Below are 56,105 nucleotides of genomic sequence, written 5' to 3'. Positions count from 1 at the left end.
GGCGGGCGGACGACGGATTCGCCCCGCGGCACCCGGTGGATCACGACGTTGAGGAAGGACCCGACGAGCAGCCCGAGCACGGCCGCCGTCACGACCAGCACCGCCATCGGGCTCCTCCGGGATCGGCTCGGCAACGCCGCAGATCATGCCCCACCCCGGTCCCGCCCGCGACCGGACGACACCCGTCCCCCGCCGGCCGACCGCCCAGGCACGCGAGCCGACCGCCCAGGCACGCGAGCCGACCATCCAGGCACGCGAGCCGACCAGCTGGGCACGCGAGCCGACCGTCCAGGTACGCGAGCCGACCGCCCGGGCACGCGAGCCGACCGTCCGGGTTAGGGGTCCCGGGCCGGGGCGGGCGGGCCTACAGTCTGGAGGATGACCGCCGCCGGAGGGTCGATCGTCACCGGGGTGGACGGGTCGGCCGAGTCGCTCGACGCCGTCCGCTGGGCGGCGCGGACCGCGCGGCTGCGGGACGCGCCGCTCGAAATCGTGCACGCCCTCGACGTCCCGGCCCTGGTCGCCGGCGGGGTCGTCCCGCCGCCCGAGGAGATGGTCGACGCCCTGCGCGCCCGGGGGCGGCGGGCGCTGCGGACCGCGCAGGAGCTCGCCGCCGCGCAGGGGGTGCCCGCGGCCGCCGCCCGGCTCGATCCCGACCGCGCCGCCCAGGCCCTGATCGAGGCGTCGCGGGACGCCGCGCTGCTCGTCGTCGGGTCGGCCGGGCACGGCAGGCTCACCAGCCTGCTCGCCGGTTCGGTGGCCGCGGCCGTGGGCACCCACGCGCGCTGCGACACCGTCGTCGTCCGCGGGGACAGCTGGGACGAGCCCGGCGCCGCCGCCCGGCCGGTCGTCACCGGCATCGACGGCAGCGAAGCCGGTGCCCGGGTGCTGGCCGCCGCCGTCGCCGAAGCCCGCGCGCGCCGGGCCCCGCTGGTCGTCCTGCACGCCTGGGCCGACAGCCCACCGCCGCACCGGGACCCGCGGTGCGTCACCGAGGCCGGACGCCGGCTGCTCGGCGAGCGGGTCCTGGCCCACGACACCGGCGACGTCGAGGTCGAGCAGGTCGTGGTGCACGCCCACCCGCGACGGGAGCTCGTCGAGCGCAGCACTACTGCCCAGCTGGTGGTGCTCGGCGACCGCGGCCGCGGCGGTTTCCCCGGCCTGCTGCTCGGCTCCACCGGCCAGGCCCTGCTGCACCACGCGGCCTGCCCGGTCCTGCTGGTCCGCACCACCGCGTGAAGGGAAGCGGGACGGAAGCGGGACCCGGCAGGATGACGCGCGAAAACGAGGGAGGAAGACAGATGAAGACTGCGGTGAAGGCCGGGCTGGCGGCAGTGCTGGCCGGCGCGACGGTGCTGGTGACCCCGGCGCAGGCGGCGACGATCGTCCAGCGGACGGCGGTCTGCCATGCGGGCGGCTACAGCGGCACGTTCACCCTGCGGTACGACACCTCCGGCGGCTACCACCGGATCGTCAACGGGTACACCACGTCGGGGCCCTATATCGGCGACGTCGCGGGCAAGGTGTCCCTGCGGATTTCGTACCGCACCGGATCGACGACGCAGACGGTGTATTCGCAGTCGGCGCCGACGACCGGGAGCACCACGTTCACGATGCCGTCGACCACCACCGTGCCGATCACGTCCGAAGGCACCGCGGCGGCGACGTTCGACAACGGCACCGAGTCCTGCGTCGCGACGATCCTGATCAGGTGACCGGCTCGAGCGCCGCACGCAGGATGGCCTGCGCCGAGCCGGTCAGCACCGCGGCGGCCTGAGCGCGGTCGAGGCCGCCGATGTCGGTGAGCCAGACCAGGGACTCGATGCCCGTCGCGGACCGGATCGCCACGGCGAGGGCGTGCACGTCGACGTGCGGGTGCGTGTCCGCGAGCGGGGCGAGGGCCTCCTCGATCCAGCGGATCGCCCGGCCGCGCCGCAGCACCGGCTGCGGCGCGCCGGGTTCCAGCGACAGCCGCAGCTGCGCCCGCAGCTGCGGCTCCCAGCGCTGCGTGAACGCGACGAACGCACGCATCACGACGGCGAGGCGGGCCGCGGGGTCGGCCGGTGCGTCCGCGGGCAGCAGGCCCGCGTCGTCCTGGATTTCGGGGTACGCGGCGAGCAGCAGCGCGCGCTGGTTCGGGAAGTAGCGGTAGGCGGTGGTGCGGGAGATCCCGGCCGCCTCGGCCGCGTCCTCGACCGTCGGCGAGCGGCCTTCGGCGAGCAGTTCGTGGGCCGCGGCGACCAGCGCGGCCCGGGTCCGCCCCTTCTGCCGGCTCCGGCCCGTGGACTCATACGGCACTGCCATGCCATCATGGTACTCCAGTACCACGAAGGAGGCGGCCATGACCGGTGACCCGGCCGACACGAACCCGGAGCTGTACCGGGTGGTCTTCGAAAACGAGCGGGTGCGGGTCCTGGAGTACCGGGACGGCCCCGGCGACCGGACCGAGCCGCACCACCACCCGGACACGGTGATGCTCACGATGAGCGCGTTCCGCCGCCGGATCTCCGCCGGCGGCCGCGAGGTGCGGGTGGACCTGCCGGCCGGCGCGGTGCGCTGGGTCGCGGCCCAGGAGCACGCGGGCGAGAACATCGGCGAGACGCCGACGCACTCCTTCTTCGTCGAGCTGAAGGAACCCGCGCCCGGCGGGGCCGTGGCGGGCACCGCCCTGGGTCCCGGCGGACCGTGACCCAGGGCGGCTCTCACCGGGGGGTCAGCAGCTCGAGTGCTGGATCGTCTTGAAGATGTTGACAGCGCTGAAGAGCGACGCGTCGAAAGTGAAGTGCTTGCCCCACGGGTAGCGCGGCGGCGGGTTGCCGTCGTTCATCCGCGGGCTGTCGAACGTACCCGCCGAAAACAGCTGCGTCCCGGCCGTGGTCTTGAAGTCGAAGCTGGAGTGCCAGACGTCGCCGGAGTGCGTCTGGAAGGTCAGCGTCGTCGCGCTCCAGTCGCCCGTGCCGTCCGAGCGGATCACGATGGTGCCGTTGTCCTGCTCGCAGTCTCCGACGTGCAGCTGGCCCCACGTCGCGCTCTTCACCTCCAGCACCGCCGCGGAGTGCGCCGGCGCGGCCTGCGCCGGGGCACCCGACAGCAGGCCCGTGCCCGCCGCCGCGGCGGCGAGAACCGGTGCGAGACCCCGAATCGTGCGTTTCATGGACGTCCTCCCGAAGAACCGGTGGTGCGGACCCGTCCGGTCCGCAGGGCCGAGCCTCGCAGCGCCGGTCGACAGTCCGTCGACAGTTCGTCGACGGAGAATTACCGGGCTGTCGGACGTATCCCGGCCACCGTCGGCCGCTCTTGTACGCCGAAGCGCGCGGTGCACCCGCGGGCGGAGGGGCGGGCATGGGCGGGGTGGACCTGGCGGTGCTGGGACCGTTCGAGGTGCGGGTCGGCGGCGAGCCGCGGGACGTCGGCGGGCCGCGCCTGCGGGCCCTGCTGGCCGTACTGGCGGCGGAAGCGGGCCGCGTCGTCAGCGTTCCCGCGCTGGGCCGGGCGCTGTGGGGCGAGCGGGCACCCGCGCACGCCGACCGGACCGTGCGGACCTACCTTTCGCGCCTGCGCGGGACGATCGACGCCGACGTGCTCCTGACCCGCTCGCCCGGGTACGTGCTGCACCTGCCGCCCGCGGCCCTCGACGCCACCCGGTTCGAACAGCTCGCCGCCGAAGGGCGGCGGGCGCTGGCCGCCGGGGAACCGGCCGCCGCGCGGAAACACCTGGCCGACGCGCTGGCCCTGTGGCGCGGCGGCGCGTACGAGGAGTTCGCCGGCGTCGAAACCCTGGCCGCGGAGGGGATGCGGCTCGACCGGTTGCGGCACAACGCCGTCCAGGACCGGATCGACGCCGACCTCGCGACCGGCGAGGACACCGGCCTGGTCGCCGAGCTGGAGGCGCTGACCGCGGAGTTCCCCGGGCACGAACGGCTGTGGGCGCAGCTGATGACGGCGCTCTACCGGGCCGGGCGGCAGGGTGACGCGCTCGAAGCGTTCCGCCGGGCCCGCCACGGCCTGATCACCGCGTCCGGGGTGGAGCCGTCGCCGGTGCTGGCGGAGGTGCACCGCCGGGTGCTGGCCCACGACGCGGCGCTGCGCGCCTCGGCCGTCGTCACCGTCTCGGACGACGCCCTCGCCGCCGGCGAGCACGCGCTGCTCGAGGACGGCGACCTCCGGACCGGCCGGGAACACTTCGAAACCGCCTACGCCCGGGCCGAGCGGACCGGCGACGCCGACACGCTCGCCCGCGCGGCCCTCGGCCTGGGCGGGGTGTGGGTGCACGAGCACCGGACGTGCGCGGCGTCGGCGTCCCTGCTGACGCGGGTGCGGTACGCGCTGGAGCGGGTGGATCCCGGGTCCTCGCTCGGGCACCGGCTCCAGGCGCGGCTCGCGGCCGAACTGGACTACGAAGCCGGCACGCACGAGCGGATCCTGGCGGTCGCCGGCCGGACGCGGGCGGCGGGCGACCCGGTCGCCCACGCCGAGGCGCTCAGCCTGGCCCACCACTGCCTGCTCGGCCCCGACCACACGCAGCTGCGGCACGCGCTCGCCACGGAGCTCGTCGCGGTGAGCGGCCACTCGGGGCGGCGGACCGACCTGGTGATGGGCGTGCTGTGGGACGCCGTCGACTCGTTCCTGGCCGCGGACCCGCACGCGCAGCGGCGCCTCGGCGAGCTCGACGACCTCCTGGCCGAGCGCAAGCACCTGGCGGCGGGGTTCGTGGCGGACGCGCTGCACGTCATGCTGCACATCCGGGCCGGCCGGTTCCGCGAGGCCGAAGCCGGGGCGCAGGCGTGCGCCGAAGTGGGCCAGGCCGCGGGCGACTTCGACGCACTGGGCTGGTACGGCGCGCAGCTGGTGGCGATCCGGTGGTTCCAGGGCCGGCTCGGGGAACTGGTGCCGGTGCTGGACGGCCTGATGCACTCGCCGACGCTGAGCCCGATCGACAACTCGTACTACGCGGCCCTGGCCGTGGCGGCGGCCTCGGCGGGCGACCGCCGCACGGCCGCGGGCGCACTGGCCCGCCTGTGCGGCGACGACCCGGGAGCGCTGCCGAGGTCGAGCACGTGGCTGATTTCCCTGTGCGGCGCGGCGGAAACGGCGTACCTGCTCGACGACCGGGCGACGGCGGCGCGGATCCACGAGCTGCTGCGCCCGTTCGGCCACCTGCCGGCGATGGCGAGCCTGGGCATCGCCTGCTTCGGTTCGGTCCACCACCCGCTGGGCACCACGGCCCTGACGACCGGCGACGCGGACCGGGCGGTGACGCACCTGCGCGCGGCGGTCCGGCACAACCTCGCCCTGGCCCACTGGCCGGCGGTGGTCTTTTCCCGCCGCCGCCACGCGGAGGCGTTGCTCCGCCGGGGCGGCCCGGGCGACGCGGCGGCCGCGGAGCGCGAGCTCGCCGCGGCCGACGAGGAAGCCCGGACCTTCACCGGACCACCCGTCACCGCGCGATGAGCCGCTCCTCCAACCGGAACAGCGGGGCGATCGCCGCGTTGTCCAAGGCGCGCCGCACCACGCGGGACGGCTTGAGCGTCAGGTCGATTCCCGTTTCCGCGCAGCGGGTCCGCAGGCGGCCCAAGGACGCCACGCCCGTCACGCCGCAGAAGCCGATCCCCAGCAGGTCGACCACCAGCCGCTCCGGGGCCGCCGCCACCGCGTGGTCGAGTTCGGCGTCGAGGCGGGGGCAGGTGACCATGTCGATCTCGCCGGTGACCGTGACCCGCAGCGTCCCGGGCCGGGGCTGCGCGGTCGTCGCGGTCAGCAGCAGGGCGGACGGGTCGAGGTCGCTCATCGGCGGAACTCCTTCGCGGCGGGGACGGCGGCAGGATGATCACCCACTACCCGGCAGCCGCCCCACCCAAACCCGGTGACGCGACCGGCCGGACCGGCACCCCGCCCCGCGCCGAACCCAGGTCCGTCAACGCGACCCGTTCCAGGCCGTTGCCCGCGCCGCCGTCGCTGGTCACCGCCAGGGCCAGGGTGTTGCGCCCGTGCGGGTCGAGGATCCCGTCCGGCAGCGCGAAAGTGTGCTGCGGGCCGACGTCCCCGACGTACTGGCCGACGTTCCAGCCGTTGAGGAACACCAGCACCCGGTAACGGCCACCGGAGCGCGGCTTCGCCGGGTCGCCGATCGTCAGGCCCACCGACGTGTCCTGGCCGCGCGGGACCCGCAACGCGAACGTCGTGCGGTACCACGTCGTCCCCGGCGACGCGGCCGGCGCGGGGACCGCCGCCGTCGGCCAGGCGCGGTCGGGGAAGCCCGGCAGCGACCAGCCCGCGCGCTCGCCCGCGAGACCGCCGTTGTTCAGCGGGCCGCGCACCGGATCGGGCGTCCCGCCCCGGAGCTTCCACGCCACGCCGGCCGGCGACGCCGAAATCAGGCCGCGGCCCTCCTTGTGCGCGTCGTTGACGCCGCCGTCCTCGTTGTGGCCGTTGACGCGCACCATCACCGAAAGCACGTGCGGGCCGTCGCCGCGCAGCTCTTCCGGCACCGGGAACACCGCCGTGCCGGTCGTCGGCGGCGCGGCCGGCGCGGACGGCAGTTCGTGCTCGCCGAGGTACCGGCCGTCCAGCCACGCCTGCAGCATCCCGGCGCCCCCGCCGCCGTAGCGCAGGGCGACCTGCTCCCCCGGCGGCCCGGTGAACCGCCCGCGGTACCAGACGTCGCCGACGCCGAAGCCGTAGTCGTCGGCGGTCAGCACCGGCTGCCCGGCCGGGGGCGGGGTGGTGCTGTTCGTCGTGGTCCGGTCCGCGGCCGGCCACGCCGAGTCGTCGTAGCCGGGGTCGGCCTCCGGGGAACCGGGGGCCGAGCGCCAGCCGGTGAGCTCGGGCAGCCGCGGGTCGGCGGGCCCGGGCAGCGGGCGGACGGCGAGCAGGCTGCCCGAGGCGGTGGGCCGCACCGGCACCGGGGTGCCGTTCCACGTCACCCCCGGGCCGCGGGCTCCCCAGACCTCGAAGTCGCGCGGGGCCTTCGTGTCCCCGGTCAGCGCGGTCCACCGGCCGGTCCGCGCGGTGCGGACCAGGTCCGGCCCGCGCACGAGCAGGCCCGAGTCCAGCCAGAACGTGTCCGCGGTGGCGTCGTCGGCGAGCAGCAGCGTGACGGGCGGGCGGCCGCCGCCGCTGATCCGGACGCGCGCCAGCCCGTCGTGCCGGTAGTCCAGCTGCAGGTCGTTCCCGGACCAGGTCGCCGTGACCGCCCCGGAAAGGACGTCCACGCGCGGGCGGGAGGCGTACCGCAGCACCGTCCGGCCGTCCTCGCCCGGCCGGCCGTGCAGCAGCACGGTGCCGGCGGCCTGGGCCATCAGCTCGGACGTCGAGTACACCAGGTGCTGCCCGGCGACGTCGAAGTCGGCCACCAGGTGCTTGGCGTCCTGGCCGGTCAACCGGAGCGGCACGGTGTACGAACCGTCCGGAGTGGACAGCGGGAAGGTGAACGAGTCGTCCGTGGTCGCGCTGGAAGGCGAGTGCACCGGCAGGTAGAAGTGGACGCCGGTGTCGGGGTTGACGTTGTGGTAGACCTTCACCGCGGCCGACGACGGCGTCACCGGCTCCCCGCGATCCATCTCGGCCAGATCCGGCACGGTGCGCAGGAAGTAGCCCAGCTCCTTCATCGTCAGCGCCTTGGGCCGCAGCTGACGTCCTTCGTCGATCGCCGCGCCGTAGTCGTAGGACGAGTAGACCACCGGCGCCGGCAGCCAGCCCCACGACGTGCCGCCGAAGGTCATGTAGAAGTTCTGGATCGTCAGGCCGTTCGCCAGGTTCGTGCCGTAGAAGACGCGTTCGTAGCCCGGGCCCTGCCGGACGGCCGTGCACGGGTAGGTGCCGTTGCTGCCCCAGTAGTCGAACCAGCCGCCGCCGAACTCGGCGACGAACCCGGGGGTGTTCGGCGACGCGCTCGCGCCGCCCTTGGCGCCGCCCGGCCCGTAGGTCCCCCAGTCCGGCGCGGCGTTCGGGTTGCCCGGCGTCGCGTCGGTGCGGCACGTGCCGCCGGGGTAGCCGTCGAAGGCGTACAGGTCGACCTTGCCCGGCACCGTGCCGGGCACGCCGGAGTCCGGCGGGACCCAGATCCCGTTGCGGCCCTTGTCGTTGTGGAAGACCGGGACGGTGATGCCGTCCGCGCGGACCTTGTCGTAGAGGTGCGCGACGTAGTTCTGCTGCGCGGTGCCGGTCGCGGACAGCTCGTTCTCGATCTGGTAGAGGATCACCGGGCCACGGCCGTCGGTGTACTGGTGGCGGCCGATGATCCGGTCGATCCGCGACAGCCACTCGTCGGCCGCGGCGAGGTAGTCCGGCGCGTCGCTGCGCGCCCGGCCGGCCTGGGTGGACAGCCAGGCCGGGAACCCGCCGCCGGTGACCTCCGCGTTGATGTACGGACCGGGCCGCGCGATGACGTACAGGCCCGCCTCCGCGGCGAGGTCCAGCACCCGGTCCATGTCCCGGACGCCGGTGAAGTCGTACACCCCCGGCGCGGGCGAGTGGTAGTTCCAGTCGAAGTAGATCGAGACCGCCGTGTAGCCGGTGGCCTTCAGCTTCTGCAGCACGTCCCGCCACAGGTCCGGGCTCGGCAGCCGGAACGGGTGGAACTCCCCCGACCAGACGATCTGACGGCGGCCGTCCAGCATGAGCGAGTACTTGTCGAACGTGACGCGGTGTTTCGCCGGCGGTGCGGCCGAAGCGGGCGCGGCACAAAGCCCGGTCGTGACGAGCAGGGCGAGCAGGAACGACAGGAACCGGCGCATGGACGAACTTTCCGATCGGCGAGGTACAGGACGTTATACGGAGTTCAGTACACGTACGGCCAGCCGGCGCTGCGCCAGGATCTGCGTACCGCCGCCGGCGGTCATCCGGACGCCGGCGCGGCCGGTGTACGGACCGGTGATCGACGTCGAGCGGCCGACCATCACGCGGTAGGTGCTCTTGGTGCCCTGGCAGCAGAGGTCCCAGGAGACGAACACGTAGTAGCCGCCGTGCTGGATGATGTAGGGCGCTTCTTCGGCGGACGTGCTGCCGGTGCGCTGGGCGATGCTGCGCAGGGCGGTGTCGCTCCTGCTGCGCCTGCCGGTGGCCGGGTCGAGCGACGAAGCGGCGTAGCTCGATGGTCGTGAGTGGTAAGGCGGGTTAGAACTCGCCTTACCACTCACGAGGTGTCAGTGCACGGGGTTCCAGCCGTCGCCGCCCGCGAGGTACTTCTGCGCGGTGTAGTTGCCGGCCTGCGCCGCGGGCAGCTGCGGCCGGTCGGCGCCGGTTCCCGAGCCCGGGCCGGTGTTGCGGTACTCGGTGAACCGCGCGTCCTTCCACGAGAAGCCCGACATGTCGGTCCACGGCGCCTGCTTGATCGCCGCGGGCAACGCCGTCTCGCGCACCAGGACCTGGGCGATGGCGTCGACGTCCCCGCCCGGGTGCCACGGACGGCCCAGGTAGAAGCTCGCGTTCGCCGCCGAGCTCAGCACGCGGCTGCCCACGATCAGGAAGCCGTACGGGGTGGACCGCCGGGTGCTGGCCGCGGTCAGGAACCCGTTGTTGCTGCTGGAACCCCGGTCGAGCGCGGTGATGGTCGCCCGGTCGAAGACCGCGGTCGCCCGGCCGAAGAGGAAGTCGACGTCACCGCTGATCGCACAGTTGCGGTAGTACTGGCGGCCGGCGGTGCCGACGGCCGCGGTGTCGGCGTACAACGTGTCCTGGTGGCCGAGGAAGGTGACGTTGTCGAAGACCATCCGGTCACCGGTGGTCTTCACCGCGACCGCCTGGGTGTCCTTGATATCCGGGTGGGCGCCCCGGTCGAAGGAGTTGCGGAAGGTCAGCGCGGTGGCGGTGAAGCCGTTGGCGGCGATCGTGGCGGTCGCGCTGCCGGACGTCCCGTACGTCGAGCCGTCGGGTTTCCTGGTCCCGCTGGCGTTGTCGTAGTCGATGACGACGTCGGACGCCTTCCCGGTGGTGCCGCGCACGGTGATCCCGGTCTTGCCGGAGGGCACCGAGATCACCTCGCGGTAGGTCCCGGGCTTGATCGAGAGGGTGCCGCCGGCCGAGACGGCGTTGATGCCGGCCTGGACGGTCGTGTAGTTCCCGGATCCGTCCTTGGCCACGACGACGTTCGCCGCCGCGGCCCCGGCGGCCGGGGCGGCCAGCGACGCTCCCGCGACCACCGACGCGACGAGCAGGGTCTTGAACATGACACCTCCACGGTGGAACGCGCCGGGGGCACCGGACGGCGGCCGGCACCCCCGGCGCGGGTCGGTTACTTGTAGGTGATGTTCGCCGCGGTGTAGAGGCAGTTCGTCGAATCCGGGCCGCTGCCGGTCTTCGTCGGCTCGCCGCTGGTCACGCCCTTGTACTTCTGGCAGGGCTCGATCTTGCGGCTCGAGTCGCCGACGATGGTGATCCTCGTCAGCTTCGCGGTGTCACCGTAGTTGGGGTTGATGCCCACCAGCGCCTTGCCGGGCACGGTGGCGGTGACGTTGTCCACGACGACGTTGCGCTTGTACTGCGTCTTGCAGTTGCCGCAGGAGCGGTACAGCTTGCCGAAGTCGTTGACCTGGAAGTTGCGGATGTACATGGTGCCGGGACCGTTGTGCTGGAACACCTTGTCCGACGCCTTGCGCGCGCCGCCGCCGTCGATGGTCATGGTCTGCGAGGCGGAGGTGCCCTTGAAGGTCGCGGCGTCCTCGCCGACGTCCTCCCACCACACGTTGAGCAGCGTGCACGTGCCGAGGCAGTGCACGCCGTCGGCGGCCGGGCTGCCGAGGACGACGTTCTTGAGGGTGGTGCCGTTCGACAGCTCGAAGATCGGGCTCTGGTCCTCGCTCTGGCCGCCGGTGCCGAGGTCGCCGGTGCCGTAGAACCGCTTGAGCCCGCCGTCGTAGGTGCCGCTGGTGACCTTGATCGTCGCGCCCACCGGCACGCTGCTGCTCGGGGTGGGCCACGAGGCGGCCGACGCGGTGGCGCCGGTGCCGACCGCCGCCGAAACGGCGAGCGCGGCGACCGCCACGACCCGGATGATCCGGGACATCGCTGGGGGAACCATTCATCACTCCCTGGTCTCGTGCGTTCAATCGGCGCTGATGGAAAACGTCCGACCGGGTTGTGAAAGCGCTTTCTCGTACCGAAGTTTCGGGTTGCGGCCACGTGCTGTCAATGTCGTTCGCCGCAGCGGCGTGCATGTCGCCCGGATGGTCGCCGCGGCCGGTGGTTTTCAGAAAACGCCGAAAACGTCGAAGGGCTCAGCGGCCGGGGCCGGCGCCGGCCAGCACCAGCGCGGGCACCGCCCACGTGGGGTCGAGGCGCTGCACCAGGCTCGGTGTCCAGCCGACGTCCGGGCCGAGATCCGGGTCGTTCGCCGCGTTGTACTCGGCCAGCAGGTCGACCGGCCGCGGCCACTGCGCCCCTTCGGCCACCAGCGTGCCGGTGGCGTGCAGCACGGTGCCCTTCCAGTAGTGCACCAGCTGCCCCAGCGGCAGCCCGGCCGGGATCCGGAAGAAGTTGTTCTCCGCGTAGATCCGGGACTCCACGCCCACGCCGAGGGAGTACGTGTAGGCGGCCGGATCCCGGACCAGGTAGAGGTTGTCGTAGACGTGCACCTGGCCGTACCGCACCCGCGGCGCGCGCTGGCCGATCTCGGAGAACAGGTTGTGGTGCAGGGTGACGCGCAGCTTGCCGACGTCGTAGGTGGGCTTGTCGGTGTTGCCGACGAGCATGGTCTTGTCGTGGTCCTGCAGCCGGTTGTACGACACGGTGACCAGGTCCGAGCCGTTCACGATGTCGAGCAGGCCGTCGTGGACCTCGTACTTGCGGCCGAAGTACGACGGCTGCTGATCGTTCCCGCCGTCGCTGAACTCGTTGTGGTCCACCCAGACGTGCGTCGCGCCGACCAGGTCGACGTTGTCGTATTCGGAGTTCCAGTTGCCGTCCGCGGTGTCGAGCGGGTCCCACTGCGGGAAGCAGTCGTGGGCGTCGGAGGAGTGCAGGTTCCGCAGGATCACGTTGTCGCCGGTGACGCGCAGGGTCAGCCCGTGCAGGGTGGCGTGGTCGCCGAGGCCGACGATCGTCGTGTTCGGGCCGACGTCGAGCACGACCTGCTTGGCCTGGTTGGCCTGCGACCGCGCGCGGGCCTCCTCCAGCGGCCCGGACGGCGGCACTCTGCCCCAGGTGGCGGGGTCGTAGGCCGCCAGGTAGGCGGGCAGGGTGTAGGCCGGGTCGGCGAAACTTTCACAGCTCGCCGGCCGGTCCGCGGTGTCGACGTTGCCTTCGATCGTCCCGCGGACGTAGACGATCTTCGGCGCGCCGGGGTGGGCCGCGAGGGCCGCGGCGAGCTCCGACCGCTTGGTCACGGTGTGGACGTCTCCGGGTGCGGCGGCCGCTCCCCCGGTCGTGCCGGTGGTCGCGGCGGCCCACCCGTCGTGCGCGCCGAGCACGACCCGGCCGGGGTCACGCCCATGGGCCTGGGCCGGTGCGGCGGTGAGGGTCAAGCCGAGCAGGGTGAGACACCCTGCGTAAGCCTTCCAGTTCATGTCAGCTCCTTGGGTCGGCCGCCCGGGCCGCCAGCTCGGACAGCCGGGCGGTGTCCGGGGCGCCGTCGATGACGACGACGTGGTGGGTCAGGGTCAGCTCCGCGTCCGGCTCGAGCAGCCACGGCCGGTGGTAGGTGGCGGCGAAGCTGACCACGGGGAACGGCTCGGCGCGGACGTACCAGGCCGTCGGGTGGGCCGCGTTCGCCGGGCTGTCGGCGAACAGCAGCGTGGAGGTCCGCAGGCTTTCGTCGTGCTGCCCGGTGAAGGCCAGCCACGGCGCCCGGTGCCCCATCGCGTCGGCCGCGGACCGGCCGTCCGGCGTGCGGACCGTGCCGCCGGTGAACGAACGCGGCCCGCGCCAGAACAGCCCGCCGTAGCCGGCCGTGTCGCGGCCTTCGGTCACCGGGCTGCCCCACCGCAGCTCGTGGCCGCTGGTGTTGCGCAGCCGGCTGGACCAGGTGAGCGTCCAGTGCCCGCCGCCGGCCGGGACGTCGCCGAAGCGCAGCGTGCGGTGTTCGGTGATCCAGCGCCGCCCGGCCGCGGTGCGCCAGGCCAGCTCGTGCCGGAGTTCGCAGTGGCCGCCCGCCCCGTCGAGGCTTTCCCAGCGGACGTGGCCGATGGTGCCGTTGTTGTCGAGCGGGGTGTAGCCGCGGCCGCGGACGTAGGTGCGGCCGCCCCAGAAGTTCTCGCCCGAGAGGTGGGCCATGGTGAACTGCAGGCCGTTGTGCCAGGTGTGGTCGTGCGGCCGGACCGCGGTCACGGTCTCCCCCGCCGTGGTGCGCAGCGGGTGCAGGTACGGCTTCGGCGAGTCCCCGGCCGGCGTCGGCGGCGCGACCACGTACTCGGCCAGGACGACGTCGCCGAGGCGGACCCGCACCCGGCCGTCGTCCGCCTCGGCCGGCTCCAGCGACAGGTCTCCCACCGCCGCGCGGCTCACGCCGGTTCCCCGAGCTCGCCGAGCAGCTCGGCCACCGCGACCGGGCCGCCGGTGTCCAGGGACCGGTTCGCGGCCAGCCCGGTGAGCAGGGCCTGCAGGCCGGCGTCGTGGCCGGCCGCGCAGCCGAGCGGGTCCGGTCCGGCGTCGCCGAGCAGCTCGGCGAGCATCCGCTCGTCACCGCCGCCGTGCCCCTCCCCGAGCAGTCCGTCGAACACGGCTTCCGGGGGTTCCCAGTGCCGTTGGACGGTCAGCCGGGCCTGCGCCCGCTTCGGCACCGGCTCGGCGCCGGCCGCGTACTCGTTCTCGCGGACGTCGAGTTCCAGCCGCCCTTCGCTGCCGGAGAACGCGACGCGGTAGCCCTCGCGCGGCGAATAGGCGTGCAGGTGGTAGTTCAGCACCGCGCCGCCGTGGTGGCGCACGAGCACCGACAGGTCGTCTTCGATGGTGACGCCGGGCGCGAACACGTCCTGGTTCCGGACGTAGCCGTCTTCCCGCCCGGCGTCGCCGTAGAGCGCGCGCAGCTTGGGCGAGGCATCGAGGTCCAGCGCGAACCGGTCGCCGGCGTGGCCGGATTTGTCGCCGTAGAAGAAGAGCCGGCCGAGCGCGAACACCGTCTCGGGGCCGCTGCCGAGCCACCAGTTGACCAGGTCGAAGTGGTGGCCGGACTTGTGCACGAGCAGGCCGCCGGAGTGGGCCTTGTCGCGGTGCCAGCGGCGGAAGTAGTCGGCGCCGTGCGCGGTGTCGAGCAGCCAGGCGAACTCGACCGAGCCGACCTGCCCGATGGCGCCGCCGGCCAGCAGCTCGCGCACCCGGCGGTGCACCGGGTTGTACCGGTAGTTGAAGGCGACCCGCACCGGGCGGCCCGTCTCGCGCCGGGCCCGCAGGATCCGCCGCGCGCCTTCGACGTCGGTCGTCATGGGCTTTTCGGTGACGACGTCGCAGCCCGCTTCCAGCGCGGCGACGACGTAGTCCGCGTGCGTGTGGTCGGGCGTGCACACCACGACGACGTCGATGCGCTCCTTCGCCAGCATCGCGGTGAAGTCCTCGGGCCGGTAGGCCGGGACTTCCGTGCCGAGCCAGCCGTTGTGCACCCGCATGCGGGTTTCGTTGTGGTCGCAGAAGGCCGCGAGCTCGGCCCGCGGCGACGCGGCCAGGGCCCGGGCGAACAGCTGGGCGCGGGAGCCCAGGCCGACGATCGCGTGGCGACGCACCGCCATCACCTCATCTCCATTCAGGCGCGCGTTCCGGCGCCGGTCCAGGGCAGGGCGAGTTCGGAGAAGAGCGCGAGCCGCTCGGCCGCGGTGTCGACGTCGGTGTCGACGCCCGGCACGACGAAGTGCCGTTCGGGTCCGGCGCCGACGGCCCGGATCCACTCGCCGGGCAGCGGCCGCGGTTCCGGGGCGTCGCGCACGGCCTCCACCAGGGCGGTGAAGGCCCGGGTCGCGGCCAGCGGGGCCAGCAGCGGCTCGCCGTCGCGGACGTGGGCGACGAGGTTGGCCAGCAGGTCGCGCGGTGGGCCGGCCTGAAGCTGTCTGTCGTGGATGGTGACGACGTCGGTCTTGTAGGGCCAGCGGATCCGGCCTTCGGTGCCGTGCACCAGCACGTACGGCTCGTGGTCGGCCTCGGCGTCGAGGGTCGCGGCGACGACGACGTCCGGCGCTCCGGCGAAGCCGAGGCGCGCGCAGGCGGTGTCGTCCGACTCGATGTCCCGGGCCCGGTAGAGCTCGACGGCGACGCGGTCCGGCCGCACCTCGGCGGTGCCGTTGACCAGCAGGGCGGTCGCGACGGCGTGGGCGAACGGGTTGGTCAGGGCGCCGTCCACCACCGGCTGCCCGCCGACGCGGCGGCGGCCCGCCCATTCGGCGCGCGCGAAGTACCGGTCCCGCCGGATCCACGCGCCGGCGGCGGCGATCCCGGTGACCGTGCCGATTTCGCCGTTCGCGATGGCTCGCCGCACCAGGGGGACGGCGGCCGAGCCGAAGCTCTGGAACCCGGTCTGGCAGGCGCGGCCGCGGGCGAGCCCGGTGAGTTCGTCGAAGGCGGCGAGGTCGAGCACGGGCGGTTTCTCGACGAGCAGGTGGCAGCCGGCGGCGAGCGCGAGCTTGGCCAGGGGCAGGTGCGTGTGCGGCGGGGTGGCCACCACGGCGATGTCCGGGGTCGTGCGGGCGAGCAGTTCGGTCGCGTCCCGGGTGAGCGCGGCGCCTTCGGGCAGCAGCGTGCGGGCCTCCGCCGGGGGCTCGCGGACGTCGCAGGCGCCGGCGAGGACGAGCTCACCGCGGTCGTGCAGGGCCCGGGCGCGGCGCAGGTGGTGGGCGGCGTACCCGGCCGTGCCGAAGACGACCACCTTCGGCGTCATCGGCGGCCGCCGGTCGCGACCGCGGCCAGGGCGAGGGGGCCGGCCACCACGAGGGCGAGGATCGGCAGCATCCAGACGAGGAGAACGGCGATCCCGGCGGCGGCGGCGAGAAGCAGCCCCTTACCGGGAGCGGCGGCGGTCTCCCGCGCGGCGGTCACGAACGCCGGCCGCCAGAGCGGGGTGTGGCCGGCGCCCTCCGGCCACCGGCCGGCCGCACGGCCCTGCGCGAGGCTGCCGGTGGCCACCACCTCGCACGTCCGCACCGCCACCACCACCCCGGCCACCGCCAGCACCCCCAACGCCGGCCGCAGCACGCCCGCGCCCGGCATCGACGCCACCACCGCCAGGTCCACCGCGAACAGCACCACCGCCGCCAGGCAGCTCAGGCCGAAGAACACCCCGCCCCGGGCCGCCGAGCGGAAGTCCGCCCAGAACGTCGTCCACAGTGGACTGCCGATGTCACGCCGGGTCCGGTCCAGGACCCGGCAGCCCGCCACGAAGGCCGGGCCCGCCGTCACCACCGGCACCGAGGCCAGCGCCACCAGCAACCCCGCCAGCAGGCAGTCCGAAAAGTCACCGAGGCCCGTCCGCCACCGGGTCCGCATCGCCGTCACCCCTTCAGGCCGCTGGTGCTGACGCCCTCCACCAGCAGGCGCTGGAAGGCGAGGAAGAACAGCACGATCGGGACCAGCGCGAGCGCGGACATCGCGAACATCGCGCCGAAGTTCGACTCGCTGCTGGTGTCCACGAACAGCCGCAGGCCGAGCGGCACGGTGAACTTCTCCGTGTCGTTCAGGTACACCATCTGCGTGAAGAAGTCGTTCCACGTCCAGATGAACGTGAAGATCGACGTCGTGACCAGCGCCGGTTTCGACAGCGGCAGCACGACGTGCCAGAACGTGCGGTACACCGAACAGCCGTCGATGATCGCCGCCTCGTCGAGCTCGCGCGGGATGCCCCGCATGAACTGGACGATGAGGAACACGAAGAACGCTTCGGTGGCCAGCAGTTTCGGCAGGATCAGCGGCACGAACGTGTTGACCAGCCCGGCCTGCTGGAAGATCACGTACTGCGGGATCAGCGTGACGTGGTAGGGCAGCATCAACGTCGTGATCATGAACGCGAACAGCGCGCCCCGGAACCGGAACTTCAGGCGGGCGAAGGCGAACGCGGCCAGCGAGCACGACAGCACGTTCGCCGCCACCGACAGGCCGGCCACCAGGAAGGAGTTGAGGAAGAACCGGCCGAACCCGACGTCGGCCGCGCCTTCCCAGCCCTTCGCGTAGCCGTCGAAGACGAACCGCGTCGGCAGCAGCGCCAGGCGGGAGAGGATCTCGTCCGGCGGCTTGACCGACGCGAACGCCAGCCACACCAGCGGGTACAGCACCACGGCGACGATGACCAGGCACAGCACGTGCCAGCCCACCGAACGGGCCCTTCGGGGCAGCACAGTCATTTGCGGCCCCCTGTGCTCTCCGCGTCGTCGTAGAACACCCAGAGCTTCGCGGTCCGGAACACGATCGCCGTGACGATCGCGATCACCACCAGCAGCACCCACGCCATCGCGGACGCGTAGCCCATCCGGAAGTCCTGGAAGCCGACCTCGAACAGGTAGAGCGTGTAGAACAGGTCGGCGTCGGCCGGGCCGCCGCGGCCGCCGCCGATGACGAACGCCGGGGTGAACGCCTGGAAGGCGTGGATCGCCTCCATCACCAGGTTGAAGAAGATCACCGGGGACAGCATGGGCAGCGTGATGTGCCGGAACCGGCGCAACGCGCCCGCGCCGTCGATCGCCGCCGCCTCGTGCAGCTCCGCCGGGATCTGCTTGAGCCCGGCCAGGAAGATCACCATCGGCGCGCCGAACTGCCAGACACCCAGCAGCACGATCGAGGCGAGGCTGAACTGCGGGTCGTCGACCCAGCTAGGGGTGTGCCAGCCGAAGGATGCCAGCACCTCGTTCACCGGGCCGCCGCCCATGAACAGCGCCCGCCACACCAGCGCCGCCGCGACACTCGCGCCGAGCAGCGAAGGCGCGTAGAACGCGGCCCGGTAGAAGCCGTTCGCACCGCGGCGGGTGTTGAGCAGCATCGCCACCAGCAGCGACACCGTGAGCTTGAGCGGCACCGAGACCAGCACGTAGATCAGCGTGACCTTCACCGACTGCAGGTAGCGGTCGTCGCCGGTGAACATGTGCGCGAAGTTGCCGAAGCCGATCCACTTCGGCGTCGTGAACATGTCGTAGTCGGTGAACGACAGGTACAGCGAGACCACCATCGGGCCGACGGTCAGCGCCACCGCGCCGAGCAGCCACGGCGTCAGGAAGGCGAACGCCTCCGGCTGGCTCTTGCGGCGGCGCCCGCCCCGGGGGTCCCGGCGCCGGACGCGCGCGGCGGCGGCCGGCGCGACCGGCGGGTCCGGGGTGCGCAGGGTCGTCATCGGCTAGGACAGTCCCTTCTGGGCTTCGGTCATGAACCGGTTCACCGCGTCGTCGACGCTCATCCGGCCGAACGCGACCTCTTCGTACGTGCGCTGGAGGAGCTTCTGGATCGCCCCGGCGCCCTTGGGCGGCACCGGCGGCGCGGCCCCGAGCTTCGGCTCGAGCGCGGCTTCGTAGTCGTAGAGGGTCTTGTCGTTGCCGGTCGCGGTGGCCGCCAGCTGCGCGCGGACCTTCAGGTTGGGCGCGAGGCCGCGGTCGGTGCCGACGATCTTCCCGACCTCCGGGTCGTTGATCAGGAAGTCGACGAGTTTCGCCGCCGCCGCCTGCTGCTGGCTGCGCGCCGAGACGGAGAGGAACATCGAGGGCCGCCGGTACTGCCCGGTGTCGCCGTTCGCGCCGCTCGGGTACGGCGCCACGTTCAGCGGCTTGCCGTTCGCCTTCTGGTAAGCCGGCAGCAGGTTGTCGTAGGCGAACTCCGAGGCCGTCAGCTTCTTGCCGAGCGGCGACTGCTCGGGCGAGGTGTTGTAGGACGCCGTGACGTCCGCGGGCGACGCGGCCTGGGTGTCGCGGAACCTGCTCGCCAGCTGCCAGTAGCGGCGCAGGTCGTCGCCGGTGAAGCCGAGTTTCCCCTCGGGGGTGTAGAACTGCTTGCCCTGCTGGCGCAGCCAGATCTCCAGGGTCGTGTCGAGGATGCCGAAGTCGGTCACCCCGCGGGCCGGGCCCGCCGTGCCGACCTTCCGGGCCGTCTCGGCGTACTGGTCCCAGCTCATGCCCTTCGCCGGGTCGGCCCCGGCGGCGGTGAACGCCGCGGGGTCGTAGATCATCGCCGGCGTGTTCTGCGCCCACGGCACGGCGTAGCGCTTGCCCTGGTAGACGCCGGTGGCCGCCAGCTCCGGGTTGACGTCGGCGAGCGAGATCGCCTTGCCCGCCCCGGAGTTCAGGTCGGCCAGGACGTTGCGGCCGCCGTATTCGGCCAGGTAGCGGCTGTCGACGTTGAGCACGTCCGGCGGCTTGCCCCCGGCCGTCTGCGTCGCCAGCTTCTCCCAGTAGGCCGCGTACGCCGAGAACGACGTCTGCACCTTGATGTTCGGGTTCTTCTGCTGGAAGAGCTCGACGGCCTTCTTCGTCAGGTTCGCCCGCCCGTCGCTGCCCCACCAGACGAAGGTGATCGTGGCGTCGCCACCGCCGCCACCGGAGTCCGAGCCGCAGGCGGCCACCCCGGTCAGCAGCAGCGGGACCACCACGGCCAGCGCGGCGACACCCCGTCCCCTGGTCCTACGCTCAGTTGTCCGCCCCATCGAACTCTCCGTCCTCAGCCGGTCAGCACTTTTCTGAAAACGCTGTCAGCGCGCTCACGGTAGGCAGTGCACAACAGCCGTGTCAACGGGCAAACCGTCGCAATAGCCCTTGTGCAGCAATGCTTTCAGCCTTCGGCGGGCAGCATGAGAAAGCGCTTACTCGAACCGGGTCGGTCCCGGCCGGTCAGCGCTGGGGAGCACCGGTGGGTCAGCCGGTGCGTTCGGCGGGCGCCGCCGGGCGGGCGGCGTTCGCCCACGGCACGCCGATTTCGGAGAACAACGCCAGCCGGTCGGCCGCGACGGCGACCTCTTCGCCGATCCCGCGGACCACCGGGTGCCGGCTCGCGCCCTCGCCGACCGTGCGGATCCAGCCCGCCGGGATCCGCGACGGCGACGGCGCGTCCCGCACCGCCTCGACCACCGAGGCGAACGCCCGGGTGCCCGACAGCGGCGCGAGCAGCGGCACGCCGTCGGGGTCGCGGTGGTGGGCGATCAGGTTGCGCAGCAGGTCGGCGGGCGGGCCGAGGTGGACCCGCTCGTCGTCGAGTTCGAGGCGGTGGCTCTTGTACCAGAACTTCGCGCGCCCCTTGACGCCGTGCACCACGACGTAGGGCTCGTGGTCCTGCTCGGCGCACAGCGACGCCGCCACGACGATCTCGGGCCCGTCGCCGAACCGGATCCGCAGGCAGGCGGTGTCGTCGGCTTCGATGTCACGGGTGCCGTAGAGCTCGAGGGCGATCTCCGCCGGGTCGCGGCCGGCGACCCCGCCGACCAGCAGCGCGGTGGCCACCGCGTGGGAGAACGGGTTCGTCAGGGCGCCGTCGACGACGGCCTCGCCGTCGAGCCAGCGGCGGCCGGCCCACGGGTTGCGGCGGTAGTAGGCGTCGGTGCGGATCCACGCCCCGGCCGCGCCCACGCCGACGACGTCCCCGAGCCGGCCGGTGGCGATCGCCGCCTGCAGGACGGGCAGGGCCGGGGAGCCGAAGCTCTGGAACCCGGTCTGGCAGGCCGATCCGGTCTCCGCGGCCAGCCGCGTCAGCGTCGTGAAGCCGGCGAGGTCGAGCACCGGCGGGGTTTCCAGCAGCAGGTCGCTGCCCGCGCGCAGCACCGCGCTGCCGACCTGGACGTGCGCGTGCGGCGGGGTCGCGACCACGGTGATGTCGGGGCGGCAGCGGCGGAGCAGGTCGTCGGCGCCGGCGTGCGCGGTGCCGCCCTCGGGGAGGAGCGCGATCGCGGCGGCGGACGGCGGCCGGATGTCGGCCATCCCGGCGAACCGGACCAGGCCCTCGTCGTGCAGGATGCGCGCCCGGTGCAGGTAGCTGAACGCGTAGCCGGACGTGCCGACGACGGCCAGCCTCGGCGGGTCCGCCACGGTGCGGCTCCGGCTCCCCGACATGGATCTCCGATCGGCGGGACCCGCTGCGGGCCGCGCGGAACTGACGAATGGGTCAGGAGTTCGGGAGAAACTTCCGGTCGTCACCGTAGGGCGTTCGCGACGAGGGTGTCAATATTCGGGACATCGCCGTCGAATTCGTCGAAGTGCCGGTACTCCGAATGGAGGCGGCGTTTTTGAGATAGCGCTTACTGGAATAGACCGGGTCGGCCTGCAAGGGTCGGTCATCGTTTGCAGGATTTGTTGACAACGCCCGCGGGGAGTTTCCATGATGTGGCTCGGAGCCTGCCGAGGAGTTGCCGTGACCGTGACCATTCACGACGTCGCCCGCCGGGCCAACGTGTCGATCTCGACCGTGTCGCGGGCGTTCACGTCCCCGGACCTGGTCCGGCAGCAGACCCGCACCCGGGTGCTGGCCGCGGCGCACGAGCTGGGTTACCACGCGGCCGGCGCGCCGCAGCCGGTCGCCGCCGTGCGCACCGGGCACATCGGGATCGTGGTCTCGGACCTGGGCAACCCGTTCTTCACCGGCGTGCTCAACGGCGTCCAGGCCCGGGCCCGGCAGGACGACATCGCGGTGCTGTTCGCCAACAGCGACGAGGACCCGGCGACCGAGCAGAACCTGGTGCGCCGGATGGCCAGGCAGGTCGACGGCGTGGTGCTGTGCAGCCCGAGCATGACCGACGACCAGCTGCGCGCGCTGGCCGGGCAGACGACCCTGGTGCTGCTCAACCGGGAGGTACCCGGGATCCCGTCGATCGTGATGGACGCCGCCGACGGCATGCGGCAGGCGGTCCAGCACCTGGCCGCGCTGGGCCACCGCCGCTGCGCCTACCTCGGCGGCCCGCGGACGTCGTGGGCGGACCGGGCCCGCAAGGAGGGCCTGGCGGAAGCGGTGGCACGCCACGGCACGGACGTCGTCGAGTTCGGCCCGTTCCCGCCGGTGTTCGAGGGCGGCCTGCAGGGCGCGGACCTCGCGCTCGCGGCGGACGTGACGGCCATCGTCGCCTACAACGACCTCGTCGCCTTCGGCGCGCTGGCGCGGCTGAACGCGCGCGGGGTGCCGGTACCGGACGAGATCAGCCTGGTGGGCTTCGACGACCTGGTGTTCGCGGCGATCTCGGCACCCCCGCTGACGACGATCGCCATGCCGACGGAGGCGGCGGGCCGCGCGGCGGTGACGATCCTGCTGGGCCTGCTCGACGGCGAGGCCGACGAGCACACGACCCAGGTGCTGGACACGTACCTGATCGTGCGCGCCACCACGGCGCCGCCGCGGCCCTAGGGCCTGTCCTCAAAGTGGGTGTCAGTGGTCTGCTTTGATCATCAGTTTTGGTGCGCAGGCATGAGCTGACCGAGGAGCAGTGGCAGGTGATCGAACCGCTGCTGCCGCTGTCTGGTGCGAAGGGACGCCCGCGGGTCGATGACCGTCGGGTGATCAACGGGATGTTGTTCAAAGCCAAGACCGGGGTGGCCTGGCGCGACCTGCCGGAGCGGTATGGGGCGTGGAAGACGGTCTACAACCGGTCCTGGCGCTGGTCACGCACCGGCACCCTGTCCACCCTGGTGACGAAAGTCCGGGTGATCGCCGAGGCCATCGACGAACTCGACCGCGAAGTATCGGTCGACTCCAGCATCGTCCGCGCCCATCAGCACGCTGCCGACGCCCGCCGCACGACCGCGTCCCACACAAGGGGAAGCACCCTCGGACGGCGGGCACAGCAAACCAGGTGATCATGCCATCGGCCGGTCCCGCGGCGGACCCACCACCAAGATCCGCCTCGCCTGCGACGGCCACGGGCGACCGTTGTCGGTCGTGTTGACCGGTGGCGACGTCAACGACTGCACCCTGTTCACGCAGGTCATGGCTGGCATCGAGTTCCATCGGCCAGGTCCCGGGCGCTCACCGACCCGGCCGAGCCGGGTATCGCGACGGACAAGGGCTATTCCAGCCGCGCCATCCGCACCTACCTGCGTCGGCGGCACATTCCGGCGACCATTCCCGAACGCCGAGACCAGCAGGCCAACCGCCTGCGCCGCGGCCGGGCCGGTGGCCGCCCACCGGCCTTCGACCGGGTCGCCTACCGACGCCGCACCAACGTCGAACGCTGCTTCAACCGCCTCAAACAGTTCCGCGCCATCGCCACCCGATTCGACAAGACCGCCACCTCCTACCGAGGCATGATCGACCTCGCCACGGTGCTCATCTGGCTTTGAGGACACGCCCTAGCCGCCGAAGACGGTGCGGTGCAGGAACGGGTTCCGGAACTTGCCGCGCGGATCCAGGCTTTCCGCCAGCGCCCGGAAGGCGGCCAGCCGCGGGTAGCCCGACGGGACGCCGTGGAAGAGCTTGCCCCAGTGCGGGCGGGCGCCGAACGGGGCCAGGCGCTCCTCCAGCACCGGCAGCACCGCCTCGACCTCGGGTTGCCGCGGCTGCCACGTGAAGTGCAGGGCCACCCGGTCGCCGCCGTGGCCGGGGCTCAGCCACAGCTCGTCGCCCGCGATCGCGCGGATTTCCGAGACCAGCAGCAGCGGGGCGACGAGGTCGCCGATCTCCCGGACCGCCCGGATCGCCGCCACCGCGTCACGGTAGGGCACGAAGTACTCCGACTGCAGTTCGTCGCCCACGCTCGGGGTGAACGCCAGCGCGAAGTGCGGGAGCCGCTCGTGCCACGGCCCCGCCACCCCCTGCTGCGGCGTGCAGTTGCCGGCGGGGACGCCGGCGGCGTGCGCCGGGTGCCGCGGCCCGTCCGCGGGCACCGCGCCGAACAGGCCGTCCCGCGCGGTGAAGGCGTCCGTGCGGCTCTTGATCCACACCTGGTCGATCCGGTCGTTCACCCAGTTCGTGAACATGCTGACGCTGTAGCCGGCGTCTTCGATCTCGTCGAAGTGGCGGTACGCGGCCTCCCAGGGCAGGCCGTCGAAGACGTCCTGGCGGACGTCGAACGCGGGGACCACGTCGAGGGTGAGCCGGGTGACGACGCCGAACGCGCCGAGCCCGACGACCAGACCGGGGAACTCGGCGTCGGCGCGGGTGAAGGTCCTCAGCGAGCCGTCGGCGGTGACCAGCTCGATCCCGGAGACGGCCGCGGCGAGCCCCGGCTGGCGGCGGCCGGAGCCGTGGGTGCCGGTCGCGACGCTGCCGGCCACCGTGATGTGCGGCAGCGATGCTAGGTTCGGCAACGCGAAGCCTGCGTCGTGCAGCTGCTGCGCGAAGTCGCCGTAGCGGGCCGATCCGCCGACCGTCACGGTGCCGTCGCCGATTTCGACGCCGGCGTCGAGCGCGCTCAGGTCGAGCAGGACCCCGCCCGGGGTGTCGGCGATGTCGTTGAAGCAGTGCCGGCTGCCGAGGGCCTTGACGTGCGCCCCCGCCGCAACGGCTTCCTGCATCTCGGCGACCGTCCGCGGGGTCGTCACCGCGTCCGCGCCGTATTCGAGGTTCCCGGCCCAGTTCGACTCGCCCACCCGCTGTGTCCTTCCGCCGTACGAAATCGCTTCCGACCCTACGCGGCGGTCGCGCGCCGGAAGTCCCGCAGGCGGCCCGGCGGGGCGAAGATCCGTTCGGCGACTCCCGGCGGCCGTCGCGGTCCACGGGTCGCCACCGCTCCGGGCAGCGTGCCGTCGTCGACGTGGTTCTGCAGGGTCTCGCGCAGGCTCATGATCCTCCCCGGGGCCGGTGCCGACCCTGGTTCAGCGGGCCGGGATGATCGCCTGGTGGGTGCCGCCGAGGCCGTGCGGGCTGAGCAGCCGGCCCATCCGCTTCGGCATCCGGAGCGTGATCGCCCGGTCGAGGACGCGCGCGCCGGGGGCGGCGGCGGCCAGCTGTCCCTCGTAGGCGGTGCAGTCACCCGGCTCGCGCAGCCAGGCCGACACGACGAGGTTGCCCTCCCCCACGACCGCGGCCGAAAGGCGTGTCTCCGGCAGCTGGGCGATGGCCGGGCCGGCGCGGTCGAGCTCCGCCGCGTCGACGTCGAGCCGGTAGCCCGCGATCACCGGCCAGCCCGCCGGGACGTGCGCGAGGTCGCACCGGAAGTCGAGTTCGTGGTTGCGCAGCATCCGCGCCAGCGTGCGCCGCACCGCCGACTCGCTCATCCGGCAGTCGCGGGCCAGCTCGGCGTAGCTGCGCCGGCCGTCCTCGCCGAGCGACTCCACGAGGGCGCGCAGGTCCCGGTCGTTCCACTGCTGCGGCACGACCAGCCGGGCCTGCACGGCGGTGTCGTCCAGCACCGCCCGCTGTTCCGGCGCGAGCGCGTTGACCAGCCAGCCGCTGCCCTCGCGGTAGACGCGGGTCGCGACGGCGAAGCGGACCTCCCGCACCCCGGGCAGGGTGCCGATGCGGCCGGTGACCAGGGCGTCCAGCGCGTCGAGGTCACGGGCGGCCAGGCTGAGGAACAGCGCGAACCGGCTCGTGGTGCGCTCGACGCTGAACACCGGCGGCCAGCCGCACAGCTCACGGGTCAGGCCGGGCAGCGCGTCCGGGCGGCAGGCCAGGTCGACATACCCGACCGTGGTCGTCGGCGCCGTGGCGTAGGCGGTGAGCCAGGCCAGCCCGGCCGCCTGGAGCCGGTCCCAGCGGCGGGCCGCCGTCGTCGCGTCGGTGCCGACGGCGGCGGCGATGCGGGTCCACGGCGCCCGGGGGTCCCGCTGGAGCGCCTCCACGAGCGCGAGGTCCGACGCGCTCAGCTCACGGCGCACCGCTTCCGGCGGCGCGCCGGGCGAAACGGCCATGGCGCATTGTGACTCGATCATGACCCGCTGCCAAGGGCCGCCGGGGGCACCGGCGGCCCCTCGCCGTCCTACTGCCGCCGCAGCCGCGGCACGGCGACCGCGCCGGCCACCAGAACCACGACACCGCCGAGCACGAAGGGCAGCAGCGGCACGCCGGCGGGGTCGGCGGCCGGGACCGCGCGTTCGCGGCCGCCGTAGCCGCCGCCCGCGCCGTCGCGGTCGTAGGCCGAACCCGGCAGTTTGTCCGCGTACCGCCCGTGCAGCGCCGCGCGGTAGTCCGCCAGGGACAGCTTCGTGCCCGCGGCCAGGCCGGTGACCGAGCCGTCGAGGACGGTCACGGCCTCGCCCCGCACCGCGTACCAGGCGTTGACCTGCGGTTCGTGCAGGAGGTAGCCACCGGCCGCAGCCTGGGCGTACTGCCGCTCGTAGTCGCCGGAGGCGACGTTGACGACGGTCCAGGCGGCGCCCTGGCGCTCGGCCCACACGGTGGCGGCGGTGCCGTCGCCGGTGTGCGCCGGGACCGCGACGTAGGCGAGCGCGGCCGGGACGTCCGACTTCCCGGCGACGAACGCCGCCGTCGGCTCGTAGACGGGCACCTGGGTGCGGGGATCGGCCGACTGCTGCGCGGCGGCGGCCGCGCGGGCGCCGGGGAACTTCGTCGCCGCGAGGCGGCCGAGGGTGGCCGGGCCGCTCGTGAGCTGCCCGATGGCGGCGGTGTCGGCGGCGGTCGGGGTGCCCGCCGGGCCGCTCGCGGCGCCCGCGGCGCCGGCCGTGGTGAGCATCGCGGCGCCGGCCAGCACGGCGGCGCCCATCGCTTTCCGGAGCACGCTCATCCCTCCATTCCGTACACGGTGTGGGTCCACTGGAACTGCGTGTTCGACCGGTAGGTGTCGTAGTTCATCGAGTTGTACCGGCTGTTGTTCGGCCACGGGTCGCCGTATTCGACGCGGGTGGCGCCACCGGAATTGTCGTAGCCGTAAAGCACGTGCATGTGACCGCCGCCGGACCGCCAGCCGATCCGGGTGCCGATCGGGCGGCCCGCGTCGATCTGGGTTTTGATGCCGGCGAAGGAAAGCGTCTGGCCGCCCGAGTTGTACGTGCCGACGCTGGCGAAGCCGAGGTACCGGAAAACGCGCTGCTGGTCGGAAAGGTAGCCCTGGTTGTTGGCGCAGTCGCTGCCCGATTCGTTGTGCGCGATCTGGCAGAACCGGGTCTGGGACAGCGAATAGCCCCAGAAGGCGGCGACCGTGTTGCCGCTGGCGTCCCAGCACCACTGGTCTTTCTGCTGGGCCTGCATGGTGATCCCGAGATCGGTCCGCGCCGCGGCCGCGGCGCCCGGCGCCTGCAGCGCGACGACCGCGGCCGCGGCGGCCGAAACCGCCGCGAGTCCACGAAGGACTCCTGATGTGGTTTTCACGAGGTGTTCCTCCAGCCGGTGACGATTCGACGTGGTGGCAAGGAATACTCCGCGCCCGCCGCCGGGATCCGGTACCTACTAACGGAGGATGGCTTCGCGGGAACGCATTCTCGGCGGATTCCGGCAGTTCCGGGGTGCCGGAATCCGGCACCGGCACGGGGCCGCCGGACGGATTCCGGCGGGGTCGTCCGGCGCGTTGCCAGTGGCGGTGTAGTGGCGGTGTAGCGGCCGCGAGCAGGGTTCGTCCCCGTCGCCGGGACAGCGGGTCCCGGCCGCTCGAGGGAGACCCCATGCGTACCAGGACCATCGGCCAGGCGGCGGCCCTCTCGGCCGCCCTGCTCTTCGGCGGCGCTTCGGTCGCCACAGCCGCGCCCGCGGAGGTGTACTCCGAGGTGACGGCGGCCGACATCGCCGACCCGGGCGCGGTGATCACCGACTCGGCCGCCGACCTCGCCGCGGCCCGCACGGCGAGTCAGGCGATCTCGTGGTTCTCCGGCCGCAACGGCAGCACGGCCTACCAGGGCTACTGCGAGAAGGCGGTCCGCCTGGCGTGGGACCGGGTGACCCACCACGCGAGCGCGATCGACCACTGGCGCTCCTCGGACGGCGCCCGCCACACGACGGGCACCCCGCCCCGCGGCGCGTTCGTGTTCTGGAACATCTCGGCGTACGGCCACGTCGGCATCGCCGACGGCACCGGCGGAGTCTGGGCGACGAGCGTCAACGGCGCGATCGGCCACGCCCGCCAGGGGTATTTCGCGAACTACCTCGGCTGGAAGCCCGGCAACAGCAACTGACGCGGCCCCGGGTGGGCCTCTCGTGTGGCCCACCCGGCCGTGATGCCCCGCCAATCACGCGAGATTCCCCTGCAGTCACGCGAGATTCCCGCCTGATCACGCGAGTTCCGGGTTCGGACACGCCTGGGGCGGGCTCGGCGATGCGGGCGGCGGGCGGCGATGGGGTGCGGTGCGGCGGCGGCTCGGCACGGCAAGGGGCGGCAGGCCTCGCGCCTGGGCGCGGCACGGGCAGCGCGGCAGGCCCCGCGGCACGGCGGCACAGCGCGGTGCCGCGCCGCCTCAGGTCCGGGCCGCCGTCGGGGTTCGGCGGCGCTGGGCCTGCTCCAGCAACGCCAGGCCCGTCGTCTCCCCCTGGTGGTTCCCCGTCTCGCGGAACACCCGCAACGCCCGGTCGCACACCCCGCGGGCCTGGACCGGCTCGCCCGCCGCCAGCAGCGTCTGGCCGATGCCCAGCAGCGCGTACGCGCTGCACCTCTCGTCGTCCAGCTCCTCCAGGATGCTCAACGCCAGCCGCAGGCACGTCAACGACTCCGGCAGGCGTCCGGTGTCGCGGTGCAACGTGCCCAGCTCCGTCAGGACCTTCGCCTCGCGGTGCGGGTCCTCGATCTCGCGGGCCAGCGCGCGGGCCCGGTGCAACCACTCCGCCGCCGAGGCGAACTCCCCCAGCAGCGCGTGCGTCGAGCCGATCGAGTTCCGCATCTGGGCGACGCCGCTGCCGTCCTCCGCGCGCTCCAGGCCCGCCAACGCCCGGCGGTAGCAGCGCAGCGCCTCCCGTGGCCGGTCGCGGACGCGGGCCACCGTGCCCAGGCCCGCCACCGCCAACGCCTCGCCGCGGACGTCGCCCAGTTCCGCGAACAGCGCCGCCGAGCGCTTCATGTCGCGGGCCGCCGCGTCGTACTCGTCGTGGTACAGGCGGACCTGGCCGAGGCCGCGGGTCAGCACCGCCGCCCCCAGGACGTTGCCCGCCGACTCGGCCGCCGCCAGGGCCGTCAGGTGGCTGCGCCGCCAGTCGTCGTACGCGCCGCGCAGGTCGTAGAACGGGACCGCCGCCGCCGTCAGCTGCCAGGCCGGCTCGTCCAGGCCCGCCTCGGCCGCCAGCTGGACCGCGGCCGCCAGCAGCTTGCGCTCCGCCGTGAACCAGCCCAGCGGGTCGGCCACCAGCCGCGCCGGCACCGCGGACGCCGCCAGCGCCGGGCCGGTCATCGCGCCGAACGCCGGGGGCAGGCCCGCCGCCGCCGTCTTCGCCAGCGCCAGCAACACCGCCAACACCCGGGACAGGCACGACAGGCGAGCGGCCGCGGGTTCCGCCGCCAGGAGTTCCGCCGCGTAGCACCGCAGCAGGTCGTGCAGCCGGTACCGCGGGTGGCCGCCGGAATCCCGCCCCGCCAACGAAACCAGGTTCGCGTCGACGAGCACGTCGAGGACCTCGTGCGCGCCTTCGCGGTCCAGCAGCGCGTCCACCACCCAGCTCGGGAAGTCCTGCGCGCCCAGCACCGCGGTCCGGCCGAACGCCGTCCGCGCGGACGGCGGCAGCTGGCGCAGGCTGAGCTCGAAACTCGGCCGGACGCCGAGGTCGCCGACGCGCAGCTCACTCAGCCGGCTCGACTCGTCGGCCAGCCGGTCGTGCACCGTGCGCAGGCTCCACGCCTGCCGCCCGGCCAGCCGCGCGCCGGCGATGCGGATCGCCAGCGGCAGGTACCCGCAGCACCGGACGATCGCCGCGGCTTCCGCGGGCTCGGCGGCGACCCGGTCCGCGCCCGCCAGTTCGGAGAGCAGCCGCGTGGCCTCCCGTTCGCCGAACACCGGCAGCTCGACGTGCTTCGCGCCGGCCAGCTCGGGCAGCCGTCCCCGGGTCGTCACGAGCACCGCGCACCCGGCGTCGGCCGGCAGGAGCGGCCGGACCTGGGCCGCGGTCGCCGCGTCGTCGAGCACCAGCAGCATCCGGCGGCCGGCCAGGCGGGACCGGAACAGCGCGGCCCGCCGGCCGAGTCCGGCCGGGACGGTGGTGCCGGTGACGCCGAGGGCGTGCAGGAAGTCGGCGAGCACCTCGGCCGGGTCGCACGGCGCACCGGTGCCCGCGAGGTCGACGTAGAGCTGGCCGTCCGGGAAGCGCCCGGCCAGGCGGTGGGCGACGTGCATGGCCAGGGCCGTCTTGCCGGTGCCGGGCGCGCCGGTGAGCACGACCGGCGCCGGGCCGAGCGCCGCGGAAAGTTCCTCGACGTAGTCCTCGCGTCCGGTGAAGTCGGGCAGGTCGGCGGGCAGCTGCCGCACCGGGACGGCCATCCGGGACGGCCCGGGCAGCGGTTCGCCGGCCAGGACCGCCGCCTGCAGGGCCTGCAGCTCGGGCCCGGGTTCGACGCCGAGTTCGGTGACCAGCCGCTCCCGCGCGGTCGCGTACGCCCGCAGGGCCTCGGCCCGGCGGCCCGCGCCGGCCAGCGCGAGCAGGTACTGCTGCCACAGCCGTTCGCGGTACGGGTGTTCGGCCAGCAGGACGGTGAGCTCGGCGATCGCCGGGTCGTGCCGCCCCAGCCGCACCTGCAGCGCCAGCCGTTCTTCGACGGCGGCGAGCCGGTTCTCGACGAGCCGGCCGAGCTCGGCGTCCCAGGCCGGCGCGGTGGGCAGGTCCTCCAGCGGGTCGCCGTGCCACAGCGCTTCGGCCTCGGCCAGCCGCGTCAGCGCCGGTTCGAGGGCACCGTCCTTCGTCAGCCGGGCGGCCTCGGCGACGAGCCGGGTGAACCGGTGCGCGTCGACGTCGCCCGGGTCGACGGCCAGCGAGTACCCCGGGCCGCGGGTGCGCAGCTGGGCACCCTCCGGCAGCAGGCGGCGCAGGCGCCACACGTACGTCTGCAGGTTCGCGGTGGCCGACGTCGGCGGGTCGGCCGGCCAGACGGCCTCGACGAGCTGCCCGGGCGTGACCATCCGGTTCGCGTTGAGCAGCAGGTGCGCCAGCAGCACCCGCTGCTTCGCCCCGCCGAGCGCCAGCGGGCGGCCGCCGACCGTCACGGTCAGCGGTCCGAGCAGGTGAAACCGCACTTCAGGCCCCATCGTGCACCCCGTTCCCCGGCGGCCGCCCCCAGGCGGAACCAGCAGCCGGACTGTAACCGGACGGCAGCGCGGCCCGTGGGCAAATCGCCCACATCCGAGACAGCACGGGGACCGATGTCACTCGTTTGCCGCACCCGCGGTTGCCTTCGCGGCGAGAGTGAGTGTACGGTCACTCACATGACGAAACGCGGTGCCACCCTCTCCACCTCCGACGCCCGGCGGGACGCCGTCGTCGACGCGGCCATCGCCGAGTTCGCCCGCGGCGGCTACCACAGCACGCCGATCAGCGCCGTGGCCGCCCGCGCCGACATCTCCCCCGCGTACGTCTTCAAGTTGTTCCCCGGCAAGGTTTCCCTGTTCGTCGCCGCCCTCGACCGCTGCTACGAACTCGTCGCGCACGCCCTCTCCCACGGCGCCGCGCGCGCCGGCGACGCCGATCCCGAAAAGATCCTGTACGAGATGGGTGGCGCCTACGCGGACCTCATCGCCGACCGGAACCTGCTGATGCTGCAGGTGCACGCCCAGTCGGCCGCCGACACCCCGGAAATCGCCGACGCCGTCCGCCGCGGGCTCGCCAAGGTGACCGAGCTCGCCCAGGCCCGCTCCGGCGCCGAAGCCGGCCAGGTCCAGCGGTTCGTCGCCTACGGCCAGCTCTGCCACCTGATCGCCACGCTCGACCTCGACGAGCACACCGGCGGCTGGGCCGCCGTGCTCGCCGCCGGCATCCGCCACCCCGGCAAACCCTGAAACCCCGGCCCCGCCGCGGGGCCTTTTTCTCGCCCGTCGAGTGATTGACCAGTCACTCACAATCGAAGGAGTCGCCATGAACGTCACCGAGATCGTCCTCCCCGGCCTCGTCGAGCCGGACGGCCTGCGCGTCGAACACCGCGAGCTGCCGCCCCTGGCCGCCGGCGAAGCCCTGCTGCGCGTCGAGGCCAGCGGGGTCTCCTTCGCCGAACAGCAGATGCGCCGCGGCAAGTACTACGACCAGCCGCCCTTCCCCTTCGTGCCCGGGTACGACGTCGTCGGCACGGTGCTCGAAGCCGAGGACGGCGCTCTGGTCGGGCGCCGCGTCGCCGCCATGACCAAGATCGGCGGCTGGCGCAGCCACCTCGCCGTCCCCGCCGCCGACCTGGTCCCGGTGCCCGACGCCCTGGACGCGGCCGACGCCGAGACGTTCGTGGTCAACGGCATCACGGCGTACCAGATGCTGCACCGGACGGCGAAGGTCCGGGCCGGCGGCACGATCCTGGTCCACGGCGCGAGCGGCGGGGTCGGCTCCACCCTCGTGCAGCTCGCCCGGGCGGCCGGGATCCGGGTGATCGGCACCGCGTCGGCCCGGAACTCCGGCGTCGTGACCGCGCTCGGCGCCACCGCCCTCGACTACCGCGGCGACGTCCCGGCCCGCGTACGCGAACTGGCGCCCGGCGGCGTCGACGCCGTCTTCGACCACGTCGGCGGCCCCGGCATCGTCGATTCGTTCCGCCTGCTCGCCCCGGGTGGCACGCTGGTCGCCTACGGCAGCGCGTCCACGGTGAACACCGGCGGCAACCCGAAGCCCGCCGTGCTGAAGCTGCTCGCGCGGCTGCTGTGGTGGAACGTCCTGCCGAACCGGCGCGGGGCGCACTTCTACAACGTCTGGGGCGGCAAGCGGAACCTCGCCCGGTTCCGCGCGCGGCTCGCCGAAGACCTCACCGCCGTCTTCGCCCTGGCGGCGAAGGGACAGCTCACCGCGCAGGTGGCCGCGCGGATTCCGCTGACCGAAGCCGGAAAGGCGCTGGCGCTGGCGGAATCGGGCACGGTCACCGGCAAGGTCGTGCTCGTCCCCTGAACGCACCGAAGGCCACCACGGCGGGCGTGGTGGCCTTCGGGCGTTTCGGATCAGTCCGTGCCGAACTCCATCGCGGCGCTGTCGAGCAGCTCGACGTCGTCGGTCTTGCCGCGCGAGGCGATCACCTCGGCGCCACCCTCGGGCATCGCCCCGATCAGACCGGTCGCCGCGGCCTGGGCGGCGCCGATCAGCTTCGGGTTCGAGCCGCCGACCATGCCGAGGCTTGCGTACTGCTCCAGCTTCGCCCGCGAATCCGCGATGTCGAGGTTGCGCATGGTGAGCTGGCCGATCCGGTCGACCGGGCCGAACGCGGAGTCCTCGGTGCGCTCCATCGACAGCTTGTCCGGGTGGTAGCTGAACGCCGGGCCGGCCGTGTCGAGGATCGAGTAGTCCTCGCCGCGGCGCAGCCGCAGCGTCACCTCGCCGGTGATCGCGGTGCCGACCCAGCGCTGCAGCGACTCGCGCAGCATCATCGCCTGCGGGTCCAGCCAGCGGCCCTCGTACATCAGGCGGCCGAGCCGGCGGCCCTCGTTGTGGTAGCTGGCGAGGGTGTCCTCGTTGTGGATGGCGTTGACGAGCCGCTCGTAGGCGGCGTGCAGCAGCGCCATGCCGGGGGCCTCGTAGATGCCGCGGCTCTTGGCCTCGATGATCCGGTTCTCGATCTGGTCGGACATGCCGAGGCCGTGCCGGCCGCCGATGGCGTTGGCTTCGAGGACGAGGTCGACGGCGGAGGCGAACTCCTTGCCGTTGATCGTCACCGGCCGGCCCTGCTCGAAGCCGATCGTGACGTCCTCGGCCGGGATCTCGACCGCGGGGTCCCAGAACGCCACGCCCATGATCGGCTTGACGATCTCGATGCCGGTGTCCAGGTGCTCCAGCGACTTCGCCTCGTGGGTGGCGCCCCAGATGTTGGCGTCGGTCGAGTACGCCTTTTCGGTGCTGTCGCGGTAGGGCAGGTCGTGCGCGGCCAGCCACTCCGACATCTCCTTGCGGCCGCCGAGCTCGGTGACGAAGTCGGCGTCGAGCCACGGCTTGTAGATCCGCAGGGAGGGGTTGGCCAGCAGGCCGTAGCGGTAGAACCGCTCGATGTCGTTGCCCTTGTAGGTGGAGCCGTCGCCCCAGATCTGGACGTCGTCCTCGAGCATGGCGCGCACCAGCAGCGTGCCGGTGACCGCGCGGCCGAGCGGGGTGGTGTTGAAGTAGCTGCGCCCGCCGGTGCGGATGTGGAAGGCACCGCAGGTCAGCGCGGCGAGCCCCTCTTCGACGAGGGCTTCCCGGCAGTCGACGAGCCGGGCGATCTCGGCACCGTACTGACCGGCCCGCCCGGGCACCGACTCGATGTCGGGCTCGTCGTACTGGCCGATGTCGGCGGTGTAGGTGCAGGGAACCGCGCCTTTGTCGCGCATCCACGCGACCGCTACGGAAGTGTCGAGGCCACCGGAGAAGGCGATACCGACACGCTCGCCGACGGGCAGGGAAGTGAGCACCTTGGACATGCGAATGATTATGCACGCCCATGCATCGTCGTGCAATCCGGGGTGCGCCGAGTCACGGAAACCCGGTTGACCTGCGTGGTTCGGTGAGCACATGGGCCGGATGCACGCCGACGAGCACGCGGTCGACACCGAGCTGGTCGAGCGGCTGGTGCGCGGGCAGTTCCCGGCCGGGGCCGGCCTGCCGGTCACCCGGCTGGCCTCGGGTGGCACGGTCAACGCGGTGTTCCGCCTGGGTGACCGCTGGACGGTCCGGCTGCCGCTGACCGAGGGCGGCGCCGCCGACATCGCGAAGGAACGGCAGGTTCTCGGTGCCCTGGGCGAGCTGCCGGTGGCGGTCCCCGCCGCCGTCGCCGTGGGCGAACCGGCCGAGGGATATCCGTGGCCGTGGGCCGTGCACGGCTGGCTCGACGGCTCGCCGGCACGCGAAGGCCGCGCCGCCGCCGGCCTGGCGGAGTTCGTCCTCGCGGTCCGGGCGAACCGGGCAGCGGGTCCCCCCGCCCGCCGCGGCCGACCGCTGTCCACAGTGGATTCGGCCACCCGCGGGGCGATCGGCAAGCTGAGCCGCACCAGCGAGCCCTTCGACCCGGAGGCCGCGCTCGCAGTGTGGGCCGAGGCACTCGACGCTCCACTCTGGACCGGCCCGCCGTCGTGGCTGCACTCAGACCTGATGCCGAGCAACCTCCTGCTCCGCGACGGCCGCCTGACCGGCGTGCTCGACTGGGCGACGGCGGGCCTCGGCGACCCCGCGTGCGACCTGATCCCCGCGTGGAACCTGCTGACCGCGGACACCCGGCCCGCCTTCCGCAAGGCCGTGGAAACCGACGACGCGGCCTGGGCACGCGGCCGCGGCTGGGCTTTGTCGATGGCCGTGATCCAGCTGCCGTACTACCGGCACACGAACCCGGTCATCTCGGCTAACGCCCGATACGTGCTCACGGAGCTGGGGTGCGTCCCGGCTCCGTGAGCACGCCGGATCAGCTCGGCAGCAGCGCGGGCGCCGCGAGGCGGGTGGCGTTCGCCGCCGCGTCGTCCGGGGCTTCCTGGGCCGAGCGCTCCGCCTCGACGCGGGCCAGGTAGTTCGCCACCTCACGGTCCGTGCGGTGCGCATCCCAGCCCAGCAGCGGGGCCATCAGGGCGGCCACGACGGGCGCCGCCGCCACGCCGCGGTCGCGTTCCTCGATCGAGATCCGGGTCCGCCGGGTGAGGACGTCCTCCAGGTGCAGCGCACCCTCGTGGGACACCGCGTACACAGCCTCAACGCGGAGGTACTCCGACGTCTCCGTGATCGGCGAGGCCAGCGAAGGATCCTCCTCGATCAGCGAAACGAGGTTCCAGATCCGCGTGCCGTACCGCTGCAGCAGGTGCTCGACGCGGGTCAACGGCAAGCCGGTCCGAGAGGCCAGCGAGGACCGGTCCGCCCACAGCTCGTGGTAGCCCTCGGCGCCGGCGATCGGGAGCCGGTCGGTCCACGACGGCGGAGCCGGGCGGCCGACCTCCTCGACCGCGGCGTCGACCGCGTCCGCGGCCATCACCCGGTACGTCGTGTACTTGCCGCCGGCCACGATGACCAGGCCCGGCACCGGGCGCGCCACCGCGTGCTCCCGCGACAGCTTCGTCGTCGCGGTCGCCTTCGCCGCCAGCAGCGGGCGCAGGCCCGCGTAGACGCCCTCGATGTCGTCGTGCGTCACCGGGGTGCGCAGGACGGCGTTGAGGTGGCCGAGCACGTAGTCGACGTCCGCGCGGCTGGCCGCCGGGTGCTCGCGGTCGAGGTCCCACTCGGTGTCGGTGGTGCCGACGATCCAGTGGCGTCCCCACGGGATGACGAACAGCACGCTCTTCTCGGTGCGCAGGATCAGCCCGGTGTCCAGGTCGATCTTCTCCCGCGGCACCACCAGGTGGATGCCCTTCGACGCGCGGACGGTGAACGGCGCGGGGATGCCGGCCGCCTCCGCCATGTCGTCGCTCCAGACGCCGGTGGCCGCGACGACCGTGCGAGCGCGGATCTCGAACTCGACCCCGCTCTCGCGGTCCACGACCTTCGCCCCGACGACCCGCTCGCCGTCGCGAAGCAGCGAAGTGACGCGAGTCCGCGTCAGCACCGAAGCGCCTTGCTCGGCGGCGGTCCGCGCGATGGTCATCGTGTGGCGGGCGTCGTCGACCTGGGCGTCGTAGTACTGGATCGCCCCGATCAGCGCGTCGTCCGCGAGCGCCGGGGCCGCCTTGAAGGCGCCCCGCTTGGACAGGTGCCGGTGCCGCGGCAGCGCGCGGGCACCGCCGAGGGTGTCGTACAGCGTGACGCCGGCGCCGATGTAGCCGCGCTCCCACACCCGGTGCTGCAGCGGGACCAGGAACTTGACCGGCCGCACCAGGTGCGGGGCCAGCTTCTGCAGCAGCAGGCCGCGCTCCTTGAGCGCTTCGCGCACCAGCTTGAAGTCCAGCTGCTCCAGGTAGCGCAGGCCGCCGTGGATCAGCTTCGACGAGCGGCTGGACGTGCCGGCGGCGAAGTCGCGGGCCTCGACCAGCGCGGTCGAGAGCCCCCGGGAGGCGGCGTCGAGCGCGACGCCGGCCCCGGTCACTCCGCCGCCGACGACGAGCACGTCGACCTCTTCGCCGACCAGTTTCCGCAGTGTTTCCGCCCGGTAGGCCGGGGAAAGCGCGGTCACGGTGTTCCTCCTCATCATCACTGCACGTCGACCCAGTCGAGCGTGCGGCCGACGGCCTTCTGCCAGCCCGCGTAGCCCTCGGCGCGCTGCTCGTCGCTCCAGGACGGCGTCCAGCGCTTGTCCTCGTTCCAGTTCTGCTCGAGCTCGTCGGTCGACTTCCAGAAGCCGACCGCCAGCCCGGCCGCGTAGGCCGCACCGAGGGCGGTGGTCTCGGCGACGACCGGCTTCGACACCGGCACGCCGAGGATGTCGGCCTGCAGCTGCATGCACAGCTCGTTGGCGGTGACGCCGCCGTCCACGCGCAGCACGTCCAGCGTGACGCCGGAGTCGTTCTGCATGGCCTCGACGACGTCGCGGGTCTGGTAGCAGATCGCTTCCAGGGTGGCCCGCGCGATGTGGGCGTTGGTCGTGGCGCGGGTGAGGCCGACGATCGCGCCGCGGGCGTCGGAGCGCCAGTAGGGGGCGAACAGGCCGGAGAACGCCGGGACGAAGTAGACGCCGCCGTTGTCCTCGACCTGGCGGGCCAGGCTCTCGCTCTGGGACGCGCCGCTGATGATGCCCAGCTGGTCGCGCAGCCACTGCACGGCCGAACCGGTGACGGCGATCGAGCCTTCGAGGGCGTAGACCGGCTTGTCGTCGCCGAACTGGTAGCACAGCGTCGTGAGCAGGCCGTGCTGGGAACGGACGAGCTCCTGGCCGGTGTTGAGCAGCAGGAAGTTGCCGGTGCCGTAGGTGTTCTTGGCCTCGCCGGGCCGGAAGCAGACCTGGCCGACGGTGGCGGCCTGCTGGTCACCGAGGACGCCGGTGATGGCGACCTCGCCGCCGAGCGGGCCGTCGGCGCGGGTGGTGCCGAAGCCGGGGTTCGACGACGGCCGGATCGCCGGGAGCATCTGCCGCGGAACGTTGAAGAAGGACAGCAGCTCGTCGTCCCAGTCGAGGGTTTCGAGGTCCATCAGCATGGTGCGGGAGGCGTTGGTCGGGTCGGTGACGTGCACGCCGCCGTCCGGGCCGCCGGTGAGGTTCCAGATCAGCCACGAGTCGGTGGTGCCGAAGAGGGCGTCACCCTTCTCGGCGTCCTCGCGCACGCCCGGGATGTTCTCCAGGATCCACTGCAGCTTGCCGCCGGAGAAGTAGGTGGCGGGCGGCAGGCCGGCCTTGCGGCGGATGACGTCGCCCTTGCCCTCGCGCTCCAGCGCGGAGGCGATCCGGTCGGTGCGGGTGTCCTGCCAGACGATGGCGTTGCCGTACGGGCGGCCGGTGCGGCGGTTCCAGACGACGGTGGTCTCGCGCTGGTTGGTGATGCCGAGCGCGGCGAGGTCGTTCACCGTCAGGTTGGCCTTGTTCAGCGCGGTCGCGATGACCGAGCGGGTGCGTTCCCAGATCTCGGTGGCGTCGTGCTCGACCCAGCCCGGCTTGGGCAGGATCTGCTCGTGCTCGAGCTGGTGGCGGGCGATTTCGTTGCCGCCGTGGTCGAAGATCATGAAGCGGGTGCTGGTCGTGCCCTGGTCCACGGCACCGACGAAGTCCGGCATGGTCGTGCTCCTACTCAGTTGGCGGGCTCGAAGTCCTTGGCGGGCATGGCGTCCAGCGGGTCCCCGGCGGGCAGGAACCGCTCGATGAGGAACTTGTAGATCGCGCCGCCGACCAGCGCGCCGATGACCGGCGCCACGATCGGGATCCACCAGTAGGGGAAGCCGTACTGGTCGGTGAACGCGGTGTCGTAGCCGGTCAGCCAGGAGGCCAGGCGCGGGCCGAAGTCGCGGGCGGGGTTGATCGCGTAGCCGGCGTTCGTGCCCCAGGCCATGCCGATGGCGACGACGAGGAAGCCGACGACGACCGGGGCCAGGTTCGCGCCCGGCGAGGTGTTGCGCAGGTCGGTGATGGCGAACAGGACGATCAGCAGGATCGCGGTGCCGATGATCTGGTCGCGGAAGGCACCCCAGTCACCCACCGGCAGCGTGCCGTTACCCGGAAGGGTGGAAAACACGCCCTGGGTCTTGATCGTCAGGCCGGGGTCCTTGGCGTTGAGCACCTCGGTGTAGTTCCAGCGCACCAGCAGCGCGGCCAGGAACGCGCCGGCCGTCTGGGCGAGGGCGTAGGGGGCGACCTTGCGCCACTCGAAACCCTTGAACACCGCGAGCGCGATGGTCACGGCCGGGTTCAGGTGGGCGCCGCTGATCCGCGAAGCGACGTAAACACCGAGCGTGACGCCCAGGCCCCAGGCCCAGGCGATGCTGTCGTGGTCCCCGATGCCCGCGGCGACGACCTGCGCCACCACGCCACACCCGAACAGGATGAGGATCATCGTTCCCACGAACTCGGCGGCCATCTCGCCGGCGAGTCCACGGGCCTTGAGGCTTCGCACCATTGCTTTCCTCCACAAAGGACCTTGTCCCCCTATTGGTGACTGAAAGTTAAGTTCGGGTTCCGGGCCGGTCAACGGACGGCGGTCGGCATTGTCGAACGGCCGATGTGGATGTTCGACATTGTCGAATCGGGGCCGGTCGGGTTAGGGTCGCGCGGTGCCCGGTCCGATCCAGTCCATCGAGCGCGCCGCCGCGATCCTGCGGTTGCTGGCGCGCGGCTCGGGGCGGCTCGGCGTCGGCGAGATCGCCGAGTCCCTCGAACTGGCGAAGGGCACCGCGCACGGGATCCTGCGCACGCTGCAGGGTGTCGGGTTCGTCGAACAGGACCGCGACACGGGCAAGTACCAGCTCGGCGCGGCCCTGCTGCACCTGGGCACGAGCTACCTCGACGTCAACGAGCTGCGGTCCCGCGCGATCAACTGGGCCGACGCGCTGGCCGCCCGCAGCGGCGAGGCGGTCCGGATCGGCGCGCCCCTGGAAGGCCGGGTGCTGGTCGTGCACCACGTGTTCCGCCCGGACGACAGCCTGCAGAGCCTCGACGTCGGCACGCTGCTGCCGCTGCACGCGACCGCGCTGGGCAAGGTCCTGCTGGCCTACGACACGACGCTGAAGGCGACCCCGGAGCCCTACACGCGCCGCACCCTGGTCACCCAGACGGCGATCAAGCGGGCGTGTGCGAAGGTACGGGAGGCGGGCTGGGCGGCCGAGAACGGCGAGATGATCTCCGGCGAGGCCGGGATCGCGGCCCCCATCCGCGGCCACGGCGGCATCGTGGTCGGCGCGATCGGGGTGTCGGGCGCGGCCGAACGGATCTGCGAGCCCGACGGCGCCCCGAGCCCGAGACTGCTGACCCAGGTCCGGGACGCGGCGCGTGCGGTCTCCCGCGACCTCGGCGCGTCACGATGGTGAAGGGAGGACCATGGTCCAGCGGTACGTGATGTCCATCGACCAGGGCACCACCTCCACCCGGTGCATCCTGTTCGACGCGCGCGGCCGGCTCGTGTCCGTCGTGCAGCGCGAGCACCAGCAGCACTTCCCGCGGCCCGGCTGGGTCGAGCACGACGCCACCGAGATCTGGCGGAACCTGTCCCGGATCGTCCCGCAGGCCCTCGCCGACGCGGGCGCGACCGCGGAGCAGGTCGTCGGGCTGGGCATCGCCAACCAGCGCGAGACCACCGTCCTGTGGGACCGGCGCACCGGCAACCCGGTCGGGCGGGCGATCGTCTGGCAGGACACCCGGACCGACGCGATGCTCGAACAGCTCGCCCGCGAGCCCGGCGCCGACCGCGTGCGGCAGCTGTGCGGCCTCCCGCTGGCCACGTACTTCTCCGCGCCGCGCGTCCGCTGGCTGCTCGAACGCACGCCCGGGCTGCGCGAGCGCGCCGAACGCGGCGACGTCCTGTTCGGCACCATCGAGAGCTGGCTGATCTGGAACCTGACCGGCGGCGCCGAGGGCGGCGTGCACGTCACCGACGTCACCAACGCCTCCCGCACCATGCTGATGAACCTGCGCACCCTGAACTGGGACGACGAGCTCCTGGAGTTCTTCGACGTCCCGCGGGCGATGCTGCCGGAGATCCGCTCGTCGACGGAGGTCTACGGCACCACCAGCAGGGTGGTCCCCGGCATCCGGATCGCCGCCGCCCTGGGTGACCAGCAGGCCGCCCTGTTCGGCCAGACCTGCTTCGCGCCCGGCGAGGCGAAGTGCACCTACGGCACCGGCAGCTTCCTGCTGCTCAACACCGGGCCGACACCGGTGCTGTCCACCCACGGGATGCTGACGACGGTCGGCTTCAAGATCGGCGACGAGCCCGCGGTGTACGCCCTCGAAGGGTCGATCGCCGTCACCGGGTCGCTGGTGCAGTGGTTCCGCGACGGCCTGGAGCTGATCGGCAGCGCGCCCGAGATCGAGACCCTCGCGCGGACGGTCGAGGACAACGGCGGCTGCTACATCGTGCCCGCGTTCTCCGGGTTGTTCGCGCCGCACTGGCACAGCGAGGCCCGCGGGGTGATCGCCGGGCTGACGTCGTACATCACGAAGGGACACCTGGCCCGGGCGGTGCTGGAGGCCACCGGCTGGCAGACCCGCGAGGTCGTCGACGCGATGAACGCCGACTCCGGGCTGGCGCTGTCCTCGCTCAAGGTCGACGGCGGCATGACGGCCGACAACCTGCTGATGCAGTTCGTCGCCGACGTCCTCGACGTGCCGGTGGTGCGCCCGATGGTGGCGGAGACGGTGTCGCTCGGCGCGGCCTACGCGGCCGGGCTGTCCGTCGGGTACTGGCCGGACCTGGAGGGCCTGCGGCGCAACTGGCACCGGGCCGGCCAGTGGCTGCCGGCGATGGACCCGGCGCGCCGCGACACCGAGTACGCGCACTGGCGCCAGGCGGTGGAGCTGACGTTCGGCTGGATGCGCCCGGCCCCGGCCGCGGCCGCCCCCGGCTCGGACCTGGTGGAGGTCCTGCTGGCCGACCACCGCCGGTTCGAGCAGCTCCTGCGCGACCTGCGCAACGCCGAAGCCGACCGCCCGGCCCTGGTGGCGGAGCTGGCGGCGCTGCTGGTCGCGCACGCGACGGCGACCGAGCGGATCGTCCGCCCGGGCGAGCCGGGTGCCCCGTTCGGCGAGGACCTCCTGGCCGTCCTGGAGGGCGACGACTTCGAAAAGGCGTTGCTGCGCCTGGAAAACGTCGTGGACGCGCACGTGCGCGGCGAAGAACGCGGGCTGCTCAACGAACTGCGCCGGAGCATGTCCACATCGGACCGGACGGGGCTGGGGCGGGCGTTCGTCGCGGAACGCCGCCGCCAGCTGGACCTGGACTGCGGCGGGGTGAGCCACATCCGCGGCCTGGGCGACCGCCTGAAGCTGTAAAACCCGTTGCTCGTCCGGGTTCCGTCTGCGAGGGTCTCCCCAGTCGTCCGGACCCGCCGTGGCCGGGCCGCAACGGTACCGGGACGTCATGTCATACCGTTCGGTGCTGCGCCGGCCCGGCGCCGCCGCTTTCTTCTTCGCCGCCGCGACCGGCCGGGTCGGCATCGCCATGACCGGCCTCGGCCTGGTCTGGCTGCTCCACGCCCGCACCGGGTCCGCCGGCCCGGCCGGCCTGGCCGCCGCCGGGTACGCCCTCGCCGAGGCCGTCCTCGGTCCGCGGGTCGCCCGCCTGGTGGACCGGTTCGGCCAGCCCCGCGTCCTGCCGTTCGCCCTGGCGGCCCACGGCATCGCCATCGCGGGAGTCCTCGCTTCCACCACCCCGGCGGCGGCGATCGCGTTCGCCACGGGCGCCGGCGCGGCCGTCCCCCAGCTCGGAGCGCTGTCGGCGGCCCGGTGGGCGCACCTGCTGCATGGCGACGCGCTGCCCACCGCCTTCGCGCTGGAGTCGCTGGCCAACGCGACCGCGTTCCTCCTCGGGCCGGTCCTGGTCACCGCGCTCGGCGCGGCCGGCCACGCGCCCCTCGCCGTCGCGATCGCGGCGGTCCTGCTCGTGGGCGGCGGCGCGGCGCTGGCCACGCAGCGCCGGACCGCTCCCCCGCCCACCCGCGCCCGGCCCGGCCTGTTCCGGCGGTCGTTCGTACACCTCGCGCTGCTCAACGCGGCGGTGGGCCTGTACTTCGGCACGATGGGCGTTTCGGTGACCGCGTTTGCCACGGAACACGGCGTGCCCGGCGCGGCCACGCCGATCGTCGCCGCCGCGAGCGTCAGCGGACTGCTTTCCGGGTGGCTCTCCGGGAGGCTTTCGGGGTGGCGCGGTTCTTCGGCGCACCGCCGGCTCGTCGTCGCCAGTGCGTACCTGGCGGCCACGGCGGCGCTGCTTCCTGTTGCGCCGTCGGCGATCTGGCTCGGCGCCGCGGTGGTGCTCACCGAGGCGGCTGTCCCGCCGACGCTCGTCACGCTGAACGTCCTGACCGAGCGGGCCGTCCACCCGGCGGTCCGCACGCAGGCGTTCACCTGGACCGGTTCGGCCAGTACGGCGGGTTCGGCACTGGCGGCGTTCGTCGCCGGTCACACCGCCGACGGGTTCGGCGCGTCCGCCGCCTTCGTGCTGGCTCCGGCCGCCGGACTCGCGCTGCTCGCGCTGGCCGTCGTCAAGCGCCTTTGAGGCAGCGGCTGCTTTCCCGGACCACCAGCTCCACCTCCGCCGCGTCCCGCGCCGGTGCCGGTGTGCCGTCGATGCGGGCCGTCAACGCCGCCAGGGTCTGGCGGCCCGCCGCCACGAAGTCCTGGCGGACCGTCGTCAACGGCGGCGCGAAGTAGGCCGCTTCCGGGACGTCGTCGAAGCCCACCACGTGCGCGTCGCGCGGGACCCGCATGCCCGCCTCCGCGAAGGCCGCCAGGAGACCCAGTGCCATGTGGTCGTTGGCCGAAAACACCGCGCCCACCCCGGATTCGACCGCCAGGGACTGGCCGGCGCGGTAGCCGGAGCGGGCCGACCAGTCGCCGCGGACCACCGGGGGCACCTCGGCTCCGTGGCGCTCCAGCGTTTCGCGCCAGCCGCGCTCGCGGGTCCGGGCCGACGGGCCGTCTTCCGGGCCGCCCAGGTGCCAGACCGTCGGGTGGCCCAGCTCCAGGAGGTGCTCGGTGGCCCGGCGCGCACCGGTGTACTGGTCGGTCGACGCCGCGGGCACCAGCGGGATTCCGGTCACCGGCGCCAGTTCCGCCAGGAGGTGCCCGTCGAGCATCACGATGCCGGCCACCCCCTGCAGCCGGAGGCCGGCGACCGCCGCCAGCACCGCCGGACCACTGTGGCCGGACACGCTGAACACGCTCAGCGCGTAGTGCTGCTCGCGCGCGGCCGCGCGGAGGCCGTGCAGGACCGGTCCCGACGCCGACGCCCCGGTCGCGATCACGCCGAGCGTGCCCCGCCCGCGCAGCATCGCGCCGAGCGGACCGGCCGGACCTGCGTCGTCCACGGACATGCGTAGATGTTAGCGATCACAGGGTGGGACGTGAACTTTCTTCACCTTCCATAAATAACGAACGGGTAACGGGCTGAACCGGTCCGCGCCGGCGTCCGTTCCCCCCATTGCCGGAACCAGTGACACCGGGCGCGTCCCCCGATACCCGCGACCCGGTGCCGCTCCCCGGGTTCCGCGCGTCTCCAGCCCGGGCACGCAGGCTCTCTTCGGCGTGCCCGGAAAACCGAACGAGGTGACCATGGCCCGGAATACCACCCGCACCCCCGCCACGGGCAGACATCGCATCACCCGCCGCACGAAGATCGCCACCGGCGGCCTCGCGCTCGCGATCGCGGTCGGCGGCATCGTCGTCGCGACCACCGCCGGGCGCACCGGCGAGGCGAGTGCCGACCCCGCCGACAAGTCGTTCTTCATCGACATCGCGAAGGTCCCGGCCGGGGTGAACGTGAACAAGGCGCTGCAGCGCAAGGGCGCCCGCGGCACGTTCACCGTCGACTGCGGCCGCAACGAAAACCAGCACTTCAACCCCGACAACTTCATCGCGCAGCCGGGGATCAAGAACGGTGCCCAGCACCTGCACGACTACGTCGGCAACCTCTCGACCAACTCCGACTCGAACAACAAGAGCCTCGTCAAGGCCGGCACGACCTGCAAGAACGGCGACAAGTCCGCCTACTTCTGGCCCGTCGTCCGCATCGACACCGGCGACGCCGAGAAGAACCCGCCCGCCACGCAGCCCGACCGCGCCGGCAGCGCCAAGGACAAGGCGAGCGCCCAGGTCGACTGCCCGGACGTCGCGAGCAAGCTGCCCGACGTCCCGGACCAGGCGATGGACGAGGTGAACCGCAACCTGGACCTGCTCGACAAGCAGATCGACGAGGCCAACAAGCGGATCGCGAACGGCGACCTCAAGACCCCGCAGGACATCCAGAACGCCGTCGTCGGCCCGCTCAAGGACAAGCGCGCGGCCACCATCGACCGGATCGCCATCGCGATCGGCCGCCGCGCGGCGAAGCCGACGAACCTCGGCGGCCTCGCGCAGTGCGCGCTCAAGCAGAACGGCCAGGGCGGCCTCGACAACGGCGGCCAGAACTCGGGCGGCCAGGCGGGCGAACTGCCCGGCGTCAACGACAAGAACGAGGTCGGCGACAACGACGGCGAGATCCAGCGCGTCCAGTCGGCGACGATCACGTTCACCAGCGGCGGCGCGAGCAAGGTCGTCGCGATGCCGCAGTTCCTCCGCATCCTCTACGGGGACGCCAAGCAGAGCACCAACGGCCCGGCCAACGCCCGGCCCAGCTGGACCTGCACCGGCTTCGAGGACCGGCTCACCGACCACTACCCGATCTGCCCGGCGAACAGCAAGGTGGAGCGCATCCACGCGTTCCCGAACTGCTGGGACGGCAAGAACATCGACAGCACCAACCACCGCACGCACATCGTGTTCGCCGACCAGCAGGGCAAGTGCCCGCAGGGCTTCAAGAACGTCCCGCAACTGGTGATCAAGCTGGTCTACAACATCCCGCACGACATCCAGGTCAAGGGCCAGTACAAAGTGGACGCCTTTGCCCAGGAGAAGCACAACCCGCGTTCGGACCACGACGACTTCGCCAACGTCATGGGCCAGCGCCTGATGAACCAGGTCGTCAACTGCATCAACACCGGCAAGCGCTGCAGCCAGTAAGCGGAGGCATCTCGCGTGCTTGGCGGGGCGACACGGTGAAGGCCACCTCGGGGGTGAACTCCGAGGTGGCCTTCACCTGGACCGCGCGTCAGGAGGCCGCGCGGCGCTTCGTCCAGATGTCGTAGGCCACCGCCGCCAGCAGCACGACACCCTTGACCAGCATCACGCGCTCGCTCGGCGCGCCGATCAGGGACATGCCGTTGTTGATCACCGCCATGATCAGGCCACCGGTGATCGCGCCGACGACCTTGCCGACGCCGCCCTGGACCGCCGCGCCGCCGATGAACGCCGCCGCGATCGCGTCCAGCTCGAAGTTGACGCCCGCCGTCGGGCCGGCCTGGTTGAGCCGGCCCGCGAAGATGATCCCCGCCAGCGCCGCCAGGACGCCCATGTTGACGAAGATCCAGAACGTCACCTGCTTGACCTTGACGCCCGAGAGCGTCGCCGCCTGCAGGTTGCCGCCCACGGCGTAGATGTGCCGGCCGAACACCGACTTCCCGGCCACCAGCGAGTAGCCGAGCACCAGCGCCGCCAGCAGGATCAGCACCCACGGCAGGTTCTTGAACCGGGCCAGCTGCACGACCAGCGCGAGCACCAGCACCGCGATCCCGGCCAGCTTCAGGACGAACAGCGGGAACGGGTCGACGTCCTGGCCGTAGCCCAGCCGCCCCATCCGCTTCCGCCACTGCGTGAACACGATCCCGGCCACCGCCGCGACGCCGGCCAGCAGCGACACCAGGTCGGCGCCGCCCAGCGGCCCGAGGCCGATGTTGCCCAGGTAGCCGTCGGTGAAGCCGTTCGACAGCGTGCGGATCGCGTCCGGGAACGGGCCGATGCCCTGGTTGCCCAGGACCGTCAGGGTCAGGGCCCGGAACGCCAGCATGCCGGCGAGTGTCACGATGAACGCCGGGATGCCGAAGTAGGCGACCCAGTAACCCTGCCACGCGCCGATCGCCGCGCCGACGACGAGGGTGATCAGCACCGCCAGGAACCACGGCAGGTGCGAATTCACCATCAGCACCGCCGACACCGCGCCGGTCATCGCGACCACCGACCCGGCGGACAGGTCGATGTGCCCGGAGATGATCACCAGGATCATCCCGATCGCGAGGATCAGCACGTAGCTGTTCTGCACGATGATGTTGGAGATGTTCTGCGGTTCCAGCAGCGCGCCGCCGGTGAGCACCTCGAACAGCACCACGATCAGCGCGAACGCGACGTAGATGCCGCTCTGGCGCGGGTTGATCGAGATCCTCCGCTTGGAGCGCTCAACCGGGGGCACGGCGGGCCGCGCTTCGGTCGTGGTCATTCCCGTTCCTTAGTCATGTACTGCATCAGCAGTTCCTGGGTGGCTTCTTCGCGCCCGGCCTCGCCGGTGATCCGTCCCGCCGACAGCGCGTAGATCCGGTCGCAGAGCCCGAGCAGCTCCGGCAGCTCGGAGGAGATGACCAGGACGGCCTTCCCCTGGGCGGCGAGAGCGTTGATGATCGTGTAGATCTCGAACTTCGCGCCCACGTCGATGCCGCGGGTCGGCTCGTCCAGGATCAGCACGTCCGGATCGGTGAAGATCCACTTGGCCAGCACGACCTTCTGCTGGTTGCCGCCCGACAGCTTCCCGGTGACGCTCTGCACGCTCGGCGCCTTGATCCGCAGGTCCTGGCGGTACCGGTTGGCCGTGTCGTGCTCGGCGTGCTCGTTGACCCAGCCGCGCGTGGCCAGCTTGCCCAGCCCGGCCGCGGACACGTTGCGCTGGATGTCCTCGATCAGGTTGAGCCCGTAGCGCTTCCGGTCCTCGGTGGCGTAGGCGATGCCGTGGCGCACGGCCTCCTGGACCGACCGGACCTCGATCTCCTCGTCGTGCTTGAAGATCCGCCCGGAGATGTCCTTGCCCCACGACCGGCCGAACACGCTCATCGCGAGTTCGGTGCGGCCCGCGCCCATCAGCCCGGCCAGGCCGACGATCTCCCCGCGCCGCAGCGAAAGCGACGCGCGGTCGACGACGACCCGCCCGGCCTGGGTCGGGCTGTGCACGGTCCAGTCCTCGATCCGCAGCACCTCTTCGCCGATCTCCGGCTCCCGGGGCGGGAACCGGTGCTCGAGGTCGCGCCCGACCATCCCGGTGATGATGCGCTCTTCCGTCAGCCCCGCCGCATCGAGGGTCTCGATCGTCTTGCCGTCACGCAGGATCGTGACGGTGTCGGCGATCGCCGTCACCTCGCCGAGCTTGTGCGAAATGATCACGCACGTGACGCCCTCGTCCCGCAGCCCGCGCAGCAGCTCGAGCAGGTGGGCCGAGTCGTCGTCGTTGAGCGCCGCGGTGGGCTCGTCGAGGATCAGCAGCTTGACCTCTTTGGACAGTGCCTTGGCGATCTCGACGAGCTGCTGCTTGCCGACACCGAGTTCCTGCACCGCCCGCGTGGCGTTTTCGGCGAGGCCGACGCGCTTGAGCAGCGCGCCGGCCTCGTGGTTGGTGCGGTTCCAGTCGATCCAGCCCCGCTTCTGCTGTTCGTTGCCGAGGAAGATGTTCTCCGCGATCGACAACTGGCCGCACAGCGCGAGTTCCTGGTGGATGATCACGATCCCGCGCCGTTCGCTGTCGCGCACCGATCCGAACTCGCACCGCTGCCCGTCGAAGGTGATCTCGCCGTCGTAGCTCCCGTGCGGGTAGACGCCCGAGAGCACCTTCATCAGGGTGGACTTCCCGGCGCCGTTCTCCCCGCAGATCGCGTGGATTTCCCCGCGGCGCACGGAAAGAGTGACGTCCGACAGCGCCTTGACCCCGGGGAAGGTCTTGGTGATCCCGCGCATGCCGAGCAGTTCGGTCATTTCAGCTGACCTGCCGTGTAGTAGCCCGAGTCGACGAGTTCCTTCTGGTAGTTGGCCTTGTCCACGGTGACCGGCTGCAGCAGGAAGGACGGGACGACCTTCTTGCCGTTGTCGTAGTCCTTCGTGTTGTTGACCTCGGGCTTGCCGCCCTTGAGCACCGCGTCGGCCATCTTCACCGTGGTGTCGGCGAGGATGCGGGTGTCCTTGAAGATCGTCGAGTACTGCTCACCGGCGATGATGGACTTGACCGAGGCGACCTCGGCGTCCTGCCCGGTGACGATCGGGTACGGCTGGCCGGCGGTGCCGTAGCCGTTGCTCTTCAGCGCCGACAGGATGCCGATCGACAGGCCGTCGTACGGCGAGAGCACGCCCTGGACCTTCGCGCCACCGGTGTAGGTCTTGGTGAGCAGGTCCTCCATGCGCCGCTGCGCGGTGGCCGGGTCCCAGCGCAGGATGGCCGCGCGGGCGAAGTCGGTCTGGCCGCTCTTGACGACCAGCTTGCCGCTGTCCATCAGGGGCTTGAGGACCGACATCGCGCCGTTGAAGAAGAAGGTCGCGTTGTTGTCGTCCGGCGAACCGGCGAACAGCTCGACGTTGAACGGACCGGCGCCGTCACCGAGGCCCTTGACCAGCGAGTTCGCCTGCTCGACGCCGACCTTGAAGTTGTCGAAGGTGGCGTAGTAGTCGACGTTCGGTGAATTGCGGATCAGCCGGTCGTAGGCGATGACCGGGATCTTCTTGTCCGCCGCTTCCTGCAGCTGGGTGGTGATGGCCGTGCCGTCGATCGAGGCGATGACCAGGAGCTTGGCGCCCTTGGTGATCTGGTTCTCGATCTGGTTCACCTGGGTGGGGATGTCGTTCTCGGCGTACTGGAGGTCGACCTTGTAGCCGAGCTTCTCCAGGGCGGCCTTGATGTTGTCGCCGTCGTGGATCCAGCGCTCCGACGACTTCGTCGGCATGGTGACGCCGACCAGGCTGCCTTCGGCGCTGGCGCCGGGCGCGGCCGTCTGGTCCGCGGTCTTCTGGCTCGAACCGCACGCCGACAGCGTGAGCGCGAGCCCCGCGGCGGCGAGCGCCGCGATTCCTCTGGTGAACTTCATCGTTCTTTCTTCCTTTCTCAGAAGCCCTGAGCGAGCCGGTGGTACGCCTGGTTCCAGCGGATGCGGTCGGCGAAGTCGTGCGGGGTCGTGTCCTTGTCGATGACCAGCAGTTCGACACCGAGCAGGTTCGCGAAGTCGCGAAGGGTCTCGGTGCCGACAGCCTGGGTGAGCACGGTGTGGTGCGGGCCGCCCGCGGTGATCCAGGACTCCGCGGACGTCGCCAGCGACGGCGCCGGCTCCCAGACCGCCCGCGCGACCGGCAGGTTCGGCAGCGGCTCGTCCGGCGCGACGACGTCGATCTCGTTGGCCACCAGCCGGAAGCGGTCGCCGAGGTCGACCAGGCCGAGGACGACACCGGGGCCGGGGGCGGCGTCGAACACCAGCCGGACCGGGTCCTCCCGGTTGCCGATGCCCAGCGCGTGGATCTCGCAGGACGGCTTGGCGGCGGCGATGCTCGGGCAGACCTCCAGCATGTGCGCGCCGAGGATCTTCGGCTTGCCCGGCCCGAAGTGGTAGGTGTAGTCCTCCATGAACGACGTGCCGCGGTCCTTGCCGACGCTCATCGCCTTGACCGCGGCGAGCAGCGCCGAGGTCTTCCAGTCGCCCTCGCCGCCGAAGCCGTAGCCGTCGGCCATCAGGCGCTGCACGGCGAGGCCGGGCAGCTGGCGCAGGCCGCCGAGGTCCTCGAAGTTCGTGGTGAACGCGCCGAACCCGCCGTCGGTGAGGAACTTCCGCAGCCCGGCTTCGATCCGGGCCGCGTACCGCAGCGACTCGTGCCGCGCGCCCCCGTCCGCCAGCTCCGCGACAACGTTGTAATCGTCGGCGTAACGGGCCACCAGCGCCGCCACGGTGTCCTTTTCGGACACCTGGTCCACGAGTTCGACGAGGTCGTTGACGCCGTAGGTGTTGACCGAGACGCCGAAGCGCAGTTCGGCCTCGACCTTGTCGCCTTCGGTCACGGCGACATCGCGCATGTTGTCGCCGAACCGGGCCAGCCGCAGGTTCCGCAGGTGGTCGGCGCCGATCGCGGCCCGCGCCCACGCGTCGATCCGCGCGACGACGGCCGGGTCGGACACGTGCCCGGCCACGGTCTTGCGCGGCACGCCGAGACGGGTCTGGATGAACCCGAACTCGCGGTCGCCGTGCGCGGCCTGGTTGAGGTTCATGAAGTCCATGTCGATGGTGGACCACGGCAGGGCTTCGTTGAGCTGGGTGTGCAGGTGCAGCAGCGGCTTGCGCAGCGCGTCCAGCCCGGAGATCCACATCTTCGCGGGCGAGAAGGTGTGCATCCACGCGATCACGCCGACGCAGGCGGGGTCGGCGTTGGCTTCCTGCAGCACGCGCCGGATGGACGCGGACTCGGTGAGCACGGGCTTGCCGACGATCTCGGCCGGGAGCGCGCCCGAGGCGGTGAGCAGCTGCTGGATGCGCAGCGACTGGCCGGCAACCTGCTCCAGGGTCTCCTCGCCGTAGAGGGCCTGGCTGCCGGTGAGGAACCAGAGCTGGGGTTTCGATGCCGAAGTCATCGTTCTCCTTGCGAAGGTCAGTGCTGGCCGTAGACGTTCTGGTACCGGGCGTAGAGCCGGTCGACGTCCTCGGGCGGGAGGGGTTCGGGCGTGCCGAGCTCGAAGGCCTTGTGGACGGTGCGGGCCACGTCCTCGACCATCACCGCGGCCTTGACCGCGTCACGCGCGGTGCGGCCGACGGTGAACGGGCCGTGGTTGCGCATCAGCACCGCCGGCGAGCGGCTGGAGCGAAGCGTTTCGACGATGCCGCGGCCGATGGAGTCGTCGCCGATCAGGGCGAACGGCCCGACCGGGATCTCCCCGCCGAACTCGTCGGCGATCATCGTCAGCACGCACGGGATCGGCTCGCCGCGGGCCGCCCACGCCGTGGCGTAGGTCGAATGCGTGTGCACCACCCCGCCGATCTCCGGCATGTGCCGGTAGACGTAGGCGTGCGCGGCGGTGTCCGACGACGGCGCGAGCTCGCCTTCGACGAGCTCCCCGTCCAGGTCGGTGACCACCATGGTGTCCGCGGACAGGGTGTCGTAGGACACGCCCGAGGGCTTGATGACCAGCAGGTCCCGGCCCGGGACCCGGGCCGAGACGTTGCCCGCGGTCCAGATGACCAGCTCGTTGCGGGTCAGCTCGCCGTGCAGCTTCGCCACCGTCTCCCGGAGTTCGGCGACGGTGTCGAGCACTTCACCGGTCAGGGACATCAGGAGTGTCCTTTCGCGACAGCGCGTTTGCGGGCGGCCAGCCGGTGCATGACATCGTTGCCGCCACGGCCGAAGTAGTCGTGGAGCCCGGTGTATTCGGCGTACAGCTCGTCGTAGGCGACGACGTGCGCGGCCACCGGCCGGTACACCGCGCGCTCGACCGAACCCATCGCGGCGGCGGCCGCGCGGATGTCGGCGTGGGCCCCGGCGGCGACGGCCGCGTGGATGGCCGAGCCGAGGGCCGGTCCCTGTGCCGAGCCGATCACCGACAGCGGGAGGTTGGTGACGTCGGCGTAGATCTGCATCAGCAGCGCGTTCTTCGCCAGCCCGCCCGCGATGATCAGCTCGGTGACCGGGACACCGGCGGCGGTGAACGTCTCGATGATCTTGCGGGTGCCGAAGGCGGTGGCCTCCAGCAGCGCGCGGTAGACGTCCTCGGCGCGGGTGGCGAGCGTCTGGCCGACGATCACGCCGGAGAGCTCGTGGTCGACCAGCACCGACCGGTTGCCGCTGTGCCAGTCCAGCGCGACCAGGCCGTGTTCGCCGATCTCCTGCTGCGCGGCGAGCCGGGTGAGCTCCTCGTGCGAGGCACCGGCGAAGTGCTCGACGAACCAGCCGAAGATGTCGCCGACGCCGCTCTGACCGGCCTCGTACCCCCAGAGCCCGGGCACGATCCCGCCTTCGACGACCCCGCACATGCCGGGGACCTCGCGCAGCTCGGCGCCGTTCATCACGTGGCAGGTCGAGGTGCCCATGATCGCCACCATCTGCCCGGGCTCGACGGCCTGGGCGGCGGGGGCGGTGACGTGCGCGTCGACGTTGCCGACGGCCACCGCGATGCCCTCGGGCAACCCGGTCCACCCGGCGGCCTCCGCGGACAGCGATCCGGCCCGGGACCCCAGCTGCCCCAGCGGGTGCTCCAGCTTGTCGGTCACGAAGGACTCGAAGCCGGGGGCGAGCTCGCGGAGGAAGTCGCGGCTCGGGTACTGGCCGTCCTGGAGGATGCCCTTGTACCCGGCGGTGCAGGCGTTGCGGACGTAGCTGCCGGTGAGCTGCCAGACGATCCAGTCGGCCGCCTCGACCCAGTGCCGCATGGCGGCATAGACCTCGGGCGCCTCTTCGAACACCTCGAGGCCCTTGGCGAACTCCCACTCCGAGGAGATCAGCCCGCCGTAGCGCGGGAGCCACTTCTCGCCGCGGGTGCGGGCCAGCTCGTTGATCCGCACGGCCTGCGGCTGCGCCGAGTGGTGCTTCCAGAGCTTCACGTACGCGTGCGGGCTGCCTTCGAACTCGGGCAGTTCGCACAGCGGCGTCCCGTCCGCGGTCGTCGGCACCATGGTGCACGCGGTGAAGTCGGTGGCGATGCCGACGACGTCGGCCGCCTCGACGCCGGCGTCCCGCAGCGCCGCCGGTACGGCGTTGCGGAGCACTCCGACGTAGTCCGCGGGCACCTGCAGCGCCCATTCCGGTGGCAGCGCGCGGCCCGTGGCGGGCAGCGTCTCGTCGAGCACCCCGTGCGGGTACTCGAAGACGGCGGAACCGAGTTCCGCTCCGTCGCGGACGCGCACGACCACCGCGCGGCCCGACAACGTGCCGAAGTCGACGCCGACGGTGAGTGGCTCTCCCACGTGTCCTCCCTCCTGGTTGGTGACCGGGACGCGGCGCGGGCGGCGGTGAACGCGCCGCGTCCCGGGGTTCTAGCGGCCGGTGAGGACCAGCGTCGTCACCGAATTGGCCGGCAGCGTCAGCTTCGACGTCGCGGCGAGCCCGGTGATCTCCCTGGTCTGCGGCACGATGGCGGACGGCGCGGCGAGGCTGTTGCGCCCCGCCGGGTCGCCGGTGAGCGTGGTGAGCGTGCCGGTGCCGTCGACGGCGGTGACGCCGGTGAGCGACAGCCGTGCGGTCTGCACCTGCCCGGTCGGGTTGACGAGCTTGACCGTGAAGGTCTTCCTCCCGCTCTTCGTGGTCACGTTGACCACCTGCCGCAGGGGGCTGCCCTGGTTGAGGCGGCTGGTGACGATCTGCTTGCCGAGGGTGCTGGAGAACATCTGCTGCACCCAGTAGGACGGCGAGGCGTAGCTGGTCCCGGCGTCGAACCCGATCAGGTTGACCGGCCAGTTGGACTGGTTCTCCTGCACCAGCACCGGCGCGTACATCGAGCCGATGACGACGTCGCTGTTGCGTTCGAGCCCGGTGAGGAACGCGGCCTCGCCGATCGCGGCGGCCAGCGTGCCGGTGGGCCGGCCGTCCTGGGCGCCGTACTCGCCGACGAGGATGTCCGGGCCGGAGCGGTCGGCGGTGTCGTAGCGGGTCGAGTTGTCGGTGAACCACTGCGGCGACTGGTAGTAGTGGTCGTCCGCGGCGTCCGGGCGCACCCCGGTCGACGTGCTCGACGCGGCCCCGCCCTGCAACCCGCCGGTGGTGGCGATGACGGTCAGCTGCGGGTACTTCGCCTTGATGGCGTTGAACATGTCGGTGAAGCGCCAGGCGTAGCTGCCCGAACCGTCGAACCAGTCCTCGTTGCCGACCTCGACGTAGTGCAGGTCGAACGGCGCCGGGTGGCCGTCGGCGACCCGCTTGGCGCCCCACGTGGTCGAGCTGTCGCCGATGGCGTACTCGATCTCGTCGAGGGCTTCCTGGACGTAGGCCGGGTAGTCCGCCTGACTGACGTGCTGGCCGTTGAGGGTGTAGCCGGCGAACAGGGCCAGGAGCGGCTGGGCGCCGATGTCCTCGGACAGCTTGAGGTAGTCGAGGATGCCGAAGCCGTCGGTGGACCAGTAGCCCCACGCGGTGTTCTGGTGGCCGGGCCGCTGTTCGAGGGGGCCGATGCTGTTCTTCCACGCGAACCGCGTGTCGAGGGTGTTGCCCTCCAGGTAGTTGCCGCCCGGGACGCGGAACAGGCCGAGCTTCATGGCCGCGAGCTTCTGCCCGAGGTCGGCGCGGACGCCGTTGGGCCGGTTCTTGAAGGTCGGCGGGAACAGCGACACCTGCTGGAACCAGGCGTCCCCGCTGAGGGCCTTCTTGCCCTTGTTGAGCAGCGAAACGACGATCCGGTTGTCGGTGGAGGCGGTGATCGTCGACGGCGTGGTGAAGCCGAACGTCTGCTGCGCCCACGCCGCGCCGACCGGCTGGACGTCCTTGCTCGCCAGGACCGTGCCGTCCGGCTTCTCCAGGCTGACCCGGACGCCGCCGGTCCAGCTGCCCTTGGCGAAGAAGCTGCCCGTGTACTTGGTGGACGGTTTCGCGGCGACGCCGTAGAAGCCGACGTTGGCGGCGGCCACCCGACCGGCGCGCGGGACGGCGTCGGCGTGCAGTTTGAGCGAACGGTCAAGCGCGGTGTTCAGCGGGTTCGCCGTGTCGATCGAGTAGCTGCCGGTGGCGCCCGCGGAGGTGACCAGCGACCAGTACGGCACCGGCGTGTTGCCCGCGCCGCTGCCGGGCTGGTAGCCCTCCTTGAACGTGCGGTTGCGGACGAGCTCGGCGTAGAGGCCGCCCTCGACCGAGTGGCTGATGTCCTCGAGGATCGAGCCGTAGGTGGTCGGCCGGGTGTTGGCGCGGACGACGTTGGCGTCGACGGCCAGCTGGTTCGCCCCGGCGAGGGCGCCGATCTGGGCCGCGGTGAGCGGGAAGCGGCGCAGTTCGACCTCGTCGACGGCGCCGGTGAAGCCGGAGCCGACGGTGAACGGGGCCGCCGCGGTGCCCGAGGCCGGGCAGGCGGAGACGTCGAGCGTCGTGCCGGTCGCCGTGCCGCAGGTGCCGGTGACCGCGGAGGCGTCCCCGTCGGCGTAGACGGTGAGCCGCTGGGCCGCGCGGTCGAGGACCAGGGCGGCGTGGTGCCAGTTGCCGTCGGCGAGGCCGCCGCCGTTGGTGGTCACCTGGATCGTGCCGACGCGGGCGGTGAGCTTGCCGCCGGTCACGCCGAGCGCGTAGCCGTCGCCGTGGTCGACCAGGGTGCCGGATGCGGTGGTGCGGAACCAGGCGGCCAGCGACAGCGAGCCGGTGCCGGTGTCGAAGGCGGGCGAGGCGCCCATGTCCACAGTGGACTTCCCGTCGAGCTGGACGGCCTTGCCCGCCGCACCGGCGGTCCAGGTGGCCCCCT

General features: G+C 72.4%; 48 protein-coding genes and 1 pseudogene (2 of these 49 running past the window's edge). 14 read left to right on the top strand and 35 right to left on the bottom strand.

Annotation, left to right across the window (positions count from 1 at the left end):
• Positions 1-107, bottom strand: partial view of a prepilin peptidase gene (locus ABZW17_RS18275; protein ID WP_354814821.1) — the beginning only. The gene continues 673 nt to the left of window position 1, outside the view; the window shows 107 of its 780 coding nt (coding positions 1-107); the start codon lies at positions 105-107; its stop codon lies beyond the left edge, outside the window.
• Between the two features lie 271 nt (positions 108-378).
• Here ABZW17_RS18275 and ABZW17_RS18270 point away from each other — a divergent pair, with 271 nt between their 5' ends.
• Positions 379-1,239, top strand: coding sequence for a universal stress protein (locus ABZW17_RS18270; RefSeq protein ID WP_354814818.1), 861 nt, complete (start codon positions 379-381; stop codon positions 1,237-1,239).
• Between the two features lie 62 nt (positions 1,240-1,301).
• The gene (locus ABZW17_RS18265) at positions 1,302-1,715 is read left to right on the top strand and encodes a hypothetical protein (RefSeq protein ID WP_354814815.1); all 414 of its coding nucleotides are present in this window, start codon (positions 1,302-1,304) and stop codon (positions 1,713-1,715) included.
• On the opposite strand, the gene ABZW17_RS18260 is transcribed toward ABZW17_RS18265, so the two are convergent.
• Positions 1,708-2,304 carry a TetR/AcrR family transcriptional regulator gene (locus ABZW17_RS18260; RefSeq protein WP_354814812.1) on the bottom strand — a complete coding sequence of 199 codons (597 nt, stop codon included), beginning with the start codon at positions 2,302-2,304 and terminating at the stop codon, positions 1,708-1,710. The two genes, ABZW17_RS18265 and ABZW17_RS18260, sit on opposite strands and share 8 nt — an antisense overlap.
• Positions 2,305-2,341: 37 nt before the next feature.
• On the opposite strand from ABZW17_RS18260, the gene ABZW17_RS18255 reads away from it, so the two are divergent.
• Positions 2,342-2,689: a cytoplasmic protein gene (locus tag ABZW17_RS18255; protein ID WP_354814809.1), complete on the top strand. Its 348-nt coding sequence runs from the start codon at positions 2,342-2,344 to the stop codon at positions 2,687-2,689.
• A gap of 24 nt (positions 2,690-2,713) precedes the next feature.
• Here ABZW17_RS18255 and ABZW17_RS18250 read toward each other — a convergent pair whose 3' ends face one another.
• Entirely contained in the window at positions 2,714-3,154 is a 441-nt protein-coding gene (locus ABZW17_RS18250; protein ID WP_354814806.1) for a DUF6294 family protein, read from the bottom strand.
• A gap of 188 nt (positions 3,155-3,342) precedes the next feature.
• Here ABZW17_RS18250 and ABZW17_RS18245 point away from each other — a divergent pair, with 188 nt between their 5' ends.
• Positions 3,343-5,451, top strand: coding sequence for an AfsR/SARP family transcriptional regulator (locus ABZW17_RS18245; protein ID WP_354814803.1), 2,109 nt, complete (start codon positions 3,343-3,345; stop codon positions 5,449-5,451).
• Here the strand turns inward: ABZW17_RS18245 and ABZW17_RS18240 are convergent.
• From ABZW17_RS18240 to ABZW17_RS18175, 14 genes are all read right to left on the bottom strand, one after another.
• Positions 5,438-5,788: an STAS domain-containing protein gene (locus ABZW17_RS18240; RefSeq protein WP_354814800.1), complete on the bottom strand. Its 351-nt coding sequence runs from the start codon at positions 5,786-5,788 to the stop codon at positions 5,438-5,440. The two genes, ABZW17_RS18245 and ABZW17_RS18240, sit on opposite strands and share 14 nt — an antisense overlap.
• A 46-nt stretch (positions 5,789-5,834) precedes the next feature.
• A complete protein-coding gene (locus ABZW17_RS18235) occupies positions 5,835-8,735 on the bottom strand; it encodes a beta-galactosidase (RefSeq protein ID WP_354814797.1) in 2,901 nt (966 codons plus the stop codon).
• Between the two features lie 33 nt (positions 8,736-8,768).
• A complete protein-coding gene (locus ABZW17_RS18230; RefSeq protein ID WP_354814794.1) occupies positions 8,769-9,137 on the bottom strand; it encodes a family 43 glycosylhydrolase in 369 nt (122 codons plus the stop codon).
• A 6-nt stretch (positions 9,138-9,143) separates the two neighbouring features.
• A complete protein-coding gene (locus ABZW17_RS18225; protein ID WP_354814791.1) occupies positions 9,144-10,166 on the bottom strand; it encodes a pectinesterase family protein in 1,023 nt (340 codons plus the stop codon).
• Positions 10,167-10,231: 65 nt separating this feature from the next.
• On the bottom strand, positions 10,232-11,002 hold the full coding sequence (locus tag ABZW17_RS18220; RefSeq protein ID WP_354815111.1) for a pectate lyase: 771 nt from the start codon (positions 11,000-11,002) through the stop codon (positions 10,232-10,234).
• Positions 11,003-11,213: 211 nt separating this feature from the next.
• On the bottom strand, positions 11,214-12,500 hold the full coding sequence (locus ABZW17_RS18215; protein WP_354814788.1) for a pectate lyase: 1,287 nt from the start codon (positions 12,498-12,500) through the stop codon (positions 11,214-11,216).
• Between the two features lies 1 nt (position 12,501).
• Positions 12,502-13,437 carry a PmoA family protein gene (locus ABZW17_RS18210; protein WP_354814785.1) on the bottom strand — a complete coding sequence of 312 codons (936 nt, stop codon included), beginning with the start codon at positions 13,435-13,437 and terminating at the stop codon, positions 12,502-12,504.
• On the bottom strand, positions 13,434-14,654 hold the full coding sequence (locus ABZW17_RS18205) for a Gfo/Idh/MocA family oxidoreductase (RefSeq protein WP_354814782.1): 1,221 nt from the start codon (positions 14,652-14,654) through the stop codon (positions 13,434-13,436). The genes ABZW17_RS18210 and ABZW17_RS18205 overlap by 4 nt, the downstream gene beginning before the upstream one ends.
• Before the next feature lie 14 nt (positions 14,655-14,668).
• Positions 14,669-15,793, bottom strand: a complete 1,125-nt coding sequence (locus tag ABZW17_RS18200) for a Gfo/Idh/MocA family oxidoreductase (RefSeq protein ID WP_354814780.1) — start codon at positions 15,791-15,793, stop codon at positions 14,669-14,671.
• A complete protein-coding gene (locus ABZW17_RS18195; protein WP_354814777.1) occupies positions 15,790-16,398 on the bottom strand; it encodes a DUF624 domain-containing protein in 609 nt (202 codons plus the stop codon). Before ABZW17_RS18195 ends, ABZW17_RS18200 begins: the two co-directional genes overlap by 4 nt.
• Positions 16,399-16,403: 5 nt before the next feature.
• Positions 16,404-17,249, bottom strand: a complete 846-nt coding sequence (locus ABZW17_RS18190; RefSeq protein WP_354814774.1) for a carbohydrate ABC transporter permease — start codon at positions 17,247-17,249, stop codon at positions 16,404-16,406.
• Positions 17,246-18,229 carry a sugar ABC transporter permease gene (locus tag ABZW17_RS18185; protein ID WP_354814771.1) on the bottom strand — a complete coding sequence of 328 codons (984 nt, stop codon included), beginning with the start codon at positions 18,227-18,229 and terminating at the stop codon, positions 17,246-17,248. The genes ABZW17_RS18190 and ABZW17_RS18185 overlap by 4 nt, the downstream gene beginning before the upstream one ends.
• A gap of 3 nt (positions 18,230-18,232) precedes the next feature.
• Positions 18,233-19,528 (bottom strand): extracellular solute-binding protein, encoded by a 1,296-nt coding sequence (locus ABZW17_RS18180; protein WP_354814768.1) that lies wholly within the window; start codon positions 19,526-19,528, stop codon positions 18,233-18,235.
• A gap of 208 nt (positions 19,529-19,736) precedes the next feature.
• Positions 19,737-20,924, bottom strand: a complete 1,188-nt coding sequence (locus tag ABZW17_RS18175; protein WP_354814766.1) for a Gfo/Idh/MocA family oxidoreductase — start codon at positions 20,922-20,924, stop codon at positions 19,737-19,739.
• Between the two features lie 298 nt (positions 20,925-21,222).
• On the opposite strand from ABZW17_RS18175, the gene ABZW17_RS18170 reads away from it, so the two are divergent.
• Positions 21,223-22,206: a LacI family DNA-binding transcriptional regulator gene (locus ABZW17_RS18170; protein WP_354814763.1), complete on the top strand. Its 984-nt coding sequence runs from the start codon at positions 21,223-21,225 to the stop codon at positions 22,204-22,206.
• Positions 22,207-22,253: 47 nt separating this feature from the next.
• A pseudogene (locus ABZW17_RS18165) lies at positions 22,254-23,138 on the top strand (IS5 family transposase).
• A gap of 9 nt (positions 23,139-23,147) precedes the next feature.
• On the opposite strand, the gene ABZW17_RS18160 reads toward ABZW17_RS18165, so the two are convergent.
• From ABZW17_RS18160 to ABZW17_RS18140, 5 genes are read right to left on the bottom strand one after another with little or no spacing between them, the layout of a single operon-like run.
• Complete coding sequence (locus tag ABZW17_RS18160; RefSeq protein ID WP_354814760.1) at positions 23,148-24,386, bottom strand: FAD-binding protein; 1,239 nt, start codon at positions 24,384-24,386, stop codon at positions 23,148-23,150.
• Positions 24,387-24,424: 38 nt separating this feature from the next.
• Positions 24,425-24,580 (bottom strand): hypothetical protein, encoded by a 156-nt coding sequence (locus ABZW17_RS18155; RefSeq protein ID WP_354814757.1) that lies wholly within the window; start codon positions 24,578-24,580, stop codon positions 24,425-24,427.
• A 31-nt stretch (positions 24,581-24,611) separates the two neighbouring features.
• Positions 24,612-25,670, bottom strand: coding sequence for an Lrp/AsnC family transcriptional regulator (locus ABZW17_RS18150; RefSeq protein ID WP_354814754.1), 1,059 nt, complete (start codon positions 25,668-25,670; stop codon positions 24,612-24,614).
• 47 nt (positions 25,671-25,717) lie between these two features.
• Complete coding sequence (locus ABZW17_RS18145; RefSeq protein WP_354814751.1) at positions 25,718-26,482, bottom strand: hypothetical protein; 765 nt, start codon at positions 26,480-26,482, stop codon at positions 25,718-25,720.
• Complete coding sequence (locus ABZW17_RS18140; RefSeq protein WP_354814748.1) at positions 26,479-27,066, bottom strand: papain-like cysteine protease family protein; 588 nt, start codon at positions 27,064-27,066, stop codon at positions 26,479-26,481. The genes ABZW17_RS18145 and ABZW17_RS18140 overlap by 4 nt, the downstream gene beginning before the upstream one ends.
• A gap of 290 nt (positions 27,067-27,356) precedes the next feature.
• Between ABZW17_RS18140 and ABZW17_RS18135 the strand changes: the two genes are divergently transcribed.
• Positions 27,357-27,863, top strand: a complete 507-nt coding sequence (locus ABZW17_RS18135; protein WP_354814745.1) for a hypothetical protein — start codon at positions 27,357-27,359, stop codon at positions 27,861-27,863.
• A gap of 279 nt (positions 27,864-28,142) precedes the next feature.
• Here the strand turns inward: ABZW17_RS18135 and ABZW17_RS18130 are convergent, their stop codons facing one another.
• A complete protein-coding gene (locus tag ABZW17_RS18130; protein WP_354814742.1) occupies positions 28,143-30,908 on the bottom strand; it encodes a BTAD domain-containing putative transcriptional regulator in 2,766 nt (921 codons plus the stop codon).
• A gap of 177 nt (positions 30,909-31,085) precedes the next feature.
• Here ABZW17_RS18130 and ABZW17_RS18125 point away from each other — a divergent pair, with 177 nt between their 5' ends.
• On the top strand, positions 31,086-31,655 hold the full coding sequence (locus ABZW17_RS18125; protein WP_354814739.1) for a TetR/AcrR family transcriptional regulator: 570 nt from the start codon (positions 31,086-31,088) through the stop codon (positions 31,653-31,655).
• A 76-nt stretch (positions 31,656-31,731) separates the two neighbouring features.
• Positions 31,732-32,739, top strand: a complete 1,008-nt coding sequence (locus ABZW17_RS18120) for a medium chain dehydrogenase/reductase family protein (protein WP_354814736.1) — start codon at positions 31,732-31,734, stop codon at positions 32,737-32,739.
• A 50-nt stretch (positions 32,740-32,789) separates the two neighbouring features.
• Here the strand turns inward: ABZW17_RS18120 and argG are convergent, their stop codons facing one another.
• Positions 32,790-34,235, bottom strand: a complete 1,446-nt coding sequence (argG, locus tag ABZW17_RS18115) for an argininosuccinate synthase (RefSeq protein ID WP_354814733.1) — start codon at positions 34,233-34,235, stop codon at positions 32,790-32,792.
• A 91-nt stretch (positions 34,236-34,326) separates the two neighbouring features.
• On the opposite strand from argG, the gene ABZW17_RS18110 reads away from it, so the two are divergent.
• Positions 34,327-35,199 carry an aminoglycoside phosphotransferase family protein gene (locus ABZW17_RS18110; RefSeq protein WP_354814730.1) on the top strand — a complete coding sequence of 291 codons (873 nt, stop codon included), beginning with the start codon at positions 34,327-34,329 and terminating at the stop codon, positions 35,197-35,199.
• A gap of 10 nt (positions 35,200-35,209) precedes the next feature.
• Here the strand turns inward: ABZW17_RS18110 and ABZW17_RS18105 are convergent, their stop codons facing one another.
• From ABZW17_RS18105 to ABZW17_RS18095, 3 genes are read right to left on the bottom strand one after another with little or no spacing between them, the layout of a single operon-like run.
• A complete protein-coding gene (locus ABZW17_RS18105) occupies positions 35,210-36,916 on the bottom strand; it encodes a glycerol-3-phosphate dehydrogenase/oxidase (protein WP_354814727.1) in 1,707 nt (568 codons plus the stop codon).
• The gene (glpK, locus tag ABZW17_RS18100) at positions 36,916-38,430 is read right to left on the bottom strand and encodes a glycerol kinase GlpK (protein ID WP_354814724.1); all 1,515 of its coding nucleotides are present in this window, start codon (positions 38,428-38,430) and stop codon (positions 36,916-36,918) included. Before glpK (ABZW17_RS18100) ends, ABZW17_RS18105 begins: the two co-directional genes overlap by 1 nt.
• 14 nt (positions 38,431-38,444) lie before the next feature.
• A complete protein-coding gene (locus ABZW17_RS18095; RefSeq protein ID WP_354814721.1) occupies positions 38,445-39,266 on the bottom strand; it encodes an MIP/aquaporin family protein in 822 nt (273 codons plus the stop codon).
• Between the two features lie 154 nt (positions 39,267-39,420).
• Between ABZW17_RS18095 and ABZW17_RS18090 the strand changes: the two genes are divergently transcribed.
• The 3 genes from ABZW17_RS18090 (at position 39,421) to ABZW17_RS18080 (ending at position 43,358) form a co-directional block, all read left to right on the top strand.
• Complete coding sequence (locus ABZW17_RS18090; RefSeq protein ID WP_354814718.1) at positions 39,421-40,173, top strand: IclR family transcriptional regulator; 753 nt, start codon at positions 39,421-39,423, stop codon at positions 40,171-40,173.
• A gap of 10 nt (positions 40,174-40,183) precedes the next feature.
• Positions 40,184-42,133, top strand: a complete 1,950-nt coding sequence (gene glpK, locus ABZW17_RS18085; RefSeq protein ID WP_354814715.1) for a glycerol kinase GlpK — start codon at positions 40,184-40,186, stop codon at positions 42,131-42,133.
• Positions 42,134-42,221: 88 nt separating this feature from the next.
• Positions 42,222-43,358, top strand: coding sequence for an MFS transporter (locus ABZW17_RS18080; protein ID WP_354814712.1), 1,137 nt, complete (start codon positions 42,222-42,224; stop codon positions 43,356-43,358).
• Here the strand turns inward: ABZW17_RS18080 and ABZW17_RS18075 are convergent.
• Positions 43,345-44,175: a substrate-binding domain-containing protein gene (locus ABZW17_RS18075; protein WP_354814709.1), complete on the bottom strand. Its 831-nt coding sequence runs from the start codon at positions 44,173-44,175 to the stop codon at positions 43,345-43,347. The genes ABZW17_RS18080 and ABZW17_RS18075 overlap by 14 nt on opposite strands.
• A gap of 238 nt (positions 44,176-44,413) precedes the next feature.
• Here ABZW17_RS18075 and ABZW17_RS18070 point away from each other — a divergent pair, with 238 nt between their 5' ends.
• Complete coding sequence (locus tag ABZW17_RS18070) at positions 44,414-45,859, top strand: DUF1996 domain-containing protein (RefSeq protein WP_354814706.1); 1,446 nt, start codon at positions 44,414-44,416, stop codon at positions 45,857-45,859.
• An 88-nt stretch (positions 45,860-45,947) separates the two neighbouring features.
• Here the strand turns inward: ABZW17_RS18070 and mmsB are convergent, their stop codons facing one another.
• The 7 genes from mmsB to ABZW17_RS18035 form a co-directional block, all read right to left on the bottom strand.
• Positions 45,948-47,168: a multiple monosaccharide ABC transporter permease gene (gene mmsB, locus ABZW17_RS18065; RefSeq protein ID WP_354814703.1), complete on the bottom strand. Its 1,221-nt coding sequence runs from the start codon at positions 47,166-47,168 to the stop codon at positions 45,948-45,950.
• Complete coding sequence (gene mmsA / locus ABZW17_RS18060; protein ID WP_354814700.1) at positions 47,165-48,685, bottom strand: multiple monosaccharide ABC transporter ATP-binding protein; 1,521 nt, start codon at positions 48,683-48,685, stop codon at positions 47,165-47,167. Before mmsA ends, mmsB begins: the two co-directional genes overlap by 4 nt.
• Positions 48,682-49,785, bottom strand: coding sequence for a multiple monosaccharide ABC transporter substrate-binding protein (chvE, locus tag ABZW17_RS18055; protein ID WP_354814697.1), 1,104 nt, complete (start codon positions 49,783-49,785; stop codon positions 48,682-48,684). Before chvE ends, mmsA begins: the two co-directional genes overlap by 4 nt.
• A 17-nt stretch (positions 49,786-49,802) precedes the next feature.
• Positions 49,803-51,311, bottom strand: coding sequence for an L-arabinose isomerase (gene araA / locus ABZW17_RS18050; RefSeq protein WP_354814694.1), 1,509 nt, complete (start codon positions 51,309-51,311; stop codon positions 49,803-49,805).
• 17 nt (positions 51,312-51,328) lie between these two features.
• On the bottom strand, positions 51,329-52,006 hold the full coding sequence (locus tag ABZW17_RS18045) for an L-ribulose-5-phosphate 4-epimerase (RefSeq protein ID WP_354814691.1): 678 nt from the start codon (positions 52,004-52,006) through the stop codon (positions 51,329-51,331).
• On the bottom strand, positions 52,006-53,634 hold the full coding sequence (gene araB / locus ABZW17_RS18040) for a ribulokinase (protein WP_354814688.1): 1,629 nt from the start codon (positions 53,632-53,634) through the stop codon (positions 52,006-52,008). The genes ABZW17_RS18045 and araB overlap by 1 nt, the downstream gene beginning before the upstream one ends.
• A gap of 69 nt (positions 53,635-53,703) precedes the next feature.
• On the bottom strand, positions 53,704-56,105 hold the 3' portion of the coding sequence (locus ABZW17_RS18035; RefSeq protein WP_354814685.1) for a LamG-like jellyroll fold domain-containing protein. It continues 1,423 nt past the right edge of the window; only the last 2,402 of its 3,825 coding nucleotides appear in the window; the start codon falls outside the window, past its right edge — the gene reads right to left on this strand; the stop codon is at positions 53,704-53,706.

This window comes from Amycolatopsis sp. NPDC004625, assembly GCF_040609695.1.
Lineage (GTDB): Bacteria > Actinomycetota > Actinomycetes > Mycobacteriales > Pseudonocardiaceae > Amycolatopsis.
The sequence above is the reverse complement of the archived record's forward strand: the minus strand, read 5'-3'. Positions and strand labels throughout refer to the sequence as shown.

Bases quoted from the DNA above. Each gene is read 5' to 3' on its own strand.
- mmsA (WP_354814700.1), bottom strand. From the start codon at position 48,685: ATGACCGAACTGCTCGGCATGCGCGGGATCACCAAGACCTTCCCCGGG.
- ABZW17_RS18125 (WP_354814739.1), top strand. From the start codon at position 31,086: ATGACGAAACGCGGTGCCACCCTCTCCACCTCCGACGCCCGGCGGGAC.
- ABZW17_RS18075 (WP_354814709.1), bottom strand. From the start codon at position 44,175: ATGTCCGTGGACGACGCAGGTCCGGCCGGTCCGCTCGGCGCGATGCTG.
- ABZW17_RS18265 (WP_354814815.1), top strand. From the start codon at position 1,302: ATGAAGACTGCGGTGAAGGCCGGGCTGGCGGCAGTGCTGGCCGGCGCG.
- ABZW17_RS18200 (WP_354814780.1), bottom strand. From the start codon at position 15,793: ATGACGCCGAAGGTGGTCGTCTTCGGCACGGCCGGGTACGCCGCCCAC.
- ABZW17_RS18120 (WP_354814736.1), top strand. From the start codon at position 31,732: ATGAACGTCACCGAGATCGTCCTCCCCGGCCTCGTCGAGCCGGACGGC.
- ABZW17_RS18190 (WP_354814774.1), bottom strand. From the start codon at position 17,249: ATGACTGTGCTGCCCCGAAGGGCCCGTTCGGTGGGCTGGCACGTGCTG.
- ABZW17_RS18250 (WP_354814806.1), bottom strand. From the start codon at position 3,154: ATGAAACGCACGATTCGGGGTCTCGCACCGGTTCTCGCCGCCGCGGCG.
- ABZW17_RS18130 (WP_354814742.1), bottom strand. From the start codon at position 30,908: ATGGGGCCTGAAGTGCGGTTTCACCTGCTCGGACCGCTGACCGTGACG.
- ABZW17_RS18045 (WP_354814691.1), bottom strand. From the start codon at position 52,006: ATGTCCCTGACCGGTGAAGTGCTCGACACCGTCGCCGAACTCCGGGAG.
- ABZW17_RS18245 (WP_354814803.1), top strand. From the start codon at position 3,343: ATGGGCGGGGTGGACCTGGCGGTGCTGGGACCGTTCGAGGTGCGGGTC.
- ABZW17_RS18175 (WP_354814766.1), bottom strand. From the start codon at position 20,924: ATGTCGGGGAGCCGGAGCCGCACCGTGGCGGACCCGCCGAGGCTGGCC.
- ABZW17_RS18235 (WP_354814797.1), bottom strand. From the start codon at position 8,735: ATGCGCCGGTTCCTGTCGTTCCTGCTCGCCCTGCTCGTCACGACCGGG.
- ABZW17_RS18220 (WP_354815111.1), bottom strand. From the start codon at position 11,002: ATGTCCCGGATCATCCGGGTCGTGGCGGTCGCCGCGCTCGCCGTTTCG.
- ABZW17_RS18225 (WP_354814791.1), bottom strand. From the start codon at position 10,166: ATGTTCAAGACCCTGCTCGTCGCGTCGGTGGTCGCGGGAGCGTCGCTG.
- chvE (WP_354814697.1), bottom strand. From the start codon at position 49,785: ATGAAGTTCACCAGAGGAATCGCGGCGCTCGCCGCCGCGGGGCTCGCG.
- glpK (WP_354814724.1), bottom strand. From the start codon at position 38,430: ATGCCGGACTTCGTCGGTGCCGTGGACCAGGGCACGACCAGCACCCGC.
- ABZW17_RS18070 (WP_354814706.1), top strand. From the start codon at position 44,414: ATGGCCCGGAATACCACCCGCACCCCCGCCACGGGCAGACATCGCATC.
- ABZW17_RS18080 (WP_354814712.1), top strand. From the start codon at position 42,222: ATGTCATACCGTTCGGTGCTGCGCCGGCCCGGCGCCGCCGCTTTCTTC.
- ABZW17_RS18240 (WP_354814800.1), bottom strand. From the start codon at position 5,788: ATGAGCGACCTCGACCCGTCCGCCCTGCTGCTGACCGCGACGACCGCG.
- ABZW17_RS18215 (WP_354814788.1), bottom strand. From the start codon at position 12,500: ATGAACTGGAAGGCTTACGCAGGGTGTCTCACCCTGCTCGGCTTGACC.
- glpK (WP_354814715.1), top strand. From the start codon at position 40,184: ATGGTCCAGCGGTACGTGATGTCCATCGACCAGGGCACCACCTCCACC.
- ABZW17_RS18255 (WP_354814809.1), top strand. From the start codon at position 2,342: ATGACCGGTGACCCGGCCGACACGAACCCGGAGCTGTACCGGGTGGTC.
- ABZW17_RS18180 (WP_354814768.1), bottom strand. From the start codon at position 19,528: ATGGGGCGGACAACTGAGCGTAGGACCAGGGGACGGGGTGTCGCCGCG.
- ABZW17_RS18205 (WP_354814782.1), bottom strand. From the start codon at position 14,654: ATGGCGGTGCGTCGCCACGCGATCGTCGGCCTGGGCTCCCGCGCCCAG.
- ABZW17_RS18135 (WP_354814745.1), top strand. From the start codon at position 27,357: ATGCGTACCAGGACCATCGGCCAGGCGGCGGCCCTCTCGGCCGCCCTG.
- mmsB (WP_354814703.1), bottom strand. From the start codon at position 47,168: ATGACCACGACCGAAGCGCGGCCCGCCGTGCCCCCGGTTGAGCGCTCC.
- ABZW17_RS18105 (WP_354814727.1), bottom strand. From the start codon at position 36,916: ATGATGAGGAGGAACACCGTGACCGCGCTTTCCCCGGCCTACCGGGCG.
- ABZW17_RS18260 (WP_354814812.1), bottom strand. From the start codon at position 2,304: ATGGCAGTGCCGTATGAGTCCACGGGCCGGAGCCGGCAGAAGGGGCGG.
- ABZW17_RS18110 (WP_354814730.1), top strand. From the start codon at position 34,327: ATGGGCCGGATGCACGCCGACGAGCACGCGGTCGACACCGAGCTGGTC.
- ABZW17_RS18150 (WP_354814754.1), bottom strand. From the start codon at position 25,670: ATGATCGAGTCACAATGCGCCATGGCCGTTTCGCCCGGCGCGCCGCCG.
- ABZW17_RS18095 (WP_354814721.1), bottom strand. From the start codon at position 39,266: ATGGTGCGAAGCCTCAAGGCCCGTGGACTCGCCGGCGAGATGGCCGCC.
- ABZW17_RS18270 (WP_354814818.1), top strand. From the start codon at position 379: ATGACCGCCGCCGGAGGGTCGATCGTCACCGGGGTGGACGGGTCGGCC.
- ABZW17_RS18145 (WP_354814751.1), bottom strand. From the start codon at position 26,482: ATGAGCGTGCTCCGGAAAGCGATGGGCGCCGCCGTGCTGGCCGGCGCC.
- argG (WP_354814733.1), bottom strand. From the start codon at position 34,235: ATGTCCAAGGTGCTCACTTCCCTGCCCGTCGGCGAGCGTGTCGGTATC.
- ABZW17_RS18195 (WP_354814777.1), bottom strand. From the start codon at position 16,398: ATGCGGACCCGGTGGCGGACGGGCCTCGGTGACTTTTCGGACTGCCTG.
- araA (WP_354814694.1), bottom strand. From the start codon at position 51,311: ATGACTTCGGCATCGAAACCCCAGCTCTGGTTCCTCACCGGCAGCCAG.
- ABZW17_RS18155 (WP_354814757.1), bottom strand. From the start codon at position 24,580: ATGAGCCTGCGCGAGACCCTGCAGAACCACGTCGACGACGGCACGCTG.
- ABZW17_RS18185 (WP_354814771.1), bottom strand. From the start codon at position 18,229: ATGACGACCCTGCGCACCCCGGACCCGCCGGTCGCGCCGGCCGCCGCC.